The organism is Arthrobacter sp. Soil782 (genome assembly GCF_001428435.1).
In the GTDB taxonomy this organism is placed as follows: Bacteria; Actinomycetota; Actinomycetes; order Actinomycetales; family Micrococcaceae; genus Arthrobacter_D; species Arthrobacter_D parietis.
Window position 1 is genome coordinate 226916 of record NZ_LMSO01000008.1, and the last position, 56320, is coordinate 283235.

Here is a 56320-nt window from a genome sequence, read left to right on the forward strand (position 1 = left end):
TGAGGCGCTGCACGAGCAAGGCATGTTTTCGGCAATCTCCGACGTTGATACATCCCCTGAACGCGAGCGGAACGCGCTACGCGCCCTCACGCTTCGCCGGGTGGATGCAGCAATAGTGCTACCGGTCGATCCATCCGCGCTCTACTGGGCTGAGGTTCCCGAGCGGATTCAGCTGGTATCGATCGGGGACGCGCTCCTGCACCGGCCGGTTGCACACACCGTACTGTTCGACAATGAGTACGGGATCAGCACCGCACTCGGACACCTCGCCGAACTGGGGCATCGGTCCATCGGGCTTCTTGCGCCGTCGTTGCCGTCGACGCCCGGCCGTCCGGCGCAGCTCCTGGTGCAGCAACTGGGCCAGGAGAGGGGAATGAGCGTTGCCGTTGCGTCGTCGGCGTCGTCAGTCGGCGGTGCAGCCGAAGCAGCAACGGCCCTCCTTGCCCGTGAAGCGCGTCCGACGGCGTTGCTGTGCCTGAGCGATTCGCTCGCCTTCGGCGCGTACCGGGCCGCCAGGTCCCTTAATCTGGACATCCCCCGAGACGTCTCGATTCTGGGCTTCGACGACAGCGAGTTGGCTCCCCTCATCAGCCCCGCCCTCACCACCTTTGGCTGGGACGAAGCGGCGATTGTGGCCGCCGGAATTGAGTCAGTGGTGAACGACGATGCTCCGGCCTCTGTCTCGTTCCGCCCCGAGTTCCTCGTGCGAAGCTCAACCGGGCGCTGCACTTCTGCGCTTTAGCCGGCAAATGCCTACAGTGCGTGAATGCGCCAGCCGACCGAGTGGGATGCGCCGGGTTCGAGCACGATCAGGTCCGTCCCCGAGTTGAACGCGTCCGGCGGGCAGGTCATCGGCTCAGCGGCGAGGCCGAGCCGCGAGACCGCTGGATCCGGCTTGTCCGCGGTGTGAATCTGTACCCAGGGGCAGCCACGGTCGAAGGTGATGGCCGTTCCCTTGCCGTCTGAAGCGCGCACCGAGACGGTGGCGGTGGCGCGGTCGTCGTAGTTGATGCCCGTGTAGGCGTGGTCCACGAATGTGTCCCCGATGAGGCGAGGCTCGCGGAAATCAAAGTGCGACGACGCGACGTCGGTCAGTTCCATCGGGATCAGCCGGTCTTCGGTCACCTGGAGGACCGATGACGCCGGCACCTCCAGCGTCCAGTCGTCCACCAGTCCTTCGCCGGCTACCAGGTAAGGATGCGCCGACGCCCCATAGGGTGCTGCTGACGGGCCTGGATTCGCGGCGGTGATCGTAGTGGTGAGGCCGTGGTCGTCGAGGGAGTAGAGCACTTCGACCTCAAGCCGGAACGGGTATCCCTTCTGCGGGATAACGGATGCGCTCAGGCGGACCGAGGCCGGCGCCTGGTCTGCGAGCGTCCAGTCCACCCACCCGAGGAGACCGTGAATGGCGTGGGAGCGCTGAGGCTCGGTGAGGGCGAGCTGATGTGCCGCGCCGTTGAATGAGTACTTGCCGTCCACCACCCGGTTGGGCCAGGGCGCCAGCACCGCGCCGCGGAAGGAGGGACGGATCTCCTCGGCATCATAGGGAACCACGAGGTCCCGATCATCATGGCGGAGGTACCGCAGGGTTGCTCCGACGCTGGCGATCGACGCCGTGTATGCGCCGTGCTGGAGGGTGTACTGGGTACCGGACAGTGGAGTGGAATCGGTGGTTTTCATCGAACCTAAGTCTAGGGCGCGGCCTCTCCGGCGTCGCCCTTCGAGGACGCAGCTAAGCCGTGTCCACCAGTTTCGCGTACACCACCAGCATCTGACCAACGACGGCGGCGCTAGCCTTCCGTCGGAAGGTCGACCGTGTCATTCAGGCTCAGGCACTGCTCTGTCTGCTCGACCTGCGAAACAGCGCCTCCGAGGTCAACCAAAACGGTGCTGGAAGCGACCTGGTTCGGGTCGAAGAGGATCTCGACGGCGGGATTGCGCCCATACGTGGTGGCCGTCCAGATGTCCGTCTCGGTGGATTCCTGGATGATCCAGTCGACGTCGTTCACTGAGGCGCAGGCGTCTGTGGTGGGTCCCGGTACCTGGACACCGCACCGCAGCACGATCTGCGATGGGTCGCCCCATGCTGCAGTTGCCTGGCTGTTGGTCTCCCGTAGTTCGTTGCCGGCCACCTGATCAGGCAGAGCGATCATGACGCTCGCGCAGGACGGATTGACCGCGTCGGCTGCGGCATCGACGTCGACAATAGGGGAGCAGGCGCTCAAGGCCGCCACGAGCAGAGCACCCGGCCCGGCAACGCGCACGAAAGCTCGCAGATTCGAAGGCATGGACCAAGCGTAGCGGGACTCTAAGCCTGACCCATCCGCCCGCCGGCGAGCAGGAATGAGTCCTGTAGCAACTCACCCAGCTCGTGTGTGTCGATTCCGGCAAGTCGAATCAGGACAAGTTGCGGTGAGCGATTGTGGTGGGGAGTCCAGAAATAAACTCCCGGTTCCGAACCGGCGAGAGCCTCCCTCTCGTTCGTCTTTACCGTGAGCACGCCCGGTTCCCACATGCGTGCCATCAGGGTCTTGGCGAACCACGCGGGTTGGCCCCAACTGGAGCGTTCGGTGACGCCCGGCAGAGATAGACTCAATCTCCGGACGTCCGCTTCGGTAGGCATGCCCTACTGTTACACCGAAGGACTGGCCAGGGCCAGCGAAAGTCAGGATTCGACGTCGGCTGCGTCTATTGCCTTGTCGGTGACAATCGGCATCAGAGCCAGCAGGGCCAGCGTCAGCACTCCCATGATTCCGAACATTGCCTGAAGTCCAAGCCACGTCGCAAGAAGACCGCCGGCCGCTGCGCCCAGCGGCATGGTGCCCCAGGCGAGGAGACGGTAGGCGCTGTTGACGCGCCCCAGCAGGCGATTGGGCGTGATGCGCTGCCGGAGGGAGACGGTGATGACATTCCAGAGCATGACCAGCACCCCGCCCACGAAGAACACGAAGCCAAGGATGTAGGGGTTGTCCGTGAGCGCAGGCGCGCCCACAAAGAACGATCCGCCGAAAATCGTCAGCGCCAGCGACTTTGACCGGCCCAGTTTCCGCTCCGCCCACTCCGAGATGAAAGAGCCGAGAAGTGCGCCGATCGCCGAGGTTGTGAGGAGCACTCCAAAGCCGACCTCTGAAAGTTGCATCGCTGACGACGGTCCGACGGCAAAGAGCACGAGCAGGGCAAAGGCCGCACTCGAGGCAAAGTTGAAGGTGCCGGTCATGACGGCGAGCGTGCGCAGGATCTTCTGGTGCCAGAGGAAGCGTAAGCCCTCGGCGATGTCGTGCCGCAGCGTCGTTTTTTGTTCCCGTTCGATCCGGAAGTTTCCTCGCACCAGGAACAGCGAACCCACGGCTGCGAGCCACAGGACGGCTGGAACTGCGAACCCGCCGATTACCCCGGCTGCCACGAGCAGCCCGCCCAACGGCGGACCAATGAACTGGTTGGTGGTCAGTTCAACGGCGTAGAGCCGCCCGTTGGCCCGTGAAAGCTGATCGCGGTGCACCAGCTGCGGCATGATGGACTGCGCGGACGTGTCATACAACGTTTCAGCGACCCCCACCAGCAGTGCGATGACATAAAGGGCCCAGATCGAGCCGAGATCGAGCAGGATCACCCCGAGGAGCATGGCCGGTAGGGTTGCCCGGGTGAGATTGGCGACGAGCATCAGCCGACGGCGGTCCAGGCGGTCCGCAAGGGCGCCGGCTGTCAGCGCAAAGAGAAGCCATGGCAGGGTAGCGACGAACGACACCCCGGCGATCAGGGTGGGCGACTGCGTGAACTGGATGGCAAGCAGTGGCAGCGCAATCTTGAACACACCGTCGGCGAGGTTTGAGAGACCGGATGATGTCCATAGCTTCCAGTAGGAAGCGCCGAGCGGCGCACGGGCCTGTTCATTGACCTGCACTGATTCGCTAACCATGGGTGAACAGTCCCACAGCGATTGGGAAAACTCAAGGACAAGGGGAGGGAGTTGCTCAGGAACCTCTCCGACCCGCTCGGTAGCATAGGCCCCAGCAACTATGGCAGGGAGCGTCCGTATTGACCACGCATGACTACACTGATCCCGTTCCGCGACGCGTCACGAAGAAAAAGCGGCCGCTGCGCACGGCCGTGCTGGTGCTGCTCGGCGTCGTTCTCGCACTTTCGGCACTTCTTGCCGGCTACCTGGTCAGCCTCGCCATAGCGTTCGAGACCAAAACGAACACCATCGAACCAGCGTTTCCGGACTCGTCAACGCGGCCCGAGCGTACAGCGGCCGCAGAAGGCGCCATGAACATCCTGCTGATGGGCAGTGACGCGAGGCCGGAGGCATCCGAGGACGGATTTACCGATTCCCGATCCGACACCATGATGCTTGTGCACATCCCTGCGGACCGGGAGAACGTTTATGTCATGTCAATCCTGCGCGATACCTGGACGGAAATCCCCGGGCACGGCGAGAACAAGATCAACGCTGCGATCTCGCTCGGAGGAGTGCCGCTGGTTGTCCAGACCGTCGAGAACATGTTTGATGCGCCCGTTGATCACGTGATGATCGTCGACTTCGAGGGTTTCAAAGGCCTCACGGACGCCCTGGGAGGAGTGACGGTCGACAATCCCATTGCTTTCGAGTCCGAAGGAACAGAGGGGGAGTTCTTCGAACAGGGCCCGGTCACGCTCGACGGCGAGTCGGCATTGAAGTTCGTGCGTGAACGCAAGGCGTTCAGCGACGGTGACTTTCAGCGGGTACAGAACCAGCAGCTCTTCATCAAGGGCATTATGTCCGAACTGTTGAGTGCCGAGACCTTCACCAACCCCGTGAAGCTCAGCCGGGTCGTGAATGAAATATCCCCCTACCTGAGTGTCGACGCGGACTTCGGCGCACTGACTGCCGGTTCCCTCGCGCTCGGTATGTGGCAGGTCCGGTCCGAGGACGTCGTCTTCTTCACGCTGCCGAATCTGGGAGTCGGAACTTCGCCGGACGGCCAGTCCATTGTCGTGAAGGATGAGGAAGCAATAGCCCGCATCGCTGAGGCACTCGATCAGGGAACACTGGGGGAGTATGTGGACAGCACCAGCGCAGGCTAGTACGGTCGGAGCCCAGGATCAGTCAGGGCTGACCGGAGTCATCACGGATGTCATGAGTGCGCTCGGCGAGATTGGTGTCGGCGTACTCGTGCTCCTGGAAACGGTCTTTCCTCCGATCCCGAGTGAAGTCGTCCTGCCGCTTGCGGGCTTCCTGTCCCAGCAAGGCGAGATGAACGCGGTGCTTGTACTCGCGCTTGCAACCCTTGGTAGCTTCATCGGCGCTCTGCTCCTGTATCTGCTCGGTGCGAAGCTGGGCGAGGAACGGGTGGTGCGCGGGCTCTCCAGGCTGCCGCTGGTGGACCGCGACGACTTCGAGCGGGCGGCGCGCTGGTTTCACCGCCATGGTCGTTCGGCAGTCTTCTTCGGCCGGTTGATACCGGGTGTCAGGAGCCTGATTTCCCTACCGGCGGGTGCCGAACACATGCCGCTGGCCACGTTCACTCTCTTCACCGTCTCAGGAAGTCTGCTGTGGAATGTGCTGCTCATCGGCCTGGGCTATTTCCTCGGAACCCAGTACCACCTTGTTGACCAGTACTCCCAGTACTTTGACCTTCTTCTTTATGCGGCTCTCGCCGCTTTTCTCGGTTGGCTCATCTTCCGACGGGTACGACGACGGAGGGCCGGCTAGTCCCGCGGCTCCCATTCCTGTGGGTGCTGACTGCCCTTGTCCACAGGCAACACCCGAATGTGCGGGGTGCAAAGTACGGTGGAAGTATGCCACTTACCGTCGGCCAGCTGAGCGAATTTGCCCTGCTCGAACGCATTCTGCCGCGTCTTCACAGCCCTGTTGGCAGACCCTCAAGTGTGCTTCTCGGCCCGGGGGATGACGCCGCCATTGTTGCCGCTGCGGACGCACGGGTGCTCATTTCCATCGATACCCAGGTCCAGGACATGGATTTTCGGCTGCATTGGCCCAATGGATACAGCACCACCGGGTTTGACGTCGGGTGGAAGGCCGCCGCGCAGAACCTGAGTGACATCAACGCGATGGGTGGTCGTGCCACCTCTCTCGTCGTCAGTCTCACACTGCCCGGGAACACAACGGTCGAGTGGGTTGAGGACCTAGCGGACGGCCTCACGGCGGCAATTCATGAGCTGAGGGCTTCCACCTGTGCAGTAGTCGGGGGTGACCTGGGGCGTGGAACCGAGATTTCGGTCACTGCGGCGGTTACGGGATCACTGGACGGGCGCACTCCGGTGCTGCGGTCAGGAGCGCAGCCGGGAGACGTCGTCATACTAGCCGGAACGGTCGGGCGCGCCGCGGCAGGATTGGCGCTGCTGGAGTCCGTACATGAATACAGTTCGCTGGAAGAGAAACTACGTGGGTTCATTCGTGCGCAGTGCCGTCCGCGTCCGCCGCTGGAGTCGGGACCAGCTGCCGCAGCGGCCGGTGCAACCGCAATGATGGATGTTTCCGATGGCCTGGTGCGTGATGCAGGAAGGATCGCAGCCGCCAGCTCCGTACGCATTGACCTGGATCCCGAAGCCCTGCGGTATCTCGGCGAACCGCTTCGCGGAGCCGCGAGTCTGCTGGGAATGGACCCGCTGGAATGGGTTCTGGGCGGGGGCGAGGACCATGGGCTGCTGGCCACCGTTAACCCAAACGTTATGCCGCTGGCAGGATTCACTACGGTAGGCTCGGTAGAGGCCGGACATGCCGAAGTGACCGTCGGGTCACAGTCTCCAGCCAACGTGGGATGGGATCACTTTGCAGACTAAAATCACCGCAAACGCGACTGCGATGAAGCGATGGTTGAGCAAGGCCGAAGTCTCCCTTGGCAACCACAGTGACCGCCTCAATGCCATCAACATTTTTCCTGTAGCTGACGGGGACACCGGCACCAACCTTTACCTGACTGTTCGGGCAGCTGCGCAGGCTGCAGCGGATCATGACACCCATGACCTCGGTGACCTGCTGAAGGTTGCCGGACAGGCCGCCATGGAAGATGCGCGCGGCAATTCCGGGACGCTCTTTGCCGTCTTCCTGTCCGCAATAGCAGAGCCGCTGCACGGGGCATCCCGTCTCTCAGGGCCGTTGTTGGCCACCGCACTGAACCGCGCGCAGATCCGCAGCTGGTCGGCGCTCAGTGACCCTGTTCCCGGCACCATGCTTTCGGTGCTTGAGGCCGCATCGATCGGAGCTGCCACCGTGGACCAGGCCAACGAGGGAGATGACAGTAACCACGCCCTCGCCATGACTCTGCAAGGAGCAGTGGAGGCGGCGCTTGAGGCTGTCGTGCAGACTGAGAGCCAGCTTGGCGCACTCACTGAAGCGAAAGTGGTTGATGCCGGTGGTGTGGGGTTCCTGCTCATCATGGATGCGCTCCGCGCGGCCTCACTCGGTGAAGAGTTGCAGGACGAACTGCTTGACGGCCTTCATGGCTATGACGTCCAGGCGCCCCACATCCACAAAGGGATGCCGGCCGAGGGCGTCGAGGTCATGTGTACCATCAACCTCAGCCCGCTGGACGCTGCAACCCTTCGGCTTCACCTCGATGAGGTGGGAGATTCCGTCATTATGAGCGCAGTAACGGAGGTCGAGGAGGGCTATCGCTGGCGCGTGCACGTCCACGTTCCCGAAGCTGCCCTGGCACTCAGATACATCGAAGAAGCGGGGCAGCCCAGTCACATCGCCGTGACCCAGCTCGCCGGCGCCGGTGCTGTCAGCCCCCAGGAACCGGGGTACTTCGAGCAACAGGAACGTTACGGGTCCTGACGTCGGTCCGCGGTCATCCGCCGCAGGTACCGCTCGTTCGGCGCTAGGCTGGAACCGGAAGCGCGTCGCAGGCGCTCCGCCTGCCACCGAAGGACGGAAACCGCACGATGCCCACTGCCACCCGAAAAGCGACAGAACAATCCTCCCGTTTCGGGGTCGCCTTCATCGGCGTTCTGCTCATCGCCGTCAACCTTCGGGTATCTTTTGTCAGCGTTGGGCCGGTTCTCGGGAATATCAGCAGCGACCTTCAACTTTCGAGTGCCGCAGCAGGATTCCTCACGGGTCTGCCGCTTATCGCATTCGCGGTCTTTTCACCCGTAGCTCCGGCGTTCGCTTCCCGGCTCGGACTTGATCGGGCGCTTTGGCTGTCCCTGCTGATCCTTGCGTCAGGCATAGTGCTCCGTTCCATACCGGTGTCGGGCCTGATTTGGGTGGGCACCGCCTTGATCGGCCTCGCCATCGCGTTTCTCAACGTCCTTGTCCCTTCCCTCCTGAAGCGGGACTTTCCAACCAGGGTCAGCCAGATCACCGGCAGTTACACAGCAACACAAGCCGCGTTCGCCGCGATCGGGGCCGCCGTCGTCGTTCCGGTGGCACAGACGTCGCCCGCCGGATGGCGGCTGGCGCTCGGAATTTGGGTGGGACTGGCGTTGATTGCCATGGCAGTCCTCCTGCCCTGGCTGCGCAGACACGCCTCTGACACCGTGCGCACCTCAAAACCCGAGGCGACTTACCGGTCGCCGTGGTCTTCGGCGTTGGGTTGGCAGGTGACGGTGTTCATGGGACTGCAGTCAATCGCCTTCTACGTTCTGATGGCCTGGTTGCCGACCATCGAGCAAAGCCGCGGCGTTTCGGCGACAACGGCGGGGCTGCACCTGTCCGTGTTCCTTCTTGTCAGCGTATTCGCCAGCCTTGCTGCCGGCGGAATCCTTCATCGGGGTGCAGACCAGCGAATGATGTCCTTCACCAGCGGTGCACTCACTTTCGTGACGTTTGTCGGGCTGGCGGTTGCGCCGGACCTCACATTGCTGTGGGTGCTCCTGGGAGCGATTGGATGCGGAAGCCTGATTGTCATCGCTCTGTCACTCTTCAGCCTGCGGACGATCAACTATCCGCAGGCCGCAGCCTTATCCGGCATGGCGCAGTCCGTCGGCTATGGCCTCGGCGCGGTTGGACCGGTCATGTTCGGTGGCCTGCGTGATCTCAGTGGCGACTGGACGCTTCCGCTGCTCGTGACTGCAGCCATCATGGCAATGTTGGCCCTGACGGGCGTGCTCGCTGGGCGGGACCGGGTGATTAGCGGCCCTTAAGCACGCGGGTCTGAGGTCAAACTACGCTGAAGCGGCCAGTTGCGGCTCGGGCATCGGTCCTGGAGCGAGCAGGTTGTCACGGGTGGCATTGATCACGCTGATCAGTGCAGCGCGCAAATCTTCTTCCGCATAGCCTGCACCGCCAAAAGGTACACCTTCACCCTGCTGCACCTCATCGAGGATTGTGCGGCCCGCGGGAGTGAGTGCGACGAAAGTCACCCGGCGGTCTGACTCACTCTTCTGCCGCGTGACGAGCGCGCGCATCTCCAGCCGTTCCAGAGCTTTACCGACTGTCTGCGCCTGAACCCGCACGATCTGCGCCAACTTCACTTGGCTCATCGATCCCGCAGCGGCCAGCACTTTCAGGATTGTCACACCGGAATGTGTAACGCCGATGCTGCGCAACCGCTCGTTGTCACGGTTTTCATTGAGCCGGGCCGCTGTGCTCAGCAGGCGGCTTGTTGACCAATACGACGTGTCCATGCCTTGACCTTCTAACCCCGAAAGAACGACTGCACCGGCGAAGTGCTGCCGTCTGTAACTTGACCCGGTGGGACGGCACCGGCGACGCCAGACGCTGCGGGGTACGAGACCCGTTGGAGATGCGAAGGGCGCTTAGTGAAGTATCCTATGCGATGAAAGTTGAGGTTTGAACCATTGAAAGGTGGAACCGTGGGCGAACTCGTCTCCTTCGAGCCTGATGAGGAGTTCGACGCACCCGGTCGGCTGACGGCGCAGACAGTGGGGACGGGTGAACGTTCGCTTCTTGAGGAGTTGCAGGATCTTGTGCTGTCCACCACGGATATGCAGGAGTTCCTCAACGAACTTGCCGTCCTTTCAGCGCGCAGCGTCAGCGGGCACGAGGAGACCGTGCTGTGCGGCATCACCCTGTTGCGCCGCCGTCGGGCGGCGACTGTGGCCTACAACTCGGAGACTGCGAAGTCAATGGATGAACTGCAGTACGCCTTCAAGGAAGGTCCGTGCCTCACAGCAGCCAAGGAGCAGCGCACCATCGTCGTGGAGGACTTTGCTAGCGAGAGCAGGTGGCCCGAATATTCAGAGGCGGTCTCCAAATACGGGCTGCGCTCCATTCTTTCTGCTCCTTTCACCATCGGGGCGGGAGCACATGCGGCGATGAACCTGTATTCCTACCGTCCGAGTTCTTTCAGGAGCGAGGAAGTCACTTTCGCCGAGTCATACGCGCGTCAGGCGTCAAAAGGACTGCAGTTGGCTTTGCGGATGGCACACTACAGCGAGGAAGCGGACAACCGTAGCCGCGCCATGGAGTCCCGAACCCATATCGACGTGGCAGTTGGGATCGTCATGGCGCAAAACCGCTGCTCGCAGGATGAAGCGTTCGCGATCCTGCAACGGGCCTCGAACGCACGCAACGTGAAGCTGCGCGTGATCGCCGCGGAGATTGCCCAACGGGTTTCCGGCGCGTCACCTGCAACCCACTTCGACGGGTAACGGGATCGTCAGAGCGCGGCGCTAAGCTCGAAACTACGTCTCGCTGGTTCCTGCTGCTCAGGAAAAAGGCTTTCAGGAAGGTATATGAAGAACAGGCGCCCGCCCGAGCTTTCCGCACCATTGGACCCCAAATTGCTTGGCACCAAAGTTGTTAGGGCTTTTGGGGAGAGCCTTGAGATTCACTCCGTCGGGGCGCTTCTGAACCACTTCCCCCGTACTTACCTTCCGCCTGGGGAGCTGACGGGGTTGTCCGGCGTCCCGCTCGATGAAGACGTCACCCTGGTCGCCAGGGTCCAATCGGCAAACTCGCGATGGATGCGGACGCGCAAGGGCAAACTGTTGGATGTTGTCATTACCGACGACGACGCCGGGAGTCTCGGAACCATGCATGTCACCTTCTTCAACGCTCATGTTGCTCAACGACAGCTCACCGTTGGAACTCGCGCCGTCTTCTCCGGAAAAACGGGCAGTTACCGGGGACAGTTGACCCTCACCAATCCGCGATTTTCGCTGCTCGATGAAGACGACGCCGGCATGGACAAGCATCTCGTGCCTATCCCCGTGTATCCGGCGTCTGAGCACATCAGCAGTGATCAGATCAAGAAGTCCATCGAGAAGGTTCTTGACACCCTCGTTCATTCACAGCTGAATGACCCGGTTCCCGCGCACATCGCCCGCCGTGACCGGCTGATGAACATCACCCAGGCCTATGAGTTGATTCACCGGCCTGCCGAGGTGGAGGATGCCTACCGTGCCCAACACCGTTTCCGTTACCAGGAAGCGTTGGTCCTGCAGACTGCCTTGGCACGGCGACGGGCTGAAGTCCTCGCAGAGGAGGCAACGTCACGCCCGCTGATCCAAGGCGGGTTGCGCGATCAGTTTGATGCTTCGCTGCCGTTCACGTTGACCTCGGGCCAACAGCAGGTGGGGGAGGAGCTTGCAAAGGACCTTGCCGGTGCCCATCCAATGAATCGGCTGCTTCAGGGCGAGGTTGGGTCGGGAAAAACGCTTGTTGCCTTGCGGGCAATGCTGCAGGTCATTGACGCAGGGGGACAGGCGGCCCTTCTGGCACCTACTGAAGTGCTTGCGGCGCAGCACCATCAATCCATTACTCGTACCCTCGGCCCGCTGGCTGAGGGAGGAATGCTCGGCGGGGCGGTGGATGGGACACGGGTTGTGCTCCTGACAGGGTCCATGTCAACGGCGCAAAGGCGTGAGGCGCTGCTTGCAGCCGCATCGGGTGACGCCGGCATTGTCATCGGCACACACGCCCTGTTGTCGGAAAACGTTCAGTTCTTCGATCTCGGGTTGATTGTTGTCGATGAGCAGCACCGTTTCGGCGTGGAGCAGAGGGACGCACTCCGGGCGAAGGCCGCCGCTGCGCCGCACATGCTTGTCATGACGGCTACGCCCATTCCCAGGACTGTTGCGATGACTGTTTTCGGTGACCTGGATGTATCCACCTTGACGGAACTTCCCGCCGGCCGTGCCCCCATTGCGACGCACGTCGTAGGGCTTTTCGAGAATCCCAACTGGGTGGATCGCGCGTGGGCCCGGACTCGGGAGGAGATTGACGCCGGCCGGCAGGTTTACGTTGTGTGCCCAAAGATCGGGAGCTCGCAAACGGAACCTGACAGTGCTGATGCAATGGAGCTCTACGAAGGCGCGCCTCCGAACAAGCAGGAACTGACGTCCGTTGTGGAACTGTTCGAGTCCCTGCAGGATGTGCCGGCCCTTGCCGGAGTGAGGATGGGCCTGCTGCACGGGCGCCTTGATCCGGCAGAGAAATCCGCCACCATGGCCGGATTCAATGACGGCGTCATCAGTCTCCTGATCTCCACTACCGTGATTGAGGTGGGAGTTGACGTTCCCAATGCCACTCTCATGGTGATCATGGATGCGGACCGCTTCGGTATCTCACAACTCCACCAGCTGCGGGGAAGGATAGGTCGCGGTGGGCACCCGGGTACCTGCCTGCTTGTCACGCAACTCGAACCGGCACACCCCAGCCGGGAGCGGCTGGACGCTGTCGCATCAACGTCCGACGGCTTCGAACTGTCCCAAAAGGACCTGGAGCTCCGCCGCGAAGGGAACATCCTGGGCGCATCACAGTCGGGAGGCAGGTCGGCACTGCGCTTCCTCAAAGTGATTCAGCATGCCAAGGTGATCGAAAAAGCCCGTAAGGACGCACAGGAACTGATCACTGCTGACCCAACACTTGCGGAGCATCCTGAGTTGGAAGAAGCGTTGGATCTCTATCTGAACGCCGAGAAAGAAGCCTTCCTCGAACGGGGATAAGCCGAACCGCTGGATCAGGAAGCGCGGGAGGCCGTTTTTCGCGATCTGGAAGCAGGAGTGAGACGGAAGCGGGAGCGCTCGGAGGCCGGTATCAGGGAGGCCCACTCGGGGTGACCTCCCAGGTAGCCACGGACGGTAGGACAGAATGGCATGACCGCCAACCGCCGCCTGTGCAGGTTTTCGAGCACGTTCCCTACGAAGTAGGTATCCAGGCGTGCGCGCTTGAAACGCTGCTCGATGGTCGTGTGCAGCAGCCAGATCTGGCCCTGCCGGTTCTCGTATTGAAGGTAGCCGACGTTGTCTCCATCAACGTACAGCTCGAACCGGCTCAGCTTCATATTGTCGCGGACTGCCGTCCGCAGGCTTGTCGAGCGGTCGGGATAACGCAGGTCCATGTGAACTCCCACAGTCGAGAGGCTGGTGAGGCTCGCTGCTGAACCGTACAAACAACTATAGCGACAATCAGTAGGCTGACAAAGCAGTCCGCAGGTGCAGGCAATGGCGCGTTCAGGCGATGCCCGAGATGCTTTGACGGAAGGCGAGTTCGCCACAGGCGGCCTGGTAGCGCTCGAGGGCTCGGAGATCGGGCATCTCCGAATCCAACTCAAGGAAGAGGGCGTCGCACAACTCGGCAAGCCGGCGTTCCGGAACTGAAGAGAGATCGACGGGGAAATCGTCGTCGGTTTCGGTCCAGGCGGGAGCGTTATCCCCGGGTTCGCGGATGGATAGTAGAGGTGGCTCAATGAATGAGCGCGACTGAGCGTCCATGCTGGTGGCACTCCCACAAGTAGGTCTTACTGTGGCTCGCTGCTGAACCTGTTGCCAGTGTAATCGGCTGCTATCTTGTGGCAACCCCGGGACCGGTTCACACGCTGTATCTCTGCCCGGATGCCTGTTAGGCCAGGGTTTCAGCCCGATTTCCTAAGCCGACTTTCAATAAAAGTAATAAGCATGCTTCCAATTAAGCGACTGATGTGTCTACCCTTGTGCAACCGGATACTTCGGACAAGCCCTCTGCAATCAATCTCGAGGAGATAAAATGATCACGCAGGAACATATCGACCGCATTCTTGATGGCAACGGGAACGTTGTGGACCAGGACGGCAACAAGGTTGGATCCGCGGGCCAGGTGTACGTGGATGACCACACAGGAGAGCCCAGCTGGGTCACGGTGAAGACGGGCCTCTTCGGTACGTCAGAATCGTTCGCACCGCTGCAGGGCGCTTCCATGGACGGTGATGACGTGCGCATTGCCTACACCAAGGACCAGGTTAAGGACGCACCCAAGGTTGACCCGGACCAGAATTTGAGCGAGGCGGAGGAAGCGGAACTCTACCGCCACTACTCCCTGAGCCGGCCGGGTGGAGGTTACGACGCCGCCGAACACGGTACGTACTCGGGCACCACCACCGGGTCGGACGATTTCCGTGATTCCAATCCCGGCATCGCAAGCGCCGGCGAGAGGGACCGCTTCGACGCGGACCGCGGTGACCGAACAGTTGGACATGACACTTCGGGGCCCACTACGGATGATGCCATGACCCGTTCCGAGGAACGGCTCCATGTCGGCACGGAGAAGCAGGAGACCGGGCGTGCCCGCCTCCGCAAATACGTAGTGACGGAGAACGTCACCAAGACCGTGCCGGTCCAGCGTGAGGAAGTGCGGGTCGAGCGTGAGCCGATCACCGACGCCAACCGCGGCGACGCTCATGATGGACCCGCCATCAGCGAGGAGGAGCACGAGGTGACCCTTCACGAGGAACGACCCGTCGTGGAGAAGGAAGCTGTGCCGGTGGAGCGGGTGCGCCTCGACAAGGAAGTTGTCACGGACGAGCAGACCGTGAGTGAGGAAGTGCGTAAGGAAGAGATCGAGACAGACGGCGACGATTCCCGTCGCGGACTCTGACCGGGGCGGCGTCCGGCAATGAACGAAAGCTGGTTTCGCCGCGTGTTCCGGTGGGTAGGTGCTGGGCGCTCGGAAGCGACGCTTCCGGGCGTCCAGCCCCATGTGGAGGGCGCTGACATCAACGAGCGGGTGAGGCACCTCAACTCCGCACAGCTGTGCCGGGCATGGCGAATCAGTTTCCTGGCTGTCATCAGCGCCAAGACAGCGGCGGAACTGGAAGAGCTCGCGCGGAAGCGGCGGCTGTACCTTGAGGAAATGGAATCGCGGAATCCCACCGGCTTTGCGTGCTGGCTGGCAAGTTCGCCTGCAGCATCAAGTGACCCGGAGCCTTACCTGCTCCACCAGGATGCAGGGCGGCGCCGGTTCGGCTCGCTCTAGGGTGAGTCCTTGGGGCTTGCGGTCACTACAACGTTCTTGCCCCAGGGATCTTCGGTGTAACAGCTGATGAGAACAAGCCTGTTCGGCGTGATATCCCAGATATTGCTGTCCTTCAGGGTGTCCTTGTCATGAGTGACAATCGAATCGACTACGTAGTGCTGCACACCGGAGCCGGTGTGCAGCACTATTTCGTGCCCCACCTCCACATCGGTGCTTAAGCGGTTGAACGGAGCCTCACGATCCTCCCAGCTGTGTCCGGTGATGTACGTGGTGTCGTTCGATCCACGCCCGGGCATGCCGAATGAGGTAAGCCAGTAGCCGTCCAGGGTGAACGGTGGGACGAGGGATTGTGACGCCTCGTCTGCCGAGGAGGGAGTGAGAGGCAAAACTGCTACATCGATGCCGGCCGATTCCACGATCAGCCGTTCCGGAGCGGCGGCACGAGGTTTCGGCGCTACTGCCTGAGTAGTGGGACTGGGACTGGGGCTGGCTTCCGGGGTGGAAGTGGGCGTGGCACTGGCAGCGATGGTTGCGGGGCGCGCCGTCTCCTCCGGGGCAGCCTGTGGTGCAAATGCCCCGCTGAGCGCTGTGGTCGAAACGAGCGCGCCTAACGCTGCTGCCCCCGCAACCCATAGCCGCATTCGCGACCGGGGAGCGGGGGCAGCAGCGTCACGCTGTGTAACTGTCATCGATTGGGTTAGGCCCGTCCTGCGCTTAGACGGCGAACGACGACGACGGCACCGGCCGCTGTTGCCGCGCCGAATCCTGCCAGCCCGGCCAGGAGGGCGAGGTTAGCGGGATCTGTGGCTCTGGCGTCGTGCGCTGCGGTTTGAATGTTCAGGCCGCGCTGCTGGGGAGCGGCTGTCCGGGCGAGCGGCGCGTGGGCAATAGGCGTCTGCGCGACCGGCGCCTGAGCTACCGCCGGGGCCGAGCAAGCAGCGATGACTGCGTCGGCCAGAGCGATCAGGTCCTGCGGGTTGGAGCCCTCGGTCAGACTGAGGCGGATGATGGCGTCATCGAAAGATGCCGCTGCGGTCTCGACCTGCGCCTCAAGAGCAAGGATCTCCGGAGTGCCATAGGCAGCGTCGAAAGCCTCCACGTAAGCCTGCTCAGCCTCGTCGTACCTCAAGAAGGCGTCCTCCAACGCTGTTTGCGCTGCGGCTTCATCTGCCTTGGCCGAAGCAGTGGCAGCCACCGCAATGTCGTGCCGCGCCTGTGCCTGATCGCGCTGAGCCTCAGCTTCTTCCAGCGCGGCAGCGTCGCCCGGCGGAACGTCCAGGACTGATTGTTTTGCCGCTTCCAATTCCGCGAGGGTGGTCGCTTCGGCCGATTGGGCTGCGGTCAGAAGCGCCATGGCAGCGTTGACTACTTCCGATGCCTCGAAAGTGGCGGCGTCGGCAGCGTCAAGAGCAGCAAGTTCAGCGGCCACGGCGAGGTCAGCTTCCGCGTAGAGAGGCTCAAGCTGTGCTCCGAGTGATTCGAAAGTAGCTATTGCGGCGCGAAGTTGATTTGCCAGAGCAATATCGACCGATGCAACGCCGAGCTGTGCGCCAAGTGCGCTCTGAGCCGAGATGCATTCAGCCGATCCGGGAGATGCTTCTCGGCTGCACTTATTGGACCACGCGGAAACCGTTTCTGCTAGTGGTTTAGAGTGTTTTTTCATGAGTCGAATCATCGCAGGGGCCGCAGGTGGCACTACGCTGACCAACGTCCCGGGCCAGGCGACGCGACCCACCACGGACCGGGTCAAGGAAGCCTTGTTCTCCCGCTTGGATGCCTACAACGTTTTAGCCGGCGCGCATGTCCTGGATCTCTTCGCGGGATCGGGGTCGTTGGGGGTGGAGGCGGCGAGCCGCGGAGCAGCAACTGTGGACCTTGTCGAGTCCGCGGACCGGGCTGCTGCCGCCTGCCGGGCAAATGCCGAAGCGATGAACCAGGTCCTGGGCTGGACCTGCGTTCGCGTGCACCGGTCGAAGGTTGAGACCTATCTGAATCGGGTCCCGGAGGACGCGCTATGGGATGTGGTGCTCATGGACCCGCCCTATCCGCTCGAGGACGCGCCACTGGTGACCATCCTGTCCACTCTTGTTCCGCACCTGGCCGAAGGGGCCGTCGTCGTGCTCGAACGTTCCTCGCGCTCAGGGGAGCCGGATTGGCCCGACGGGATTGAGCGCTTCGCCCACAAGAAGTATGGCGAGACCCGGCTCTGGTACCTGGAACCGGTCTAACGCTTCCGCCGTTCAGTCCGCCCGGTAGCCGGGGCACTGATCTGACTACCTGATCTCATCTAACTCTCATCTCTGGTTCATCTGCGCCCCATGCAGCCTCCGTACGGTGTTTGCAGGACACGGAAACGGGACCCAGAAATACGACAGCTAGGGGCGTTCATCATGCGGTTATCGGTCATCGGATGCGGGTATCTCGGAGCGGTGCATGCGGCGTGCATGGCGAAGCTTGGGCACGAGGTGGTGGGCATCGACGTCGATGGTGCGAAAGTTGCGGCCCTGAGTGCAGGGGATGCTCCCTTTTTTGAGCCAGGGCTTCCGGAATTACTCGCTGAGGCGCTTGAAACTGGCCGGTTGCGTTTCTCAACCGACATCGCCGATGCGGCCGGCTCCGCTGTGCACTTCATCGCGGTCGGCACACCACAGAAGCGAGCAGAGAACGGGGCAGACCTCAGCCACGTCTATGCGGGCGTCGACGCACTGTTGCCCCATGTGAATGCAGGCGACGTTGTGGTGGGGAAATCCACCGTTCCCGTTGGTACTGCCCGCGACCTTTCCGTACGTATCTCCGAGGCATGCCCTTCAGTGACGCTGGCCTGGAACCCGGAATTTCTGCGCGAGGGCTTCGCCGTCAAGGACACGCTGGAACCGGACCGCCTGGTGTACGGGCTGGATGATGCAGCCAGCGGCGCCCAGCTGATCCTGGATGAGGTGTACGCCCAGGCGCTCGCTGGAGGGACCCCGCGGTTGGTGATGGACTATGAGACAGCTGAGCTGGTGAAGGTATCCGCAAACGCCTTCCTGGCCACGAAGATCTCCTTCATCAACGCGATGGCGGAGGTCTGCGAGGCCACCGGAGCTGATGTCTCCATGCTCGCGGACGCCATTGGCCACGACGCGCGGATCGGCCGGAAGTTCCTTAACGCAGGGCTCGGGTTCGGTGGTGGCTGCCTCCCGAAGGACATCCGCGCTTTCATGGCGAGAGCGGGTGAGCTCGGAGCAGATCAGGCCCTGACCTTCCTGCGGGAAGTCGACTCCATCAACATGCGGCGGCGCTCCCGCATGGTGGATCTGGCGCGGGAGGTCTGCGGCGGGTCGCTGCTCGGGCAACGGATAGCCGTTCTCGGTCTGGCTTTCAAGCCCAACTCCGATGACGTCCGTGATTCGCCCGCCCTGAGCGTTGCCGCCCAGTTGCAACTTCAGGGAGCGGCGGTCACAGCTACCGATCCTCAGGCCGTGCCGAACGCCTCGCGACGCTTCCCTGACCTCGCCTACACCACCTCTGTTGAAGAGGCCGTCCAGAATGCCGACGCTGTGCTGGTGCTGACCGAATGGGAGCAGTACTGCGCGCTGAATCCAATGGATCTCCGTGCACTGGTGGCTCGTCCAGCGATCGTGGACGGACGAAACTGCCTGGACCCGGTGGCCTGGCGCGACGCCGGCTGGACCTATCGGGCGCTCGGACGTCCAAAAGCCGCCGCCATACCTGCTCGCACCGCTGCAGTGCGTTAGAATCTTCCAGTGCTCCGTGCCTTGCGCGGTGCCGTGCTTCCCGGAAGAGCGTGTTGGGCGATCTGCGAATGGCCGCGTAAACCTCGGCAACTCGATCCGCACATCAGCCAGATCGGTGTACCAGCGAGGTAGCGGCATCATTGACAGCGGATAGCCCGCGAGCCGCGATTCCCAGGGCAAGGCTGCAAACTGATCGAATAGTGCCCTGAGCTCGGCCTGCAGCGAGCGTCCGTTTGACGCCGCTATCCGTTTCAGCTCATCAAGCGTGTGTTGATCCACGTTGCGGACACTGGTGGTTCCCCCGCTATGTGGGGAAGGGGCAGCTTTCCGGTGGCTGTGTGGAGGAGCGGTGTTGCTACTGGTTCCGTTCCGAGCGGCGATTGATTCGCCGCGCCAGATCGACAACGGCGCCGCCTCCCAGGACGATCGATCCTGCGACCGCGGCAAGCATGAGGTAGAGCCACACAACGCTGCCCACGGCGTTCTCCGGGACGCTCAGCATCTCGAACCACTCCAACGACCCGCCGATCCAGAAAGCTGCCACTGCGATCAGCACTATCACTGCAGGTGCACAATCCCAACGCAGAATCCCGCTTGCCTTTGTCTTGACTGTCTCCTCGAGTTGCTGCGTTCCCATGAGTCCAGTATTGAACAGCTAGCTGAGCATTCCGAGTCATGTCGTCGTGTCGTTAGCTAATCGGGACAGGTCCGTTACCCGGCGTTGATCAATACGTCGGTTCTTACCTCGGAAGAGGGGTCAGGCAGGCATTCCTGAGAGGAAAGTGCGTTTGCCAAGACGCTCCTCAAGCTCGCTGAACCACGTAGATGCCATGTCCCGGTAGGGCGGCCTGAACGCATAAACGCAGGCCAGCCGAAGAGCTGTCGCTGCAGCATAGGCCTCAAACCGCGGGAAAGGTACCGCCAGGACCTCGGCCACTTCGCGGATATAGTGACCGCCAACGGCCGCGGTGCCAACGGGCAACAGTCCCTGGGCCTCCCGGAAATCCAAATGAATCGCCAGGTTAGCGAGGTCGAGCGCAGGCTCAGCGAGGGCAAGTGTGTCGCAATCAATGATTCCCACCGACCGGGTCCCCGGGTCCACTAGAACCTGTTTGTCGTGCAGGTCACGGTGCGCAAGTCCGGCGGGCGAGGAACTATTGAGCAGGGACGTGCCGACCGACGCCGATACGCGGCGAAGTCGGTCCTCCGATACACCTAGAGCATCGAACCCGACTGCCAGTCCAACCCACCGTTCGAGGGTGCAAACTTCATCCTGCGCTGAATGAATCCGAGCGGCAGCGGAAGGTTCGTTGCTGATTGACGTGCCGACGAATCCGGGCCATCGGTTTGCCCAGAGTGCCCAGGCACGGCTCCACGCGTCCAGCGGCCTGGAGCCATGGTCGGATCCGACACCGGAAGCCGACCAAGTGCCGGCGTCCAGACCTCTACCCAGATCGTGCAGGCTAACTCCGGGTACGGCAGATAACGTGATGCTGTGCTCACTGGCAGCTACGACATCGGGCGCAACAACTCCGGATCCAGCCAGCCCGGCAGCAACCGCCAGATGTGCGTCTCTGACAGCGGCTGCCTTCCCACCCGCAAGAAACTTCGTGTACCGCCCGTCGGTGCGCACGACGGCGCGCCGCTTCAAACGGTGCACCAGCAGTTCTCCTGAAGGACCGGCATCCAGCCCGGGCAGTGCGCGATCGTCGCGAAACGGCACCAAGGACGCGCGGCCCTCGGCATCGATGCGGCCGGCACGGATCCGACCAGTTCGCGGTTCCCGGCCTTCGATGACCAGACTCCCGTCACTGCGGGGCCAGGCGCGGTGGATACGAACCGGCGGACCGCCGTCGTTCGGCAACTCAACCGGTATGTGCATCACCACAAAACCTCTTCAATCATCGTGAGACGGCGGTCGACCTGCTGCCGCCAATCTGGTGCGCAGGCACGGAAGGGCTCGCGAAGCCGATTCAGCAGGTGAAAGGCGGTCCACGCCACTGTCTCGGAGTCATGTACCGTGGCAGGCCCGGTGCCGTACCCATTGAGCAGGGCAGCCGTTCGCGGCAGCCCGAGGACGGTGCGGCCGTCGGCCCTGGGGGACTCCAGCGCCTCGGCGGCGGCGAAGCTACCCAGGTCGGACGCTGCGGCACCGTAAGTGCTCCACTCGAAGTCGATCAACCGTACCTGCCGGCCGTCCACGAGCACCTGGTCGGCCGAGAAATCTCCGTGGATTAACGCAGCCCTGCCCGGCCGGCGCAGCAGGGCCTCCAGCTCCGCGGACACTCGCTCCAGGCGACCCCCGTTTTCCGGTATCAGCTCGGCATTCTCACGGATGAGTGAACGAAGCCGTCCTGCAGGTGCTCGCCACGCGTGCGTCTTGTGGATCGGTGCTTGATCGTGCAGTAGGGCCAGCGCTTTACCCGCGGACCGGGCGGGCAGTTCCGCAACCTGAAGCGGGACGGTGCTGAGGTCTCCGGAGCCGTACCACGGCAGGTACTCAAGATGCTTGGAGGTAGGTAGGCCCGGCGGCAACAGTGCCGAGTCGAGGGGAACGACGACGGGCACCCCGCCATCCGCCAGTTCAGAGAGCAATCCGGGGGTAATAGAGTGTCCGCCCGCACTCGCCCTTCCTATGAGACGCGGGATGCCAGCGGCGTCCACGCTGAACACCAGGCGCCGGAACGGGTTGTACTTGAGCACTCCGAAGCCCGGCGACGGCACCTCCAGGCCAGCCCGCCTGAACCCACGAAGCACCGGGTACAAGCGCGGATCCAGCGCGATCGGCCCGCTTGCCAATATTCCGTCATCAAGTGCGAAGCGCTCCCACTCCACATCCTGAGTGAGCGCGCGCCGGAAGGTTTTCTCCAGCTTCACCGACGAATCGGTGCTGTACATCGCCAGCCAGCGGACGCCGCCGTCGTCATCGTGGAGACGCGCGACCGCCGACCTGCCGCGCTTCCAACGCAGGTGAGCGGCACGCACCGGACGGTTGAACAGGGAGCTCAGCGCGTCCGGATCGAAGAGCAACTCGAGTGATCGGAGGTGGGAGTCAAGCGGAGTACGCAGGCTGCTCATGGCACGCTCCCAGCCGGCACCGTTGCGGTCGTACGGTTCTGTGCGGAAGCGCGTTGCTCCTCGACCCAGCGTGCAAACAGCGGGTAACGCAGCAGCTCCTCCGGTGATCCGTCCAGCAGCACCCGCCCGTCCTGAAGCCAGAGCACGCGGTCGCTCTGCAACGCCACGGACGCCTCATGGGTCACCGCTACGGTGGTTCGTCCCGCGCTGAGCGCCGTCAGGGCGCCGAGAACCTCGGTCCGCGCGTCATGGTCCAGCCCTGTCGTCACTTCATCGAGGAGCACCACCGGTGCATCGCGCAGGATGGCGCGGGCAATCGCGATACGTTGCCGCTGCCCCCCGGAGAGAGTCCCGCCGCGCTCGCCGACAGTCGTGTCGTAACCCTTGGGGAAGCTGGTGATGAAACCATGGGCCTGCGCCAGGTGCGCTGCCCGCTCAACCTCGCCGTCCGTCGCTGACAGGCGCCCGAAACGGATGTTCTCGCGGATACTGCCGGTAAACAGGACCGCCTCCTGCAGGACGAGGCTTACGTTCGATCGGAGGGAAGCGAGTGTGATGTCGGTGAGGTTCACGCCGTCGAGGCGCACTGAACCGCGCTCCGGATCCATAGTGCGCACCAGGAGGGACAGCAGTGTGGACTTGCCGGATCCGGACGGTCCCACGATGGCCGTGGTGTGGCCCTCCTGCAGGCATAGGGTGAGATCGGACAGGACCACCCGCCCCTCATAGGATGCCGAGACGTGGCGGAACTCGAGCTCACCCCACACCTTGCCCAGCGGAAGGGCCGTAGGGGAGTCGGTGATGTCCACCTCCTCGTCGAGCAGTTCGGCCACGCGCTCGCCGGACGCCGTGGCGCGCGCGATCCGGCCGGTGTACTTCGCGAGGTCCCGTAACGGCTTCAGGGCAGTCTTCAAATACATCAGGAAGAGCACCAGGTCACCCGGCGTCATGGCTCCCTGAACCACCCGCCACCCGCCCCCGGCAAGGACGACGGCGGTCGCGACGCCCACAATCACATCCGTCCTTCGCTCCAGGGCGGCTGCGAGGCGGCGGGACCTCACGCCCTCCTTGAGCGTTTTCTGGTTGCTGCTGCCGAACCGGTCGGACAGCGCCCGTTCCAGGCCGTACGTCTGTACAACCCGGATGGCGCCCAGGCTCTCCTGGGCGGTGTTCGCGAGGGAACCTTCACCCTTGCGGGTAAGGCGTGCAGCCACAGTGATCTTGTCCGTGCTGATTCGTGAAAGGAGCAGGAAGCCCGCGCATGCGGCGATGACCACTAGTGCCAGCAACGGATCGAGCCAGAACATTACTCCGGCCATCGCAACCAGGGTGATGCAGTTGGCCAATAGCGGCATACCGGCCGTGACGGCGACCTCCTGGAGTCTGCCGACGTCGCCGACCAATCGCTGGACTGTGTCGCCGGTGCGATTGACCGAGTGGAACCGCGCAGAGAGGGACTGGACATGATCGAACACCTTGGCTCGCAGTTTGGTAGCAACCCGCGATCCGACCAGAGCGAAAGCGAGCGTAGCGAAGAAGTTGCAGACCGCGCGCATACCGGTGAAGAAGACGAGGGCGGCGCCGCAGGTCAGGAGCAGCAGGGGAGTCGCCTCCGGTCCGGTGCCTGCAAAATCAGCGCCCAGGCTCCGGGTGACCGCGTCCACCACAAATTTCACCGGCCACGGTTCGAGGACCCGGAACGCGACCTCACACAGCAGCACCAGGACACCGCCGGCCATGAGCAGTCCCTGACCAGACAGATGCGGCCTGAGGATCTGCAGTGTACGGTGAAGGGCTGATTTCTCGGGTATGACGACCGCCTTGGTCATGCCGGCACTTCCTCGGTGATGCGGTTCAGGACGGTGTCCCAGCTGTGACGATCAGTCGCCGCGCGCCGCGCGGCGACGGACATCGCCGCCCGGGCAATCGGTGCCGAGGCCAGCCCATCAATGGCTTCAGCCAGCGCGGACGGATCGGACGGTTCGACCAGAAGTCCGGTGACGCCGTCGTCAATGATGTGGGGCACCTGCCCCACCCGGGAGGCGACAACGGGCAACCCGGCGGCACAGTATTCGTAGATTTTCAGCGGGGAGAAGTACTGGTCGCCGTGGCTCGCGCGTGGGTACGGGGCAGCCGCGATCGAACATCCGGCGAGGGCCTCCGGAACGTGCTCCGGTGCGATTGCGCCGGTGAACTCAACGTCGGCCCCCACCCTCTCGGCCAGGCCGCGCAACTCCGCCCCCTGTGGGCCGTCCCCGACTATGCGGAGCGTCCACTCGCGCGATCCCGCAGCCTGCGCTTGTATCAGCGTTTCCACCCCGTGCCAGGGCTTCAGGGTTCCGACGAATGCAACGACCGCCATGCCGGGCGCCTCAGACGAGGGGCGGATGCGGTGGACGTTGACGCCGTTGGCAACGGTGCGGATCCGCTCATGGTGCTGAGGGTCAACGCGATTCCGGACCCAGTCGGCCACCGGATCGGAGACACAGACAGTTCGGGTCGCGGCACCGACCTGTTCCCGCAAAGCCGCGTGCGCCGCCGTTTCATCAATCAGGCTCCGGTGGGTTCGCTGTTCCTCAATCAGCGGCGCGTTGACCTCGAGGAAGCCAGGAACCCGCAGTTGACCGGTAACGCGCGCAAGCGTGTCGCTGAACAGCGAGTAGCGCTCGTAGACGGCATCCGCGCCGTCGTCCAGAATCCGCTGGGCGAGTTCAGCGGCAGCGGCAGCCTGTGAGTTCTCACGGGCCGCCCCTTTCCCCGTCACCGGTACGACGACGACGGCGAGGTCCGCCAGATCAGCCGGGACGTCGCTGCCGGGCCGCGTGCAGTACACCGTCACCTCCGCGCCGCGGTTCCGCCAGGCCCGGACAATTTCCTGAACGTGGACGGACGCACCCTTGGTGCCGAACACCGGCACACCCGGGTCGATGCACACATAAGCGATGCGCTTCATCGGACCACCGCCTCGAGTTCCGGGGACGAGCAGGACGACGACGATACGGACGACGGATGCTCTACACGGACATGAGTCTCCGCCTCCGCCGCTGCTGTCCCGCACAAACGCTGCAGTTGTGCGGACTGGGAGCGGGAATCAAAGCACCGTTCGATCAATGACCGGGCAGCCAGAGCGGTTGCTATCCGGTCGAACGAGTCGGACGCCGTAGTCCGCAGCGCCAGAATCAGGTCCTCGACGTTGCCGGCGCGGACAAGCAGACCGGTGGCGGCGCCGTCCATTCCGCCGAGGACCTCCGGGATTCCGGTGACGTCCGACCCGATGCAGACCACACCCATCGCCATCGCCTCAAGCAGGACCGTCGGCAGTCCGTCGGCGTTGCCGTCTGCACCGATGATGCAGGGGGCGGCGAATACATCGGCCCACCTCAGGAGTTCGATGACTTCGCTCTGCGTGCGGGGGCCGAGGAGGTGTATTTGGTCGCTCAAGCCTAGGAGCCTGACGCGGTCGGCCAGGCTATCAGCCAACTCCCCACCACCTGCTATGCGCACGTCCACCTGGACGCCGGAGCGCACGAGCGCCGCAACAGCGTCGATCAGGAGCGAGAAGCCTTTCTTCTCCACGAGCCGTCCAACTGCGGCGATCCGGAAGGGCGTGTGGACGGGAGCGGGTTCCCTGAAAGGGAAGCGGGTGAGCTCCAGCCCGTTGTAGACGCGGTGGAGCCGGCCTGAAGCGGCCGGGGCAAGGGTTGAGAGGTACCGGTAGTTGAAGTTGCTCACGGTGACCGTGTGGTGCGCCGCCTGTATGAGGCGGATGAGTTCAGCCTGGTCCACCTGCTCGTGGTAAATGTCCTTGGCATGGGCAGTGAAGGAGAACGGAACGCCCGTGAGCGCGGAGGCAATGCGGGCGGTGCGTGCTGCGATCGATCCGAAATGGGCATGGAGATGGGTAATTCCACGCTCAGTTACCCGGGTTGCCAGTTCGACGCCCTGGTGCACCTCAGACGCCTCGCAATCAGCGAGATCTGGCAGGAGAGCGGCGAAACGCTGGGCGAAGTTGGGGATCACGTTGTGGGCAGCGGCGATGATGGGCCAGCCCTCGGACAGTTTCTGCGGCCGGGTCAGGTAGGTAACGGGCGCCTGGACCCGGGCCAGTTCGGGGTGGAAACGGGGGTCAACGGGCGGGCGAAGCGAGAAAATCTCAAGGTCCTCGTCCGCTGCTTCACGGGCGAGGATTTCCGTGACAATGAAAGTTTCCGAAAAGCGTGGGTAGATTTTCAGGACGTAACCGACGCGCCCCTCGTTAGACAGCTGCATGACGGGTCCAATCCGTGCGTCGTTCGGAGCTGCCGTCCGGCTGGGCCAGGAGCTCGGATGCGTACTCGTAGGTTGTTGCGAGTCCATCGAGGTTGACTCCATCGCGGGCAACCTCCTGCCCGCCCACTTGCGCCCACCAGGTGGAAAGCGTGTCCGGGGTGAACTCGTCGGGGTGGCAGAAATCGAGCAACCGGTGCCGAGCCAGGCCACGTGCGCGAATCAGCTGCTCCCGGCGCGGGTGGACCCGCGGCACGATCAGGGCAGGGGTGGTGGTGCTCATGATTTCGCACACGGTGTTGTACCCGCCCATGGCGACGACAGCCGCCGCCGACTGTATCTCTGCAAGGGCGTCCCGCACGGATCCGACGACATGCGTGCGGGGGCCGGCCGCCGCCTCAACCTGTGCACGGTCGCCTTTCGGCATCTGGGGACCGGTGACAATGAGGTGCTCGAGCCCCTCCGGGAGCCTGGCGCGGGCGGCGGTCAGGGTTACGTCAAGACCGTCGGATCCGCCGCCGGCCATCGTGACGACGAAGGGAACACCGGTGGCGCCGGTACGACGCCGGACCGGACGGCCGACGGAAAGGTATCCGGTGTGCCGCACGAGGTGGGCGAGGCTGCCTGGAATTTCGCCGGAGCGCACCGGATCGTGGACCAGCGGATCCCCGTACACCCAAAACTCATCGAACGTCCGGTCCACCTGGTCCAGATCCAGTGCGGTCCATTCACGACGTGCAGCCGAGGGTTGGTCGAGAACTTCGCGCAAGCCGAGCACTACCCGGCACGACGGATGCTCGCGCCGCAGTTGCTCCAGCCCGTTTGCCAGTTCATGCTCCACTCCAAACGGGTGCCGGTCCACCACCACAAGGTGAGGACGGAAGTCGTGGAACACTGCCGCGATCAGGGATGACCGAAGTTTGATGATGTCCGTCTGCTGGACATTCAGGTACCGGGCTTCATAGCCTCCCGTGCCCTTCGCGATACCCGGCACCACCACCCAGTCCCACCCCTCGGGGATTTCGAAGCGGGTGGCTGCGGCGACTCCCGTGACCAGCACTCCGCTCACCGTCCGGCCGGCCCGCCTGAAGCTGCCGGTGAGAGCATGCGCCAGCGCGAGGTTGCGGCGGGTATGTCCCAACCCCTGGGAATCGTGCGAGTACAGGACCACGCGAAGCGTCCCGCGTTTCTGCGCTCCGGCCGTCGTGGCCCTGCTGTCCTTCACCGTCATGGCTTGCATCCAACTTTCCCCGCAGCCAACTGGAACCGCAGGTTTCCCATTTAGCCAGCCGGCTATGAGACGTCGGTGAGCTATTCATGAGAGAGCTCTCATATGAAGTGGTCTGTGGAGCGGGAGTTAGTGGGTGCACGTAGGAGTGCCCGTCTCCTGTAGCCACAGATGCAGGGGACGGGCACTATTCATGCCGGAGCGGCGCTACCGTGGCTGGTAGGAAAGGCAGTCAGCCAGATCAGAACCGGACCCGATCTTCACGTCGTGCTTGTTGCACATGAGATGGCTGTTGTGAACGCACTCGTTGCGTTGGCAGGCACCCACATGCGCAAGGACCATCGGCAGGCCGCCGGTCTCCGAGGTATCGATGAAGGTTGCGCAGGAAGCGTGCTCAGGACTGCCGCTGACTGTGATGGCATACGCGGTGCAGCCGTCGTGGTTGAAGGCGCAGGTGTGAACGGTGCAATCGGATACTTCAGTGACTTCCGTTGTCATGATTCCTCCATCAACGGTGATCGGAAAATTGTCCGTGCAGTAGTTCAACGGTACTGCGGGTTACGGCCCGTGGCACGGGTTCTTTAGCGCATGAAAACTGCGCGTAAATCAGCGCTTTCTACCGGCGAAATCCGTGTAGTCGGCGCCGGTCAGGAGTGCGGCCGGATGCGGTCCCGCAGCCGCAAGGGGCGCCGTCCACGCCGGGTTCCACCAAGTTGACGCCGCCAGCACGATGTTTCCCGCGTGCTGCCCGGTGAACATGGCGGTCTCGCCCAGCGCCGCGACGTCGTACCCGGTCTCCAGCAGCAGGAGCGCCTGTTCGCGAGCGAAGGTCAGCGGAGGATCATCGCCTACGTTCACAAGCACAACGCCGCCGGGTGCGGCCGCCCTGGTGAGGAGGCGGTAAACCTCCGGCGTGGCTAATTCGGTGGCACCGTCGGCACCGGAGAATACATCGAGAACGACGGCGTCAAACGCACCTTCAGTGCAGGCGGTTAGTGTGTCGCTCGCGTCTTCTACCAGTAGCTCGCAGTCGGTACCCGGTGGTAGCGGCAGGTGCTCCACCACGAAAGCAAGCAGTTCCCGCTCGCGCTCGACGGCAACCTGGCGGGATCCGGGACGGGTGGCCTGTACGTAACGAGCAAGGGTCAGTGCACCTGCTCCGAGGTGCAGGACGCGTATCGGCTGGCCGGCTGGCTTGAAGACGTCAAGGACGTTCGCGATCCGGCGGAGGTACTCATAAAAAACGTTGCGTGGATCGGCGAGGTCGACGTGCGACTGCTGCGCACCGCCGATGCTCAGGATGAAGGCGCCATCGTTATGGGCATCCATGTCAATTTCAGCATGCGCACCTGCCGCGCGGAGGTAGCGGGACGGCACGCTCACAGCCGCTCCCGGAGCGAGGACAGGCGGTGTACCGCGTCGGCGAGCACTTCCTCCTTCTTGCAGAACGCGAAGCGCAGGAGTGAGCGGGTGCGCCGTGCTCCTGCCTCATGACAGAACACCGGAACGGGGATTGCCGCCACACCAACCAGTTCCGGCATGCGCCTGGCCAGGGCGACGGCATCGGTGACGCCGAGCGGAGCTGCATCGACGACGGTGAAGTAAGTCGCCTGCGGGGTGAAGACGTCAAAGCCGGCGGCACTGAGGCCTTCCCCCAGGAGGTCCCGCCTGTTCCGGAGGGAGTCGGCGATCGCGCGGTAGAAGGAGTCCTCCAGACCCAACCCGAGCGCCACAGCGCCCTGGAACGGAGTGCCGGAACTGTAGCTGAGGAAGGATTTCACGCTGCGGACTGAATCCACCAGGTCAGCAGGCCCGGTCAACCAACCAATTTTCCAGCCGGTCACCGAGAACGTCTTTCCTGCTGAGGAGATCGTGACTGTGCGCTCCCATGCACCGGGCAGCGTGGCTACCGGGATATGTGTCGCTGCGAACGTCAGATGCTCGTACACCTCGTCGGTGACAATGATGGCGCCGAAGCGCTCGGCCAGTTCAACGACGCGGACAAGCGTTTCCCGGGTGAACACGGTGCCCATGGGATTATGCGGGTTATTCACCACGATCACCCGGGTACGCTCACTCATGGCGGCTTCAAGGGCTTCCAGATCCGGTTGGTACGCCGGTCCCACCAGCGGCGCAGTGGTGTGCCGGGCTCCGCTGAGGCCGATGATGGCACCGTAGGAGTCATAGAACGGCTCGAACGTCAGCACCTCGTCCCCCGGCCCGGCGAAGGCGAGGATTGACGCGGCTATCGCCTCAGTGGCGCCCGTGGACACAACAACTTCCCGTTCGGCGTCAACGGGCAGTCCGTAGAAGCGCTGCTGGTGAGCTGCAATCGCCTCCCGGAGCACGGGGAGCCCACGCCCGGGGGCGTACTGGTTCATACCGGAGGCGATGTTCTCGCGGGCGGCATTCAGGAGGAGTTCAGGCCCGTCCTCGTCCGGGTAGCCCTGGCCCAGGTTGATCGCATTGTGCTGCCCGGCGAGCGCCGTTATCTCTTCGAAAATAACGGTTCCGAGGCTGCCGTCGGGGGAGAGAAGGTTTGCACCCCGGGCGGTTCGCTGCCAACCGGAGAGTTGTCCTGCCGCGGCGGATTGGTTCGATTCCATGTCATCCAGTATCTCGAACCCGCGATTCCGGTTGGGACACGACTGAAAACCCTCCTCTCACGCGGTAGATTCGTTGTATGCGTCGAGCCGTCTGCCCTGGATCCTTTGACCCCATTCACAATGGGCATCTCGAGGTTATTGCCCGTGCCGCCAGCCTTTTCGACGAAGTGATCGTCGCAGTCTCCACCAACTACGCAAAGAAGTACCGGTTCGAGCTCGAGGACCGGCTGGAGATTGCCCGCGAAACTCTCACATTCCTCCGCGGCGTTTCTGTGCTGCCCATGGGCGACGGACTCCTGGCGGATTTCTGCCGGAAGCAGGGTGCAAACCTGATCGTCAAGGGCGTGCGGTCAAGCGCGGACTTCGAGTACGAGCTGCCGATGGCTGCAATGAACCGCCAGTTGGCCGGAGTTGAGACCGTGTTCATACCGGCGGAGGCAAGCTACTCGCACCTCTCGTCGACGCTCTTGAAGGAGGTTGCGGGCCTGGGCGGTGACATTTCGCCCTTTGTTCCCAAGGCTGTGCTCAAGCGGCTGAACGAAGATGCTCACTGAATTGCCTACGCTTCAGTAGAATCAGGACTACCAGTGCCGGGCGGACAAAAGAGGACACAGTGGGCAAGAGCCGAATCAAGCCTCAGGACACGTTTCCTGACAACCTGAATCAGCTTGAGGATAACCAGGTAGAGGTCCTCAACAGCAAGGTGCACCGTCAGCTTGAGGTCGAGTACGTCGAGGAAGGCACTCCGGATCCGGAGACGGAACACCGGCAGGAGGAGCTGAACGAGGAACTTGATGACAGGGACCTCCTGTCGGAGGTTTCTACCGAGCACACCGGGCCGGCGTCTTCTAACAACGACGCCGGTGCGCCGCAGGTTGCTGGTTCGCCCGAAGACGCTGTCGATCGGAAAGCCGACAGCCGCTGAGGGCTCAGCGCAGATAGATCTCGACTTCGGCGGACTTCACGCTGAAGTACACCTCTGCCCCCGGCAGCAGGTCGAGTTCCGCTGCAGACGCCGTGGTGATCTCCGCGCTCAGATGATCGGCCCGCACAGTGGTGCGTCCGCCGTGCTGCTCGAGGTCGGTGATGGTCACGGCCAGCACGTTCCGCGGACTACCTGTCGGTCGGAGCCGGTGGACCGCCACGGCGCGCGGGCTGAAGACGGCAGCAGCCTCCTCGCCCGCCGGAAGGTCCCGATCCTGCAGCGCCGCCAGCTGTACGCCTCCCGGCGTACGGAGACCATCGCGCGTTGTCGTGCCGGTCATGAGGTTCACCCCGGCGAGTCCTGCAGCGAAGCTGCTGCGCGGTCGTTCGAGGACCAACCTGGTGGGTCCGTCCTCAACGATCCGCCCGCCGTCGACAATCACAACGCGGTCGGCCAGCAGCAGAGCGTCGACGATGTCATGGGTGACGATGATCGCGCTGCGCCCCTCGAGTACCCGTCGGAGCATCCTGCGCACCATCGGTGCCACCGAAATGTCCAGTGCAGCCAATGGCTCGTCCAACAGCAGAAGCGCAGGCTCAGCGGCCAACGCCCGTGCAACGGCCACCCGTTGCGCCTGTCCGCCGGAAAGGCTCACTGGCCGGCGGTGTGCAAGGTCGGCTGCGTCCACTTCTCGAAGCCAGCGGTGGGCTTCTTTGCGGGCTGCGCTCCGCGGTACGCCGGCGCACCGGGGGCCAAAAGCCACGTTCTCCAGAACCGAAAGGTGCGGGAAAAGCAGCGCATCCTGCGCCAACAGGACGATACCGCGGGTATGCGGCGCAAGCCACTCGCCGTCGTCGTACAGGGTTTTCCCATCCAGGGTGGCCGAGCCACAGTCCGGGCGAAGCAGGCCGGCCAGCACGCTGAGCAGCGTGGATTTCCCAGCGCCATTAGGCCCCATGAGCGCGACCGTCTCTCCGGTGGCGAGGGAGAACCGGACGTTGAAATCCCGGGCTGGAACGTGCGCGGTGAAATCCAGGCTCATGGTGCATTGCCCTCATGAATCCGGTGCGCCACTGCGACCACCAGCACCGCAACCGCGACGAGCACGAGGGACAACGCCACCGCGGCGTCCGGGTCAGTCTCCCGCTGCAGATAGATTTCGAGCGGCAGCGTCCGGGTGACGCCCTGCAGGCTTCCGGCGAACGTCAGCGTCGCCCCGAACTCGCCAAGCGCGCGGGCGAAGGACAGCACGGCACCGGAAACGATCCCGGGCCGCACGAGGGGAAGGCTCACCCGCCGCAGCACCGTGGTGGGTCCCGCCCCCAGCGTTGCAGCGACGGCCTCGTACCGGGTACCTGCAGTGCGCAGGGCGCCCTCGAGGCTCAGCACGAGGAACGGCAGCGCGACGAATGTCTGCGCCAGCACGACGGCGGCGGTCGAGAACGCGATGTCCACCCCTAACACCCGCAGCGACTCGCCAAGCAAGCCCTGCCTGCCAAACGTGTAGAGCAGAGCGATACCGCCGACCACAGGCGGCAGCACCAACGGCAGGAGCACGAGCGCCCGGAGGACGCGCTGGCCCCTGAACCGGGTGCGCGCGAGGGCGTACGCCATGGGCACACCGAAAAGGACGCAGAGCAACGTACTTGTTCCTGAGGTCTGGAGGCTCAGGAGCAGCGCGGCGCGTGAGGAGTCGGAGGTCACCAACTCTGCGAACCGGGACCAGTCCACGCGAAGAACGAGTGCGGTGAGCGGCACAATGAGGAACAGGGCCCCCGCCGCTGCGACCGCAAGAAGCCAGCGCGGCATTCCGGAATAGACTCCGGTCACTGGGCGGGCTTCCCGAAGCCGTGGGATGACAGTATCTCCTGGCCACTCTCTCCAAGGACGAGGTCAATGAAGTCCGAGGCCGGATCCCCGCTGCTTCCAACCGCTGCGATCGGATAGGTGTTTACTGCCTGCGCGGCGGCATCGAACGGTACGCCGTCCACGCCCCCGCCCGCGGCGTCAACATCGGTGACATAGACCAGCCCGGCATCGGCCTGCCCGGAGGAGACCTTGCCAAGGACGTCGGTAACCGAGCCCTCCTCGCTGACGGGCTCAAGCCAGACGCCGCTTACTTCCTGCGCTGCCGCAGCCGCGGCTCCGCAGGGCACCTGCGGAGCGCACAGCACCGTGGCAATACCAGGCTCTGTGAGTGACTCAAGAGATTCGATACCGAGCGGGTTTCCCGCTGCCACTGCGATGGTCAGCACGTTGGTGGCGAACGTCTTCGACGGCGAGGCCAGTAGGCCCTCGGCAGCTACCTGCTCCATCGTGGCAGCATTCGCCGGGGCGAAGACCTCGGCGGGCGCCCCGGCGATGATCTGAGTCGCCAGGTCCGATGATCCCGCAAGGTTCAGTTGCACGCTCAGTCCGGGATGGGCGGCTTCAAATTCTGCGGCGATTTCCTCGAAGGGAGCCTGGAGGGAAGCGGCTGCGTAGACGTTGAGGACGCCATCGGTCGCCGGATCCGTGTTGCTGCAGGAGGCGAGGGCAAACACGACGACGGCGCTCACCAGCCTGCGCAAGCGGCGCGTCACCGGGGGCCGCCGGCTGAACGGGGTTGAGAGGTGAAATCAACCGCTGATGTCTCAACGATGACGTTGGTTGCCTTGATGACAGCAACAGCAACGGTGCCCGGCTCAATCCCAAGCTCGCGTACCGCTTCGCTGCTCATCAGGGAAACAACCCGGAGCGGTCCGCACTGGAGCTCCACCTGTGACATCACCCTGTCGCTGGTTACCTCTGTCACCAGCCCCACAAAGCGGTTGCGGGCGGACGTTGCAACACCGTGCGGGTCTGCGGGAAGGACAGCGCGATCGCGTGCCAGGCGTGCGAGCTCCAGTCCGTCGACAGAGAGGACACCCGATGAGCGGTTAGCGCCCAGGATTCCATCGTCGATCCAGCGGCGCACGGTATCGGTACTGACGCCCAGAAACTGCGCAGCGTCTCGGATGCGTATTTGAGTCACATGATTCAATCTATCGTGGTATTTGCGTTCACATGACCTGTATTTGAACGGATTTCTTCGTCCGGGTCGAGACCATGGCGGAGTGGGTTTGGGGCGGGGCTTTGTTTCGGGCTAAGATGGTTCGTCGGTCACATGTTCTACAGGAGTTTTCATTAAAAGCGATCTCAGTTCGCCCCTGGTCTTCAACGTCAGGGATCTTGGGCGCAGCCCGGGGAGCATGCGGACAGTCGAGGAACATGTGCCCGCGCCGAAAGATTTTGGTGTGGCGCTCATCGGCGTTCAGGAAGGCTCCAGCATGGAGTTGGACCTGAGGTTCGAGGCTGTACACGAGGGGATCCTGGTATCCGGAACCGTTGACGTCGAAGTATCCGGCGAATGCGGCAGGTGCCTGGACCCGCTCAGCTACGGCACCAGTGTCGATGTGCAGGAACTCTTCTACTACGACGCCCCTGAGATGGCGGAGGATGAAGAGGAGGACCTGCAGCGTCAGGTCGAGAATGACACAGTCAATCTCGAACCGGTGCTGCGGGACGCAGTAGTGACATCGCTGCCGTTCCAGCCGGTATGCCGGGAGGACTGCCAGGGTTTGTGCGCTGAATGTGGTGCTCGCCTGGAAGATGACCCCGGACACCGGCACGAGGTCCTTGACCCCCGCTGGGCTGCTCTGACAGGGTTGGCCGGTGCGGCCGCCGGCCCTGAGGCAGCGGAACCAGAAGTTAAGACAGAGTCAGACAAGAGAGAAGAGAGTTAGTCGTGGCTGTTCCCAAGCGGAAAATGTCCCGCTCGAATACGCGTGCACGCCGGTCCCAGTGGAAGGCTGTTGCTCCCAAGCTGGTGAAGACGGTGGAGAACGGTCGCGTCACTTACAGCCTTGCCCACCAGGCCAAGGTTGTCACCGATTCCGCCGGCACTGAGTTGTTCCTTGAGTACAAGGGCCGCAAGGTAGCCGACGTCTAAATGCCAAGAGCACCGGTTTACGGTGCTTGAGGCTTCGATCGCGAAAGCGTCGCCGCGTGGAGAGTTCAGAAGATCTTTTGAAGCGTCTCGGTGTCACTATTGACGCCGAGACGCTTCGTCTTGCCCTGACACATCGGTCCTATGCGTATGAACAGGGCGGAATCCCTACCAACGAACGCCTCGAATTCCTCGGCGACTCCGTCCTCGGGCTTTCGGTCACGGACGCTCTCTACAGGGACAATCCTGATCTTTCAGAGGGTGAACTCGCGAAGAGGCGTTCGGCGGTGGTGAGTACCCGCGCCCTCGCGAAGATTGCCCGCGGCCTCGATCTCGGGCAGCACATCCTCCTGGGACAGGGAGAGAAGCTCACCAATGGCTGGGACAAATCCTCAATCCTTGCTGACACCATGGAAGCCATCATCGGCGCTACCTATCTCAGCAACGGCATGGAGACCGCGCGGTGCCTCGTCATGCGCATCATCGGTCCGGTGCTCCGGGACGCCGCAGCCCTTGGCGCCGGAACGGACTGGAAGACCAGCATCCAGGAAATCGCCGCGGCACAGCGCATGGGGGTTATCGACTACAAGGTGACGGGCTTCGGGCCTGACCATGACCGCCGGTTCGAGGCCGTCCTGGTGATCGGCGGAGCGACCTACGGCTCAGGGTCCGGGCGCTCCAAGAAGGAGGCCGAGCAGGAGGCTGCCTCTGCCTCGTGGAAGCTGCTTCAGCCTGAGGTAAACCAACTGCCTCTCGCACACGCGGACGCACAGCTCCGCCACTCCACGTGATCTTTGCACCTCGTTATGCCTGAGCTTCCCGAGGCGGAGGTAGTGCGCAGGGGTCTCGCGCGCTGGGTTCGCGGGCGCCGCATCGAGGCGGTCGACGTCCTGGACCCCCGTTCAATCCGCCGCCATGCCCTCGGCACCGAGGATTTCATTGGAAACCTCATCGGAGCCCGCGTCAGCGATGCCGTGCGTCGGGGCAAGTTCCTCTGGCTGCCCCTTACCCTCACCGATGACGACGGCGGCTCCCGGCCTGCGCCGTCACCGGACCTGGCGTCCTCAAAGGAACTCCCAAACGGCAGGCCGCCAGTTGCGCTCATGGCGCATCTTGGAATGAGCGGCCAGTTGCTGGTCGAGGACCGCACCCAGCCGGACGAGAAGCACCTGAAGGTTCGCCTTCGGCTGTCTCCGGCTGCTGGGCACCAGCCGGTGCCGGAGGAGCTTCGTTTCGTGGACCAGCGGATCTTCGGCGGGCTTTTTGTCACGAGCATGGTGGCAACAGCTGATGGTCTTCCCGGCGGACTGGGGGAGAACCTCGTTCCCCTGGTGCCGGTTGAAGCGGCGCACATCGCACGTGACCCGCTGGACCCTGCATTCTCGTTCGAGGATTTCTACCGCAAGCTGCATTCCCGCCGCACGGGGCTCAAGCGCGCCTTGCTCGACCAGACGCTCGTCTCGGGAATCGGAAACATCTATGCCGACGAATCATTGTGGGCAGCGAAGCTGCACTACGCCCGCCCCACTGACACCCTTCGGCGTGCAGAAGCCTCGCGACTGGTCGAGTCGTGCAGGGACGTCATGATCCGGGCGCTCGAGGCAGGCGGCACCAGCTTCGATTCGCTTTACGTCAACGTGAACGGCGCGTCCGGGTACTTTGAGCGCGCGCTGAACGCCTACGGGCGGGAGCGGGAGCCCTGTCGGCGATGCTTCGAGAATGGTTTGGATTCCCTGATCCGGCGCGACACCTTCATGAACCGGTCCTCATACACGTGCCCCAGATGCCAGCCACGGCCGCGTAACGGACGCTGGTGAGCGGCTCCGACGTGACAAAAGTAAGTAAGCTGACTAGATTCGGTATCTCAGTATCTCAGTACCCGACACGTCAGGAGTATCGCGATGAAGAACAAGTTGGTTTTTGCAGCAGGTATGGCAGCAGGCTACGTTCTGGGCGCCCGGGCCGGTCGTGCAAGCTATGAGCAGATCAAAGTGAAGGCCAACGAGCTCTGGAACAACCCGAAGGTCCAGGACAAGGTTTCCCAGGCATCGGAGACGGTAAAAACGAAGGCTCCGGAGGTTCAGGCGCAGGCAGAGCAGGCCCTGAAAAAGGCACAGTCAGCCATGCATCGCAATGGCGATCAGGACGGCCCCAAAAGCGCGCAGGACGAGTACAAAATCTAATCCGGTGGGGCCCAACCGGCGCTTCTCGTGATCGAAATGTGACATCCAGCCGGAAAGAATGTAACGTTATGGACACGCCGGGCTCAAAAGCCCGGCTTCCTTCTGGTGGATTGCCTAATCCTGCCGCCGTCGGAAGGTCCGTTCGCTACACACTGCGGCAGGAGCGGGGGAACCAGATAGCGGGCTTCTTCAGAAGTCCTAGGGGTGAAGACGTACCGGTCCAAGACCAGTAGTCCGGGTGGCTCCCATCCGAATCCGACAGCTAACTCCGCCGGCATTGGGAGAGGCTATTTCCGTGTCCAAAAACCGTCATATCGCACGCCACCGTGCAACCCCGCCCAGCACCATGCAGGTCGTTTCCAAGGCAGTCAGCTCTCACGCCGGCACCGTTGGCCGCCCAGCAGCCGTTGTTGTAGCAGCTTCCGGAATCATGTTCGGAGCGGCCCTGCCAGCAAGCGCGGGCACCACCACTTACACCCCAGCACCGTCAGTCGAGGCCAACGTCCAGGCTGCAGCCGCTCCTGTGGCCCCGGCAGCTCCGGTTGCTCCGGCTCCCGTGGCACCGGCTCCGGCCGTCAATGCTCCGACCCACACCGTGCAGTCCGGGGACACCCTCGGCTCGATCGCAGCGAACTATGGCGTCAGCCTGGACGCCGTGTTCGCTGCTAACGGCCTCGGCTGGGATTCGATCATCTACCCGGGTCAGGTCATCAGCCTCTCCGGTAGCGCTGCTGCCGCTCCGGCTCCTGCCGCAGCTCCGGCGCCCGCTCCGGTACAGCAGATCCAGGTAGCAGCTCCGGCAGCCGCGCCTGCAGTACAGGTACAGGCAGCTGCTGTTGCTCCGGCACCGGTCGAGACCAGCACCATGGGCATCAGCCTTGCCTCCAGCAACATCCAGGTTGCAGACAACTCGGGCAGCGCCAGCGGCGCAGGCATCCTTGCGTCGGCTCGGGCCCAGCTCGCAGCCGGTGCTATCCAGGATTGCACTGTGCTCCTCGAAAAGGCCCTTGGTACGGGCGATCTCGGACCGGCACAGTTCGCTGCCTACGGTACCCCGGTTAGCACACCTGCACCGGGTGACATTGTCATCACGGGCGGACACGTAGCCGTCTACGCCGGCAACGGCCAGGTCATCAGCAGCGGAATGAATGGTGCAAACCTCACCATGCAGCACCCGCTGAGCGATCTGCCGGGCGCCTACTTCGTGCGCGTCTAATCTTCGCGTTAGTCTCTCGTCGCTGGGGAGGACCTGTAACGGTCCTTCCCAGCGGCATTTAATGAACCAACGCGACAGGTGGCAGGCTGACGAGGCTGAGGGCCCGATCGCAAACTGTCAGTTACTGAGCATCAGTGCCTGATGCGCGACGCTGAATCGCCATAGTGCGCGGCGAGGCGTGCAAATCCCTCGTCCAGGCTCACCTCCGGAGTCCAGCCAAGCAGGGACCTGGTGTGCCGCTGGTCGAACCAATGGGCCGTTGACAACTGCTCCGCGAGGAAGCGGGTCATGGGAGGCTCGCTGTCGGCCTTGGAAGCGCGCCAGATACTTTCGACGACGCTGCCGGCCGCTCTGCCTACCCAGCCTGGGATCGATCGCCGGGGTTCCCGGACGCCGCCGGCGGAGCAAATGCGGGCGAGGAGCTCACCGATCGGGCGCGGTTCACCGTTCGTGATGACCAGCGGGGATCCGGAGATGTACTCCATCCGGTCAAGGGCGGCAGCGATGGCCGATGCCGCATTGTCCACGTAGGTTGTGTCAACGAGCGCGGTTCCACCGGCAAGCAGCGGCAGCCTGCCGGCGCGTGCCCGGCTGAGTACCCGCTCTACCAGCTGGGTGTCACCGGGTCCCCAGACGATATGGGGGCGCAGAACCGCGACCGGCATCTGGCCGTCGTTCGCCTCGAGAGCAAGAATCTCCGCCTGCGCCTTGGTGCGCGCATAGGATCCGCGGGCGAGCTCCGGCTGAGCCGGCCCGGCAACCGCCCCAACCAGCGACGCTCCGGTGTGGGCCACTGACGGCGAGGAAACGTACACGAAGTGCTGAACGCCCGCGGACCGGGCCGCAGCCAGGAGCCCAGCTGTGCCGAGCACATTGGTGCGGTAGAAATCATCCGGATTGCCGGTGACAGACACCTTTGCCGCGAGGTGAATGACGGCGTCGACCCCCGCGACGGCGTTCGCAAGGGCGGAACCGTCGGCGAGGTCACCTGCTAGGTCCTCCGCGCCCGGCACACCGGAGGGACGCCGCTGGAAGGTCCTGACATCGCGGCCGTTGCGCAGGAGCAGGGACGCCACCGCGCCGCCTAGCATCCCGCTGGCACCGGTGACGAGGACCTTCACGGCCTCTTCCTCCCACGCCCCTGGAGCGCGTCGCCGGCCCACGCAGCTACTGCTGTACGGTCGATTTTTGCGTTATGCCGGATATCGGTCGGAAGGGCGGACAGCGTGAGGACTGCAGCGAGACGGACTCCGCCCGGCCGGACAACGTCCCGGACCATAGCCGACAAAGGGCCGGACGCCAGGCCCGCCTGATCGGCGGCATCCACAGGAACGACGGCGGCGACAACGGCCTGTGTGCCCGTCGGACCGACACCGACCACGGCCGCCTGGCGAACCTCCTTCAACTGTTCGATCGACTGCTCGGGGCCCACGGGTGTCAGAACGCCGTCTGCGGACGTGATGACGTGTGCAAGCCGGCCCTCCACCCAGAGCCGTCCGTCCGCGTCGAGATGCCCGACGTCCCCGGTGCGGTGCCAGCCCGCGGTGCGTGATGATGCCCGTTCCGTGATCCACAACCGGTGATAGCGGTCTTTGACGTGCGGAGCACGCACGAGGATCTCGCCCGTAACGCCTGGCAGAGCTGCAGGCACACCGGTGGCAGTGCCCTTGGGGTCAAGCGCACTGATACTGATTTCCGCGCCCGGTACCGCTCTTCCAACACAGACGCCGTTCCCGGCTCCTGTTACAGAACTGTCCAGGGCTTCGCGAATGTCCTCGAGCTGTATGTCAGTGACGGGCAGCGCCTCTGTCATGCCGTAGGGCGTGTGCAGTGCGGCACCGGGTACCAATGGCTGCAATTGCTCCAGGAGATTCACGGGAATCGGGGCTCCTGCAGAGAGCAGCACGCTGACGCGTTGCAAGGCATCCTTGCGACCGGGCGCAATGCCCGAGGCTGTGGCCAGGACGTTGCGCAGGGCAGCGGGGGAAGCGAAAACCGTGGTCGCGTCGATGGCCGCGGCGGCATCGGCCAGCGCCCGCGCAGTCAGCGTCCGCGGAGCGGTGACGTCCATATCGGGGGTCACCGAAGCCGCTCCCAGTGCGGGGCCCAGCAGGGCGAAGGGCGCAAAACCAGCAACGAGAGCGCTGCCCGGCGCAAGGTTGAGAGTTGCAGAGAGAGTGTCCCGCATCGCCGACAGCTGGCGGTGTGTGTACACAACACCTTTCGCCGGTCCTGTCGATCCGGAGGTGAACAGGATCGCCGCGTCGGTATCGGGGGCGGGATCCTCGCCCGCATAGCTCGAGTGCCCAGCGAGGAGGTCTTCGAGGCGGTGACGCACACCGAGGAGTCGCGCCCGTGGCGCTGCTCCGACGCTGATGCGGGTGCCCGGCCACCCGAACAGCCTGCCGGCGACGAGCGCGCGTTCTATGCCGATGAGAAAGTCCGGCACAGTGCCGCGAACGGCGCGGCTGAGCCCCTTGACTCCCAGCCCGGCATCCGCGACCACGATCACAGCGCCCAATCTCAGGCAGGCATAAATCAGCGTGGTCAGCTCAATGCCCGGCGGAACCATCAGGCTGACCCTGCTTCCCGCCCTGACTCCGATCCGGCTGAGGCCGGCGGCGAGGCGGCTGACCCTGTCCTCCAGTTCCTTCCAAGACAGCGAGTCGGCCACCGCACCGTCGCTTCCCATATCTGCCACCGCCAGCATGTCAGCGGCAGGACCGCTGCTCCGCTCGTGGATCTGCTGCCAGAGGGGGGTGAACGCTGCGGAGGGACGGGCGGGACGGCCGTCGTCGTCGTTCTCGGTGCGGTGGTCAAGCCAATCAAAGATTGGCGAGGCGATGTCACGGTCTTCAGCGACCAAATGGCTTGCGCCCTCGAAACGGTGGATATCAGCCTGCGGAAGGCGTTCCGCCAGGTCATCCAGATAGGTGTCCGAAAAGATCGGATCTGCCGGGCCCCAGAGCAGAAACACGGGCACATCGAGTGTGCGGATGGAGTCGGCAATTCGGTTCAACTCCGCTTGGCTTGGGTGCCCGGGACCAACGGGAATGTCAGCGACGAACTGTTCGATGCCTCGGCGTCGGGCGGCTGTCCGGTAAGGCAGGCGGTAAGCCGCCCGTACTTCCCGGGTGAGACGCGGGCGGGCCAGCGCAAGCGTTGTATCGAGGAAAGCGGTTGTTGTCGACGTTCCCACCCGGTGCACGGCGCCGCTGAGAGCGAGGCGCAGCGGCGCGGGAATGGGGGAGCCCGGGTCCTGGTGGATTGCCGTATTGGTCAGGACAACCGCGGTCAGGTTCGCGCGATTGCGGTCTGCAAAGCCAAGGCTGACGACGCCGCCCCAGTCGTGTCCAACTGTTACGAGCGGTCCGCTGAGCCCAACGGCGGAGACGAAATCCTCGAGGTCGCGTACGCGGTCGGCGAGACGCCGCTTGCGGCCGGTCCGCTCGGAATAGCCCATTTCGAGCTGGTCAACGGCGATGACCCGCCAACCGTGCTGGGCGCCCGCCGCCAGCAGGCTGCGCCAGAGGTAGGACCAGGTGGGATTGCCGTGGACACAGAGCAGCGTGCCGCGGAGATCACCGGTTATGGAGGCCAGGTTGTCCAGGTAATGCCACCGGTTGATGGTTCCAGCCGGATCAACATCGGCTGTGGACGGCACATCGAGGTAGGCCGACCACGACGGGTCGACGCCGGGAAGTTCTACCACTCAATCTCCAGCATCGCGGTGTTGAGGCCGGAGCCCACACCCATGCACAGCACGCGGTCGCCGGTAGTGAGCCGCTGGGCTTCCGCGGCGAGCGTCATGGGCAGTGACGCCGGCCCGACGTTGCCCCAGAGAGGGAAGGTCTGGGGGACCCGGGCGGGATCGAGATCGACGGCTTCGATGATCGCCTTGGTATGGGTGGTACTCACCTGGTGGGTCACATAGCGGTCCATGTCCGACCAGTTCCAGTCCTGTTGAGCTTCGGTCCAGGCGTCAACCACCAGCTCCAGGCCGCCGTCGAGCAGCCCCTGTGCGTCCGTATACATGCCGTCGATGCCTCCGACGCACAATTCGTGATGCTCAGTGCCGGCACGCGCCACTCCGCCTAGGACGCGGTGGGAGCCCGGGTGGAGATCCGCCGGGCCCAGAATGGCGGCGGCGGCGCCGGAACCAAGGGTCAGCGTTGCAAACTCCTGCATGAAACTCTCACGCGTGGCCGTTGGTTCATTCAGCCGCCGAAGGGTGGCTTCCTGCGTGGCTTGGGCGTCTTCCCCATTGACCACCATGGCGTACTGGATCTGGCCCGCTTCGATCATGTTCGCCGCCAGGGTCATCCCATTGACAAAACCCAGACACGCATTGGCGACATCAAAATTCATGGCGGAGGACGGCAGCCCCAGACCGTTGTGGATCTTCACAGCAACGGATGGTTCGAGATTGGTGCGGGAGACCGAGGTGTTGATCAGCAGGCCGATCTGGGAAGCCGTGATACCTGTTGATGCGAGGGCCTTGGCGCCCGCTTCAATGGCGCCGTCTTCGAATCCCGTTCCGGGTGCCCACCAGCGCCGCTCGGTGATTCCCGCCACGCGCTGCAATAGCCCCTTGGACAGCCGGAGCCGTTTCAGGGCCGGAGCGAGGATGCGATCGAATTCCGCAGACGTGACGATGACCGGTGCCTCTACACTTTCCACGCCGAGGAGCGCGGTGTTGTGATGTCGGAAGTTGAAATTACCGGTCAAATTTCCTGCCTCGTGTCCGTCTATTCCCTGTGCGGGTGGTCCGCTGGTCCGCTGTTCGCTGCACCGGAACCGATAGCGCTTTGCCGGCAGTGGATGCCAATCTGAAAATGATAAGCATACTTCGGTTACTAACGTTCCTGAGGAAAGCCTAGTTCCTCCGGCAGATAACGGCACGTTGACACCGGAGATACCCGGGTGGAGATGCGTGGGTAAATGCCGTGAAACCGGCTGTGAACGCAGTAGATTATGGGTAACTATCCCTTTTTGGAGACCCGAGACCCGTGCACCTGAAAAGTCTGACCGTTCGAGGCTTCAAGTCTTTTGCCTCTGCGACGACCTTCGACTTTGAACCTGGAGTCACCGCCGTCGTCGGTCCCAACGGATCCGGCAAATCGAACGTTGTGGACGCCCTCGCCTGGGTGATGGGCGAGCAGGGCGCAAAGACGCTGCGCGGCGGAAAAATGGAAGACGTCATCTTCGCGGGCACCTCCGGCAGGCCGCCGCTGGGCCGCGCCCAGGTGTCATTGACCATTGACAATGCCGACGGAGCGCTGCCGATCGAGTATTCAGAGGTGACAATATCCCGCACCCTTTTCCGGGCGGGCGGCTCCGAATACGCAATCAACGGAAATAGTTGCCGGCTCCTCGACATCCAGGAGCTGCTCTCCGATTCCGGGCTCGGGAGGGAGATGCACGTCATCGTCGGGCAGGGCCAGCTGGATCGTGTGCTGCACGCAACCCCTGAAGACCGGCGCGGGTTCATCGAGGAAGCCGCCGGAATACTGAAGCACCGCCGGCGCAAGGAAAAGACGGTCCGCAAGCTCGAGGCCATGCAGGCCAACCTCACCCGGCTCACCGACCTCACCGGCGAGCTTCGGCGGCAGCTGACCCCGCTCGGCAAGCAGGCGGATATCGCCCGCCGTGCCCAACAGGTGCAGTTCGAGGCCCGCGATGCGCGTGCGCGGCTGCTCGCCGACGACCTGGTGCAGCTCACCTCGTCTTTCGAGCAGGAGATCGCTGACGAGACTGCACTGAAGCAACGGCGTGCCGAGGTCGAATCCCTCCTTGAGGCCGGGCGGTCCCGGCAGGCCGAACTTGAAGGCCTTGCCGCGGAGGCCACACCGCGGCTGAATGCAGCACGTGACACCTGGTACCGACTCTCATCCGCGAGGGAGCGCTTCCGGTCCCTCGGCGCCCTCGCCGAGGAGCGCCGTCGTCTGCTGGGATCTGTGGACCCTGCAGGGGAGGGTGGGCGTGATCCCGCTGAGCTGGACCGGCAGGCCGCGGTTGTCCGTGCCGAAGAGACTGAGCTGCACGAACGCGTTGCCGAGCGTTCCGACATGCTTGAGGACGCGCTCGAGCAGCGCGCCGAGGCGGAAGACGCGGCCGTCGCCGAGGAGCAGCGCCTCGCGTCCCTGCTGCGCGCAGCTTCGGACCGGCGCGAAGGGCTCGCTAAGCTGTCCGGTCAGGTGGGCGCAGCGCGGTCCCGGGTCGAAGCGGCGGAGGCAGAACTGGGCAGGCTCCGGGAGTCCGTCGTCGAGGTGTCCGAACGTCGTCGTCGTGCGCAGAGCGAGTTCACTGCGCTCGAATCGCAGGTTGCCGGAGCGGAGGAAGGCGAAGAGGGCCTGGACGCCGATTATGAGGAAGCCGGCGCCGCCCTTGACGCTGTGCTGGAGAGGCTGGAAGACCTCAAGGCGCAGGAGCGGTCGGCCGAGCGGGAACGCGGCGCGCTCCAGGCACGACTCGAAGCCCTGCGTCTCGGCCTGGAGCGCAAAGACGGGTCAAGGACCCTGTTGGCGGCCGGGATGGACGGGGTGCTCGGGCCGGTTGCCGGGCTGCTGACGGTGGAGCCGGGCTATGAGGCCGCCATAGCGGCCGCGCTGGGCTCGTTGTCCGAGGGAGTCGCGGTTGAATCGCTCGGTGCCGCCGGTGCTGCCCTTCAACGCATGAAGGACGACGACGCCGGCCGGGTCGAGCTTCTCGTCGCAGGCCCGGAGGGTCACGAGACTGGCGCTGAAGCGCTGCCCGACGGCGCCCGCGCCGCCGCTTCGCTCGTCACCACCCGCGGCGGCGTAGACGGGGCCGTGCGCGCCCTGCTGGCTGCCGTCGTTGTCGTTGAGTCGCTTGCGGACGCCGCGGATCTGGTGCAGCTGTATCCTTCGCTGACCGCAGTGACACGTGAGGGTGACGTCTATACGGCGGTCTCAGTGCGGGGAGGTACTGCCGCGGCGCCCGGCACCCTGGAAATTCAGGCAGCTGTCGATGAGGCAACTGAAGCCCTTCGTATCGCTACCGAACGGAACGAGCGCGCCCGCTTCGGGATTTCTGCAGCCACCGCACAGCGGCAGGAGGCTCAGGAACGGGCAGACGCGGCGCTGGAAAGGCTGCACGAATCGGATGCACGGCTCGCTGCCGTCGCAGAGAAGCTGGGCCAGCTGGGATCAGTCCTGCGCTCCGCCTCAGGGGAAGCCGAGCGGCTGACACGCCTGGCGGAAGCGGCCGAGGAAAACCTTGCCGCGGAGCAGGGCCGCCTTGAGGAAATCGCGCAACGGCTCGCGCACGCACAGGACGCTCCGGCGGATGCTGAGCCTGACACCCAGAGCCGGGACATGCTCGCTCTGGCTGCGACACACGCCCGTCAGGCGGAAATGGAGGCACGTCTTGCGCTGCGGAGCGCTGAGGAGCAGCTGCGGGCAACCGCAAGCCGGGCAGCGTCCCTGGAGCGCGCGGCGCAGACGGAGCGGGCAGCACGGGAACAGGCAGCGGAGCGGGCCAGGATCCGCCGGCTCCAGAGCGCCAAGGCAGCCGCCGTAGGGAAGGCCGTGCACCAGGCCCTGGCTTTCCTCGACGTCTCAGTCAACCGTGCCGGCCACGCCCGGAACGCTGCTGACCAGGTACGGTCCGCGTGGGAGTCCGAGCTCGCCGGAGTCCGCACCCGGAACGAGTCGCTGATGGCGGAGCTGGCGGAATTGACCGATTCCGTGCACCGGGATGAATTGGCCCGCGCCCAGCAGCGGCTGAGGATCGAGGCACTTCAAAACCGGGCTATCGATGAGCTGGGGCTCACTGCGGACCACCTGGTCGCCGAATTCGGACCGGACCAACCCGTTCCGTCCGCCGCACAGCCGGCGGATAAGTGGGCGGAGCTGCACGTGGCCGTGGACGACGACGGCAATGACATACGTGAGGGCGTGCCGTATGTCCGCGGAGAGCAGGAGAAACGCCTCAAGCGGGCCGAGCGGGATCTTTCGGCGCTCGGTAAGGTAAATCCGCTGGCGCTGGAGGAGTTTGCGGCGCTCGAGGAGCGTCACCAGTTCCTCAGCACCCAGCTGGAGGACCTCAAAGCTACCCGTAAGGATCTGCTGGACATCATCCGCGAGGTCGACGAGCGTGTGGAACAGGTGTTCACCGCCGCCTACCGGGACACTGCGGAGCAGTTCGAGCGCGTGTTCGGTCGTTTGTTCCCAGGCGGCGAGGGCCGGTTGGTCCTGACCGATCCGGAGGACATGCTGACCACCGGCATCGAGGTCGAGGCGAGGCCGGCAGGCAAGAAGATCAAGAGGCTCTCACTGCTGTCCGGCGGCGAAAGGTCACTCACCGCCGTCGCACTCCTGGTGGCAATCTTCAAGGCCCGCCCTTCGCCGTTCTATGTGATGGACGAGGTGGAAGCGGCACTTGATGACACCAACCTTGGCCGGCTCATCACCATCTTCGAAGAATTGCGGGAATCCAGCCAGCTCATCGTCATCACCCACCAGAAACGCACCATGGAGGTGGCGGACGCGCTCTATGGCGTGACGATGCGCGGCGACGGCGTGTCTACCGTGATCAGCCAGCGGCTGGTGGACGCCTGACTGACAGGTTCGCATCAACCAGCGTTTCGCGTGCCGCCGTCCACATCAGAAGCGCCGCCAGGGCCGTCACACCGGTGAGCCCGAAGGCCCAGCCGTAGGAGAAGGCATCGACGAGCAGCCCGGCCAGGATCGGCCCGAAGATGGCTCCGGTATCGGTGCTCATTTGGAAGGCGGCCAGCACCTTTCCGCCGCTCCTGTCATTGCCGATGACGTCGGCGACGGCCGCCTGCTGTGCCGGGTTGAGGATGCCCGCGCCGATGCCGGCGACCACTGAGACGGCTAGGAATGTCGTCACATCCGCGGTGAGGCCAAGACACGCCATCGCGGCGCCGTTGACGGCCAGGCCGGTGAGTACGAGCGGTTTCCGGCCGAGTGAATCGGCCAGCCTGCCGGAGACCGTCAGAGCGAGTGCAGTCCCGCCGGCGAAGAAGGCGAGGGCGATTCCCGCCACCTCCGGGCCTGCTCCGAGCACTGCCGCTGCGAACAGCGGCACGAGCGCCATGCGCACGCCGAAGGACGCCCAACCGTTTGCGAAGCCGGACACGAGCGCGGCCCGGTAGGCCGAATCCCGGACGGCTTCCCGCACGGTGAGGACCGGCTGGGCGGCAGCTGCCGTGCGGGTGCCCAGCGTGGAGTCCTTGAGCTGGAAGAAGACGACGGCGGCCGCAATCAGCAGCGCGCCCGCATACACAAGAAACGGAACCCTCAGGCCGAACCCGGCCAGCAATCCGCCCAGGAACGGGCCGGCAATGCTTCCGAGGAGAAACGCCGAGGCATAGGCGCCCGTCACCCGTCCACGCATCCCAGCAGGGGCAATACGAACGATGAGACCCATCGCCGAGATTGTGAACATGGTCGAGCCGATGCCGCCAAGGCCGCGGAAGACCAGCAACTGCCCGTAGTCAGCTGCGAACGCGCATGCCGCCGTCGACAGCGCGACGATCAGCAGGCCGGCCACATACACCGGACGCTCACCGAGGCGTTCGACCAACTTGCCGCCGGCGGGCGCAAAGACAAGCCGGGTGAACGCGAAGGCGCTGACGATCACGGCAGCGGCTGTCGCTTCCACGCCGAAGCTCTGGGCGAACTGCGGGAGCACCGGCGCAACGAGCCCGAAGCCGATCGCGATGACGAAGGCCGCGGCGATGAGTACCTTGATCTCGCGCGGCAGGCGCGGGCGTTCTTCAGCGGCGGAGCCGGGTTTCGTGCGTCGGAGAAAGTTTCTGAAAGCAACCACGATTCATGATTCTCCCAGTTTCTGCGCGCCCCAACTGCCGGGCGGCCGTGTGAGAAGCTTGGAAGCGTGAATGAGATCCTCCCGATAGTTATTTACATCGTCGTCGCCCTGGCTGTTCTGGGTTCGCTTGCAGCCCTGTTGGTGCGTTCCCGCCGCACCCCGCCGGGTACCTACTCCACCACGCGGGACGCGGACGACGACGGCGGTACCGCCTCACGCGGCGTCGGAACCGACACTCTGGAGAGGCCCTCCGGCCTCGATACCGGGCCGGACGTCGTCGTGCCTGATGACCTCAGGGATCTTGAGGACACCCGGACAGGCGTCGAGACCGTACCGGTCGAGACTCCAGATCCGGTGCAGGGCCGCCTGGCCAGACTGCGCGCCAGACTGGCGAAGTCAAACAATGCGCTCGGCAAAGGCCTCCTGGCACTGTTGTCCCGCGACCGCATCGATGAGGACGTCTGGGACGAGATCGAGGAAACGCTGCTCCTGGCGGACCTCGGAACTGAACCGACCACCGAACTTGTCGATGCTCTTCGCGAACGCGTGAAAATTGCGGGCAGCCGCAGTCCGGAGGAGGTCAAGGGGATGCTCCGGGAGGAGCTCATCAAGCTCGTTGACCCCACGATGGACCGGTCGCTTGCCACCGACCGCCACGCTGACCGCCCCGCCATTGTGATGGTTGTCGGAGTGAACGGCGTGGGAAAGACCACCACGGTCGGCAAGCTCGCCCGTGTGCTCGTGGCGGAGGACAAGGACGTGCTGCTCGGTGCAGCAGACACCTTCCGCGCAGCCGCTGCGGAACAGTTGGCTACCTGGGGACAGCGGGTTGGGGTGCCCACGGTGAAATCGGATGTCGACGGCGCAGATCCTGCCTCCGTGGCCTTTGAGGCGGTCAAGGCTGGAATCGAAGGTGAGGTCGACGTCGTCATGATCGATACCGCCGGCCGCCTGCAGAACAAGGTTGGCTTGATGGACGAACTCGGCAAAGTCAAGCGCGTCATTGAGAAGCAGGGCACCGTCGACGAGGTGCTGCTCGTTCTTGACGCCACCACCGGTCAGAACGGTCTGAACCAGGCCAAGGTGTTCTCAGAGGTTGTCAACATCACGGGAATCGTCCTGACCAAACTGGACGGTACCGCCAAGGGCGGCATCGTCGTCGCAATCCAGCGCTCGCTGGGGGTACCGGTCAAGCTGATCGGTCTGGGTGAGGGCGCTGATGACCTCGCGCCGTTCGAAGCCGAGGAATTTGTCGACGCGCTCCTGAACTGACCCAGGGACGGCGGTTCAAGGTTCCGCTCCACCCGCGAAACACGGCGGAAACACCGGGGACACGCACTCTTTACGTCAGTGCGTCCGGCGTAACCTCCCGGCAACACAGTTCCCAACGTGCTGAAACACGTCGTTGCAAGACTTCTCTGCAGCGGGAAGTGCCCGCCACTCGCGAGAGGACGTAACGATGGATCTGACAGCAGGTCACGTCTGGGTCATGGTTTCCGCCGCCCTGGTATTGCTGATGACCCCCGGACTGGCATTTTTCTACGGCGGCATGACCCGCGCAAAAGCAGCACTGAACATGATGATGATGAGCTTCATCGCCGTCGGACTGGTGGGTATCGTCTGGGTGCTGTGGGGCTACTCGATGACGGGGGGCGACGGCGTTGCCCAGCTCTTCGGGAATCCGTTCTCCTCCTTCGGGCTTGAGGGCCTCATCGGAACAGAGGACATGATCGGCGCAGGCTACGGCGTTACGTTTGCGATCATCACGGTGGCCCTGATCAGCGGCGCAATCGCGGACCGCGCCAAGTTCGGCGCCTGGTCGCTCTTCGTGCCCATCTGGGTCACAGCCGTCTACTGCCCGCTGGCCTTCATGGTCTGGGGCGGCGGACTGCTCAGTGCCGAGGGCGCTATCGGAAGCACCGTCGGTGAGGCCATTGACTTCGCGGGCGGCACCGTCGTCCACATCAGCGCCGGCGTCGCGGCACTGGTACTGGCCATCATCCTCGGCAAGCGGCAGGGATTCGGCAAGGACCCTGCACACCGGCCGCACAACGTCCCGCTGGTCATGCTTGGCGCCGCCCTGCTGTGGTTCGGCTGGTTCGGTTTTAACGGCGGTGCCGCAAGTACTGCCGAAGAAGCGGGGCTGATCTGGGTCAACACCATGGCCGCGCCCGCAGCAGCAATGGTCGGCTGGCTCGTCCTCGAGCGTTTCCGCGACGGCCGGCCCACATCCCTCGGAGCAGCCTCGGGCATCGTCGCCGGCCTCGTTGCCATCACGCCGGCCTGTGCAAGTGTCAGTCCCATCGGAGCGGTCGGACTGGGTCTGGTATCGGGTGCCGTGTGTGCGCTGGCAGTCGGCTTGAAGTACAAGCTCGGCTTTGATGACTCACTCGATGTGGTCGCAGTGCACCTGGTGGCGGGCACCCTGGGAACCATCGCGATCGGCTTCATTGCCCTGCCTGTCGACGGCGAAGGCGGCGGGTTGTTTTATGGCGGCGGCAGCGGTCAGCTTGTCGCGCAGATCGTCTCTGTCCTGGTAGCCGTAACGCTGTCTGCGGTGATGACGGCCGTGATCGGGCTGGCGATCCACAAGACCATCGGGTTCCGGGTTACTGCCGACAACGAAGTGTCCGGCGTCGACCTTTCCGAACACGCGGAAACTGCCTACGAATTCGGAGGGCTCGGCGTTGGAGGACAGTTCCACCCGTTCCACGCAACCGCCAAGGTCTCCGTTGCCGATCCCGGCCAGCAGAAGGTGACGTCATGAAACTGGTTACTGCCATTGTTCGTCCGGACAAACTGGACAGCGTCAGGGGAGCCTTGGAGGACTACGGCGTTCAGGGCCTTACCGTCAGCCAGGCGAGCGGTTACGGCCGCCAGCGCGGGCACACGGAGGTTTACAGGGGAGCGGAGTACACCGTCGACCTCCTCCAGAAAGCCCGCGTAGAGGTGCTTGTGTCGGACGCCTCGGTCACCGACATCGTGGACGTGCTGGTCTCAACAGCAAACACGGGCCGGGCTGGCGACGGGAAGGTGTGGGTCCTCCCGGTGGAAGATGCCGTCCGCGTCCGTACGGGCGAACGCGGGGAAGCGGCGCTCTAGCGTTCCAAGGATGTTTTGTGCAGCTGTGGCGGGATGGGATCGGCCTATCCCGCCATAGCTGCACTATTTTTCGCCTCCCACTTCGGCTGTACCCCAGTTCGACGGACCGGCCGATCCCGCTGGATATTCGTCCATCGGTACATCGTTTGCTTTCCAGGCCTCCAGCACCGGTTCCACGATGCGCCAGCAATCCTCAGCCGTGTCGCCGCGTACGGACAGCGTGGGGTCACCGGACAGCACGCCGTCAAGAACTTCACCGTAGGGCAGGAGTTCCGAGGCATTCAGTTCCGCCTGCAGGGTTGCCCGGTCCAGGCAGAATACGTCGCCGGGACCGTTCACATCGAGGTCCAACTCAAGGGTGTCCGGACCGAAGCCGATGCGCAGCCGCGTAGGGGAGTCCACTCCTGTGAAGCCGTCCGGAAGGTGGTTAACCGGCTTGAAGGTAATCACTGCTTCCTTGCGGGTCCGGCCGAGGGACTTTCCTGACCGCAAGCGGAATGGAACTCCCGCCCACCGCTCGTTGTTGATTGACACTACAATTTCGGCGAGCGTCTCGGTGCCACGGGATGGATCGACGCCGCTCTCATCCACATAATTTGGAACCTCGCGCCCGTCGATGCTTCCCGCGGTGTAGCGGGCGCGTCGGGTACTGGAACGGAAATCCGGGTGCACCGAGCTGGCCCTCAGCACGGTTCCGATATGGTCCCTCAGGTCCCGCTCGTGCAGCGTCGAGGGCGCATTCATTGCGATGAGAGCCATCACCTGCAGCAGGTGGCTTTGGATCATATCCTTCAACGCACCAGCGCCGTCGTAATAGCGCGCACGGTTTTCGAGTGTCAGCTTCTCGTCGAAGACAATGTCTACCGAATCGATGTGGAGGCTGTTCCACACCGGTTCCAGCAGGCGGTTCGCGAACCGCAGTCCAAGGATGTTCAGCACCGTCGCCTTACCGAGGAAATGGTCCACCCGGTGGATGTGGTCTTCAGGCACCAACCGGCCCAGAATCGTGTTCAATCGGGTTGCCGATTCCCTGTCGGTGCCGAACGGTTTCTCCATCACCAGGCGTGATCCGTCCGGGAGGTCCTCAGGTTCGAGTGTGGCGCAGGCCTTCTCGCTGACGGCCGGCGGCAGTGCGAAATAGATCGCGACCGGCGGCTGGAGGCCGGCAATCAGCTCTGCCAGTGAACCCTCCGCTGTGACATCAACCTGATGATAAGTACTGGCCGCGCAGATCTGTTCAAGAGCGCCGTCATCGTTGCGGGTACCGGTATCCGGCGATGCAGCGGCGAAGGACGTGGCGAGGCGCTCCTGCCAGTCCTTAGTGCTCCAGGCGTCCGAGCCGGCTCCGACCAGGGTTATCCCTTCGGCTTTCCCGTGTCTCACCAGCCGCGCCAGCCCGGGCAACAGCAGGCGGCCGGTGAGGTCGCCAGAGGCGCCGAGGATCAGCAACGTCTTGATGGCCTGCCCCTGGAATTGGTGTCCGGAAGCCTGTTCGTCAATCGCATGAGTAGTCACCCTTAACACCCTGCCACTGCAAGGGGGTAGCTGTCTGCTGCCTGTTGGAGCGAACCCAGTTGCTACCCTAGATAGTTGAATCCACTTGAGTTCGAGGAAAGCAGTTCACGCACCGTGTTCAATTCACTTTCAGACCGGTTGACAGCGACCTTCAAGAACCTGCGCGGAAAGGGCCGGCTGTCGGAGGCGGACGTCGACGCAACGGTTCGTGAAATCCGTCGCGCCCTGCTTGACGCGGACGTTGCTGTGCCGGTGGTTCGCGCCTTTACAGCGCAGGTCAAGGAACGCGCCCTTGGTCTTGAGGTCTCACAGGCCCTCAACCCCGGACAGCAGATTGTCAAGATTGTGAACGAGGAGCTGGTGGGCATCCTCGGCGGCGAGACGCGACGCCTCCGACTCGCCAAGAACCCGCCCACGGTCATCATGCTTGCCGGTCTTCAGGGTGCAGGCAAAACCACCTTGGCGGGCAAGCTGGCCAAGTGGCTCAAGGGCCAGGGCCATAGTCCTCTGCTGGTTGCCTGTGATCTCCAGCGTCCCAACGCGGTCAAGCAGCTGCAGGTCAACGGGCAGCGCGCAGGCGTTCCCGTGTTCGCTCCACATCCCGGTGTGAGTTCCGAATTCGAGGCGTCGACCGGCAATCCTGTGGATGTTGCCCGACAGGGCGTCGCCGAGGCACGAACCAAGCTCCACGACATCGTCATTGTCGACACCGCCGGCCGTCTTGGCATCGATGCCGAGCTCATGCAGCAGGCGTCGGACATCCGTGATGCCGTCAACCCGGATGAAGTGCTCTTCGTTATTGACGCGATGATCGGCCAGGATGCGGTGAATACCGCACAGGCCTTCAACGAGGGCGTCAACTTCACCGGTGTGGTTCTGACCAAGCTGGACGGCGACGCCCGCGGCGGCGCCGCCCTTTCTGTGGCGTCGGTGACCGGCAAGCCGGTTATGTTTGCTTCCACAGGCGAGGCCCTCACCGACTTCGAGGTCTTTCATCCGGACCGTATGGCATCCCGCATCCTCGACATGGGAGACATCCTCACCCTGATCGAGCAGGCCGAGAAGGCATGGGACAAGGACGAGGCCGCCCGGATGGCGAAGAAATTCGCCGACCAGGAGGATTTCACCCTCGATGACTTCCTTGCGCAAATGCAGCAGATTCGCAATATGGGCTCCATGAAGAAGATGCTCATGATGATGCCGGGCGCCGCGAACATGCGTGAGCAGCTGGAGAACTTCGACGAGCGCGAGATTGACCGCGTAGAAGCGATCGTGCGTTCAATGACCCCCCATGAGCGGGTCGCGCCCAAAATCATCAACGGCTCGAGGCGCGCCCGCATCGCCCGCGGCTCCGGCGTCCACGTCTCTGAGGTCAACGGGCTGCTCGAGCGTTTCGGGCAGGCACAGAAGATGATGCGTAAGATGGCTGCCGGTGGCGGCATTCCCGGCATGCCCGGTATGCCAGGTCCCGGCGGCTTCAATGGCGGTGCACGGAAGGGCAAGGCAAACGCCAAGGGAAAGAAAAAGCCCCGCTCGGGCAACCCGGCCAAGGCTGCCCAGGAGGCTGCTGCCGCAGAAGCGCGTCGGAACGGTCAGCGCACATCCGTGCCCACCGGTGCCGCTTTCGGCCAGCAGGAAAACTTCGATCCGTCGTCACTGAACTTGCCCAAGGGCTTCGAGAAGTTCCTCGGGAAATAGTTCGATCGGGACGGTGGAACGCCAACCGGACGGGTTTGTCGGAGGTGGCAGCTAGGTTGAGGTCATGAAAAGTGATCGCGTTGTCTTCGTGCATGGTGCCGGAACCTTTGGTGCAGCTGCCTGGCCCAGACAGCACGGAATGGCACGTGAGTTCGACTGCCTGTTTGTACGCCGTCATGGGTTTGATCCTGTGGCTGCTCCGCTCAGGACAGATTTCGAGGCGGACCGGCAGATCGTCGAGGAGGCACTGGGGCGAGGCGGTCATCTGGTAGCGGCGTCGCAAGGAGCCGTGTCGGCAATGATGTTGGCCGTCGAGAGGCCGGATCTTGTCCGGTCCCTCGTTCTGGCTGAGCCGGCCTGCCTGTCCCTTACCAAAGAACTGCCGGCAACAGCAGCACACCGGGAGCGGGTGGAGCCGCTTTTCATGCGCGCTGCCGAGCTGACTGATGAGGACTTCAGCAGGGAGTTTGCCCGGGCGGTTATCGGTTCTGAACCCCGGCCCCTGAACACCGCCGAAGATCGTGACCGCGCCCGGCGTCTCAGGATGCAGGCGCCTCCATGGACGGCTCCGCTCGCTATAGTTCCCGGCGTTCCCACCCTCGTCCTGACCGGTGGTTGGGAGCCGCTCTACGAAGAGGTCGCTGAGTACCTCGCGGGGACTGGGGCGGTGCATCGCGTTGTTGGCGGAGGGCATCGTCCGCAGGACACTGAGGAAGGGAACACCATCCTTCGCCGGTTTATCCGAGACCATGCGGAAAAAGGCCCTGAACTGGGAGTTGATGCTTGACCGTACAGTGTTGCTGGGAATAACTTTAAGCTTCAAGTAGTTGGATCGAGTGAACCACACACTTGGAGGAATCGTGATGACCGACGACCTGCTTCCCGCGGATACTGCAATGGGCACTGTGATGCTGAAGGTCGGAGATCTTGACCGGATGGCGAACTACTACCGGAGCGCACTTGGCCTGGTCGACACCGCAGAATCCGACGGCGGGCTGTACCTGGGACGAGCCGGCGAACGGCTGATTCACCTTGCTCCAGCCGCCGGCTTGAAGTTGCCCGATCCCACTGAAGCGGGGCTGTTCCATACCGCACTGCTTTTCAGGGACCGCGCCGATCTTGCCGCAACCGTGGCATCCGCGGCTCATGTCGCGCAGTCCTCAGAAGGCCGGTACGTGGGAAGCGCAGATCATCTGGTCAGCGAGGCGTTCTACTTCTCTGATCCCGAAGGCAACGGGATCGAACTGTATTTCGACAAGCCGCGGGAAACCTGGGACTGGACTACCAGCGAAGGAAAGCGGACCGTCGTCATGGACAATGCTCCACTTCCTGCGAGGCAATATCTGGAAAGTAACCTGACAGAGGAGTCGGTGACCAAACAGCAGCAGGCGGCCGCCGACGTCGGGCACGTTCATCTGCAGGTGGGGGACGTGCAGACGGCAGAGCAGTTCTATGTGAGTACCCTCGGGTTCGAGCGCACTGCCGGCTGGCACGGGCAGGCGCTGTTCGTCTCCGCCGGAGGTTACCACCACCACATGGCGATGAACGTCTGGAACAGTCGTGGCGCAGGCCTGCGCAAGGACACACTGGGGCTCGGGGAAGTCCTTATCCGCGTACCTCTTGCGGATGAAGTTGGGGCACTGGCTGAGCGCTTGAAAAGTGCAGGTATTGAGCACCATCACACCGGCCAGGAACTGCGGTTCGACGACCCGTGGCGAAACAAGCTCAGGGTTTCAGCGAGCTGAACGTGCGCCAGGTCGCCGGGAAGCATCAACTTCTGGCACAATGGATTCGTACCCAATCTGCGCAGCCCCTCTCTCTGCGTGCGTTGTGTCCTT

General features: G+C 63.7%; 55 protein-coding genes, 1 pseudogene and 1 riboswitch (1 of these 57 only partly in view). Of the genes and pseudogenes, 27 read left to right on the forward strand and 29 right to left on the reverse strand.

The annotated features are described in order from the left end of the window. Nucleotides 1-742, forward strand: the 3' portion of a protein-coding gene (locus ASH00_RS10360; protein WP_056548227.1) for a LacI family DNA-binding transcriptional regulator. Its footprint begins 254 nt before the window's first position; the window shows 742 of its 996 coding nt (coding positions 255-996); the start codon falls outside the window, past its left edge; its stop codon occupies nt 740-742. Nucleotides 743-753: 11 nt separating this feature from the next. Here the strand turns inward: ASH00_RS10360 and ASH00_RS10365 are convergent, their stop codons facing one another. From ASH00_RS10365 to ASH00_RS10380, 4 genes are all read right to left on the reverse strand, one after another. Then, nucleotides 754-1680 (reverse strand): aldose 1-epimerase family protein, encoded by a 927-nt coding sequence (locus ASH00_RS10365; RefSeq protein ID WP_056548228.1) that lies wholly within the window; start codon nt 1678-1680, stop codon nt 754-756. 110 nt (nt 1681-1790) lie between these two features. After that, a complete protein-coding gene (locus tag ASH00_RS10370) occupies nt 1791-2288 on the reverse strand; it encodes a DUF3515 domain-containing protein (protein WP_056548230.1) in 498 nt (165 codons plus the stop codon). A 20-nt stretch (nt 2289-2308) separates the two neighbouring features. After that, entirely contained in the window at nt 2309-2623 is a 315-nt protein-coding gene (locus ASH00_RS10375) for an MmcQ/YjbR family DNA-binding protein (protein ID WP_056548232.1), read from the reverse strand. A gap of 42 nt (nt 2624-2665) precedes the next feature. Next, a complete protein-coding gene (locus ASH00_RS10380) occupies nt 2666-3916 on the reverse strand; it encodes an MFS transporter (protein WP_056548234.1) in 1251 nt (416 codons plus the stop codon). A gap of 119 nt (nt 3917-4035) precedes the next feature. On the opposite strand from ASH00_RS10380, the gene ASH00_RS10385 reads away from it, so the two are divergent. The 5 genes from ASH00_RS10385 (at nt 4036) to ASH00_RS10405 (ending at nt 9090) form a co-directional block, all read left to right on the forward strand. Beyond that, entirely contained in the window at nt 4036-5064 is a 1029-nt protein-coding gene (locus ASH00_RS10385) for an LCP family protein (RefSeq protein WP_056548235.1), read from the forward strand. Continuing rightward, complete coding sequence (locus tag ASH00_RS10390) at nt 5039-5692, forward strand: DedA family protein (RefSeq protein WP_056548237.1); 654 nt, start codon at nt 5039-5041, stop codon at nt 5690-5692. Before ASH00_RS10385 ends, ASH00_RS10390 begins: the two co-directional genes overlap by 26 nt. Nucleotides 5693-5778: 86 nt before the next feature. Next, nucleotides 5779-6783 (forward strand): thiamine-phosphate kinase, encoded by a 1005-nt coding sequence (locus ASH00_RS10395; protein WP_056548238.1) that lies wholly within the window; start codon nt 5779-5781, stop codon nt 6781-6783. Between the two features lie 22 nt (nt 6784-6805). After that, on the forward strand, nt 6806-7780 hold the full coding sequence (locus ASH00_RS10400; RefSeq protein WP_056548240.1) for a DAK2 domain-containing protein: 975 nt from the start codon (nt 6806-6808) through the stop codon (nt 7778-7780). Nucleotides 7781-7887: 107 nt separating this feature from the next. Continuing rightward, on the forward strand, nt 7888-9090 hold the full coding sequence (locus ASH00_RS10405; RefSeq protein ID WP_056548242.1) for an MFS transporter: 1203 nt from the start codon (nt 7888-7890) through the stop codon (nt 9088-9090). Nucleotides 9091-9111: 21 nt separating this feature from the next. On the opposite strand, the gene ASH00_RS10410 is transcribed toward ASH00_RS10405, so the two are convergent. Next, nucleotides 9112-9573: a MarR family winged helix-turn-helix transcriptional regulator gene (locus ASH00_RS10410; RefSeq protein ID WP_056548244.1), complete on the reverse strand. Its 462-nt coding sequence runs from the start codon at nt 9571-9573 to the stop codon at nt 9112-9114. Between the two features lie 189 nt (nt 9574-9762). On the opposite strand from ASH00_RS10410, the gene ASH00_RS10415 reads away from it, so the two are divergent. Next, nucleotides 9763-10560: a GAF and ANTAR domain-containing protein gene (locus tag ASH00_RS10415; RefSeq protein WP_235563262.1), complete on the forward strand. Its 798-nt coding sequence runs from the start codon at nt 9763-9765 to the stop codon at nt 10558-10560. Nucleotides 10561-10644: 84 nt separating this feature from the next. After that, nucleotides 10645-12858, forward strand: a complete 2214-nt coding sequence (locus ASH00_RS10420) for an ATP-dependent DNA helicase RecG (protein ID WP_056548246.1) — start codon at nt 10645-10647, stop codon at nt 12856-12858. Between the two features lie 14 nt (nt 12859-12872). On the opposite strand, the gene ASH00_RS10425 is transcribed toward ASH00_RS10420, so the two are convergent. After that, nucleotides 12873-13253: a GNAT family N-acetyltransferase gene (locus ASH00_RS10425; RefSeq protein WP_056548248.1), complete on the reverse strand. Its 381-nt coding sequence runs from the start codon at nt 13251-13253 to the stop codon at nt 12873-12875. A 112-nt stretch (nt 13254-13365) separates the two neighbouring features. Further along, nucleotides 13366-13626, reverse strand: a complete 261-nt coding sequence (locus ASH00_RS10430; RefSeq protein WP_056548250.1) for a hypothetical protein — start codon at nt 13624-13626, stop codon at nt 13366-13368. Nucleotides 13627-13897: 271 nt separating this feature from the next. Here ASH00_RS10430 and ASH00_RS10435 point away from each other — a divergent pair, with 271 nt between their 5' ends. Next, nucleotides 13898-14764, forward strand: a complete 867-nt coding sequence (locus ASH00_RS10435) for a YsnF/AvaK domain-containing protein (RefSeq protein ID WP_056548252.1) — start codon at nt 13898-13900, stop codon at nt 14762-14764. Between the two features lie 18 nt (nt 14765-14782). Then, nucleotides 14783-15142 carry a hypothetical protein gene (locus tag ASH00_RS10440; RefSeq protein WP_157359085.1) on the forward strand — a complete coding sequence of 120 codons (360 nt, stop codon included), beginning with the start codon at nt 14783-14785 and terminating at the stop codon, nt 15140-15142. Here ASH00_RS10440 and ASH00_RS10445 read toward each other — a convergent pair. Both ASH00_RS10445 and ASH00_RS10450 read right to left on the reverse strand, forming a co-directional pair. Continuing rightward, entirely contained in the window at nt 15139-15831 is a 693-nt protein-coding gene (locus tag ASH00_RS10445) for a class F sortase (protein WP_082566047.1), read from the reverse strand. The two genes, ASH00_RS10440 and ASH00_RS10445, sit on opposite strands and share 4 nt — an antisense overlap. Before the next feature lie 8 nt (nt 15832-15839). Beyond that, a complete protein-coding gene (locus ASH00_RS10450; protein WP_056548256.1) occupies nt 15840-16805 on the reverse strand; it encodes a hypothetical protein in 966 nt (321 codons plus the stop codon). Here ASH00_RS10450 and rsmD point away from each other — a divergent pair. After that, nucleotides 16804-17370 carry a 16S rRNA (guanine(966)-N(2))-methyltransferase RsmD gene (gene rsmD / locus ASH00_RS10455; protein ID WP_056548257.1) on the forward strand — a complete coding sequence of 189 codons (567 nt, stop codon included), beginning with the start codon at nt 16804-16806 and terminating at the stop codon, nt 17368-17370. The two genes, ASH00_RS10450 and rsmD, sit on opposite strands and share 2 nt — an antisense overlap. Before the next feature lie 162 nt (nt 17371-17532). Beyond that, nucleotides 17533-18879, forward strand: a complete 1347-nt coding sequence (locus ASH00_RS10460) for a UDP-glucose dehydrogenase family protein (protein ID WP_056548259.1) — start codon at nt 17533-17535, stop codon at nt 18877-18879. Nucleotides 18880-19083: 204 nt separating this feature from the next. On the opposite strand, the pseudogene ASH00_RS17235 reads toward ASH00_RS10460, so the two are convergent. From ASH00_RS17235 to ASH00_RS10510, 11 genes and pseudogenes are all read right to left on the reverse strand, one after another. Next, a pseudogene (locus ASH00_RS17235) lies at nt 19084-19158 on the reverse strand (hypothetical protein); the annotation flags it as partial. 76 nt (nt 19159-19234) lie between these two features. Then, a complete protein-coding gene (locus ASH00_RS10465; protein WP_056548261.1) occupies nt 19235-19516 on the reverse strand; it encodes a hypothetical protein in 282 nt (93 codons plus the stop codon). Nucleotides 19517-19636: 120 nt separating this feature from the next. Continuing rightward, nucleotides 19637-20761: a phosphotransferase gene (locus ASH00_RS10470; protein ID WP_235563269.1), complete on the reverse strand. Its 1125-nt coding sequence runs from the start codon at nt 20759-20761 to the stop codon at nt 19637-19639. Further along, nucleotides 20761-21957 (reverse strand): phosphotransferase, encoded by a 1197-nt coding sequence (locus tag ASH00_RS10475; protein ID WP_056548264.1) that lies wholly within the window; start codon nt 21955-21957, stop codon nt 20761-20763. The genes ASH00_RS10470 and ASH00_RS10475 overlap by 1 nt, the downstream gene beginning before the upstream one ends. Next, a complete protein-coding gene (locus ASH00_RS10480) occupies nt 21954-23786 on the reverse strand; it encodes an ABC transporter ATP-binding protein (RefSeq protein ID WP_056548266.1) in 1833 nt (610 codons plus the stop codon). The genes ASH00_RS10475 and ASH00_RS10480 overlap by 4 nt, the downstream gene beginning before the upstream one ends. After that, complete coding sequence (locus ASH00_RS10485; RefSeq protein ID WP_056548268.1) at nt 23783-24910, reverse strand: glycosyltransferase family 4 protein; 1128 nt, start codon at nt 24908-24910, stop codon at nt 23783-23785. Before ASH00_RS10485 ends, ASH00_RS10480 begins: the two co-directional genes overlap by 4 nt. Continuing rightward, on the reverse strand, nt 24907-26226 hold the full coding sequence (locus ASH00_RS10490; protein WP_082566048.1) for a glycosyltransferase family 4 protein: 1320 nt from the start codon (nt 26224-26226) through the stop codon (nt 24907-24909). Before ASH00_RS10490 ends, ASH00_RS10485 begins: the two co-directional genes overlap by 4 nt. Beyond that, nucleotides 26213-27454 carry a glycosyltransferase family protein gene (locus tag ASH00_RS10495; protein WP_157359087.1) on the reverse strand — a complete coding sequence of 414 codons (1242 nt, stop codon included), beginning with the start codon at nt 27452-27454 and terminating at the stop codon, nt 26213-26215. Before ASH00_RS10495 ends, ASH00_RS10490 begins: the two co-directional genes overlap by 14 nt. A 204-nt stretch (nt 27455-27658) precedes the next feature. Beyond that, complete coding sequence (locus ASH00_RS10500; protein ID WP_056548383.1) at nt 27659-27949, reverse strand: DUF1540 domain-containing protein; 291 nt, start codon at nt 27947-27949, stop codon at nt 27659-27661. 108 nt (nt 27950-28057) lie between these two features. Next, complete coding sequence (locus tag ASH00_RS10505) at nt 28058-28834, reverse strand: spermidine synthase (RefSeq protein WP_327019689.1); 777 nt, start codon at nt 28832-28834, stop codon at nt 28058-28060. After that, the gene (locus ASH00_RS10510; RefSeq protein ID WP_056548272.1) at nt 28831-30057 is read right to left on the reverse strand and encodes an aminotransferase class I/II-fold pyridoxal phosphate-dependent enzyme; all 1227 of its coding nucleotides are present in this window, start codon (nt 30055-30057) and stop codon (nt 28831-28833) included. The genes ASH00_RS10505 and ASH00_RS10510 overlap by 4 nt, the downstream gene beginning before the upstream one ends. Before the next feature lie 77 nt (nt 30058-30134). Here ASH00_RS10510 and coaD point away from each other — a divergent pair, with 77 nt between their 5' ends. After that, the gene (gene coaD / locus ASH00_RS10515) at nt 30135-30611 is read left to right on the forward strand and encodes a pantetheine-phosphate adenylyltransferase (protein WP_056548274.1); all 477 of its coding nucleotides are present in this window, start codon (nt 30135-30137) and stop codon (nt 30609-30611) included. A gap of 59 nt (nt 30612-30670) precedes the next feature. Continuing rightward, nucleotides 30671-30982 (forward strand): hypothetical protein, encoded by a 312-nt coding sequence (locus tag ASH00_RS16885; RefSeq protein ID WP_200954790.1) that lies wholly within the window; start codon nt 30671-30673, stop codon nt 30980-30982. A 4-nt stretch (nt 30983-30986) separates the two neighbouring features. Here the strand turns inward: ASH00_RS16885 and ASH00_RS10525 are convergent, their stop codons facing one another. The 4 genes from ASH00_RS10525 to ASH00_RS10540 are packed head-to-tail and all read right to left on the reverse strand — an operon-like array spanning nt 30987 to nt 33995. Next, nucleotides 30987-32024 (reverse strand): sulfate/molybdate ABC transporter ATP-binding protein, encoded by a 1038-nt coding sequence (locus ASH00_RS10525; RefSeq protein ID WP_056548275.1) that lies wholly within the window; start codon nt 32022-32024, stop codon nt 30987-30989. After that, complete coding sequence (locus ASH00_RS10530) at nt 32021-32791, reverse strand: ABC transporter permease (protein WP_056548389.1); 771 nt, start codon at nt 32789-32791, stop codon at nt 32021-32023. The genes ASH00_RS10525 and ASH00_RS10530 overlap by 4 nt, the downstream gene beginning before the upstream one ends. A 17-nt stretch (nt 32792-32808) precedes the next feature. Beyond that, the gene (modA, locus tag ASH00_RS10535; protein ID WP_200954791.1) at nt 32809-33564 is read right to left on the reverse strand and encodes a molybdate ABC transporter substrate-binding protein; all 756 of its coding nucleotides are present in this window, start codon (nt 33562-33564) and stop codon (nt 32809-32811) included. Then, entirely contained in the window at nt 33561-33995 is a 435-nt protein-coding gene (locus ASH00_RS10540; RefSeq protein WP_056548277.1) for a TOBE domain-containing protein, read from the reverse strand. The genes modA and ASH00_RS10540 overlap by 4 nt, the downstream gene beginning before the upstream one ends. 217 nt (nt 33996-34212) lie before the next feature. Here ASH00_RS10540 and ASH00_RS10545 point away from each other — a divergent pair, with 217 nt between their 5' ends. The 6 genes from ASH00_RS10545 (at nt 34213) to ASH00_RS10570 (ending at nt 38348) form a co-directional block, all read left to right on the forward strand. Continuing rightward, nucleotides 34213-34746 carry a YceD family protein gene (locus ASH00_RS10545; protein WP_082566049.1) on the forward strand — a complete coding sequence of 178 codons (534 nt, stop codon included), beginning with the start codon at nt 34213-34215 and terminating at the stop codon, nt 34744-34746. 2 nt (nt 34747-34748) lie between these two features. Then, on the forward strand, nt 34749-34952 hold the full coding sequence (gene rpmF, locus ASH00_RS10550; RefSeq protein ID WP_056548281.1) for a 50S ribosomal protein L32: 204 nt from the start codon (nt 34749-34751) through the stop codon (nt 34950-34952). Between the two features lie 56 nt (nt 34953-35008). After that, a complete protein-coding gene (rnc, locus tag ASH00_RS10555) occupies nt 35009-35740 on the forward strand; it encodes a ribonuclease III (protein ID WP_056548283.1) in 732 nt (243 codons plus the stop codon). A gap of 15 nt (nt 35741-35755) precedes the next feature. Further along, nucleotides 35756-36766, forward strand: coding sequence for a bifunctional DNA-formamidopyrimidine glycosylase/DNA-(apurinic or apyrimidinic site) lyase (mutM, locus tag ASH00_RS10560; protein WP_056548285.1), 1011 nt, complete (start codon nt 35756-35758; stop codon nt 36764-36766). Nucleotides 36767-36850: 84 nt separating this feature from the next. Beyond that, nucleotides 36851-37132, forward strand: a complete 282-nt coding sequence (locus tag ASH00_RS10565; protein ID WP_056548287.1) for a hypothetical protein — start codon at nt 36851-36853, stop codon at nt 37130-37132. A 111-nt stretch (nt 37133-37243) separates the two neighbouring features. After that, a riboswitch (cyclic di-AMP (ydaO/yuaA leader) is annotated at nt 37244-37423 on the forward strand. A gap of 4 nt (nt 37424-37427) precedes the next feature. After that, nucleotides 37428-38348 carry a C40 family peptidase gene (locus tag ASH00_RS10570; RefSeq protein WP_056548289.1) on the forward strand — a complete coding sequence of 307 codons (921 nt, stop codon included), beginning with the start codon at nt 37428-37430 and terminating at the stop codon, nt 38346-38348. Nucleotides 38349-38479: 131 nt separating this feature from the next. Here the strand turns inward: ASH00_RS10570 and ASH00_RS10575 are convergent, their stop codons facing one another. From ASH00_RS10575 to ASH00_RS10585, 3 genes are read right to left on the reverse strand one after another with little or no spacing between them, the layout of a single operon-like run. Then, nucleotides 38480-39469 (reverse strand): NAD-dependent epimerase/dehydratase family protein, encoded by a 990-nt coding sequence (locus ASH00_RS10575; protein WP_056548290.1) that lies wholly within the window; start codon nt 39467-39469, stop codon nt 38480-38482. Further along, on the reverse strand, nt 39466-42060 hold the full coding sequence (locus ASH00_RS10580) for an alpha/beta fold hydrolase (RefSeq protein WP_056548292.1): 2595 nt from the start codon (nt 42058-42060) through the stop codon (nt 39466-39468). Before ASH00_RS10580 ends, ASH00_RS10575 begins: the two co-directional genes overlap by 4 nt. Next, entirely contained in the window at nt 42054-43076 is a 1023-nt protein-coding gene (locus tag ASH00_RS10585) for a 3-oxoacyl-ACP synthase III (RefSeq protein WP_056548294.1), read from the reverse strand. The genes ASH00_RS10580 and ASH00_RS10585 overlap by 7 nt, the downstream gene beginning before the upstream one ends. A gap of 281 nt (nt 43077-43357) precedes the next feature. Here ASH00_RS10585 and smc point away from each other — a divergent pair, with 281 nt between their 5' ends. Then, nucleotides 43358-46930, forward strand: coding sequence for a chromosome segregation protein SMC (gene smc, locus ASH00_RS10590; protein WP_056548296.1), 3573 nt, complete (start codon nt 43358-43360; stop codon nt 46928-46930). Here smc and ASH00_RS10595 read toward each other — a convergent pair. Then, a complete protein-coding gene (locus ASH00_RS10595; RefSeq protein WP_056548298.1) occupies nt 46905-48167 on the reverse strand; it encodes an MFS transporter in 1263 nt (420 codons plus the stop codon). The genes smc and ASH00_RS10595 overlap by 26 nt on opposite strands. A 66-nt stretch (nt 48168-48233) precedes the next feature. Here ASH00_RS10595 and ftsY point away from each other — a divergent pair, with 66 nt between their 5' ends. From ftsY to ASH00_RS10610, 3 genes are all read left to right on the forward strand, one after another. Further along, nucleotides 48234-49439: a signal recognition particle-docking protein FtsY gene (gene ftsY / locus ASH00_RS10600; RefSeq protein ID WP_056548299.1), complete on the forward strand. Its 1206-nt coding sequence runs from the start codon at nt 48234-48236 to the stop codon at nt 49437-49439. A gap of 187 nt (nt 49440-49626) precedes the next feature. Next, the gene (locus ASH00_RS10605) at nt 49627-50934 is read left to right on the forward strand and encodes an ammonium transporter (protein ID WP_056548300.1); all 1308 of its coding nucleotides are present in this window, start codon (nt 49627-49629) and stop codon (nt 50932-50934) included. Beyond that, on the forward strand, nt 50931-51269 hold the full coding sequence (locus ASH00_RS10610; protein ID WP_056548302.1) for a P-II family nitrogen regulator: 339 nt from the start codon (nt 50931-50933) through the stop codon (nt 51267-51269). The genes ASH00_RS10605 and ASH00_RS10610 overlap by 4 nt, the downstream gene beginning before the upstream one ends. Before the next feature lie 63 nt (nt 51270-51332). Here the strand turns inward: ASH00_RS10610 and ASH00_RS10615 are convergent, their stop codons facing one another. Continuing rightward, nucleotides 51333-52784: a glucose-6-phosphate dehydrogenase gene (locus ASH00_RS10615; RefSeq protein ID WP_235563263.1), complete on the reverse strand. Its 1452-nt coding sequence runs from the start codon at nt 52782-52784 to the stop codon at nt 51333-51335. 114 nt (nt 52785-52898) lie between these two features. On the opposite strand from ASH00_RS10615, the gene ffh reads away from it, so the two are divergent. The 3 genes from ffh to ASH00_RS10630 all read left to right on the forward strand — a co-directional run bounded on the left by ffh (nt 52899) and on the right by ASH00_RS10630 (nt 56227). After that, nucleotides 52899-54482: a signal recognition particle protein gene (ffh, locus tag ASH00_RS10620; RefSeq protein ID WP_056548394.1), complete on the forward strand. Its 1584-nt coding sequence runs from the start codon at nt 52899-52901 to the stop codon at nt 54480-54482. A gap of 64 nt (nt 54483-54546) precedes the next feature. Further along, on the forward strand, nt 54547-55269 hold the full coding sequence (locus ASH00_RS10625) for an alpha/beta fold hydrolase (RefSeq protein WP_056548304.1): 723 nt from the start codon (nt 54547-54549) through the stop codon (nt 55267-55269). A gap of 76 nt (nt 55270-55345) precedes the next feature. Then, complete coding sequence (locus ASH00_RS10630; protein WP_056548306.1) at nt 55346-56227, forward strand: VOC family protein; 882 nt, start codon at nt 55346-55348, stop codon at nt 56225-56227. The last annotated feature ends 93 nt before the right edge of the window (nt 56228-56320 follow it).

Excerpts from the sequence above, each read along its gene's own strand:
- ASH00_RS10480 (WP_056548266.1), bottom strand. The coding sequence starts at position 23,786 with ATGACCAAGGCGGTCGTCATACCCGAGAAATCAGCCCTTCACCGTACA.
- ASH00_RS10380 (WP_056548234.1), bottom strand. The coding sequence starts at position 3,916 with ATGGTTAGCGAATCAGTGCAGGTCAATGAACAGGCCCGTGCGCCGCTC.
- coaD (WP_056548274.1), top strand. The coding sequence starts at position 30,135 with ATGCGTCGAGCCGTCTGCCCTGGATCCTTTGACCCCATTCACAATGGG.
- ASH00_RS10465 (WP_056548261.1), bottom strand. The coding sequence starts at position 19,516 with ATGGGAACGCAGCAACTCGAGGAGACAGTCAAGACAAAGGCAAGCGGG.
- ASH00_RS10395 (WP_056548238.1), top strand. The coding sequence starts at position 5,779 with ATGCCACTTACCGTCGGCCAGCTGAGCGAATTTGCCCTGCTCGAACGC.
- ASH00_RS10370 (WP_056548230.1), bottom strand. The coding sequence starts at position 2,288 with ATGCCTTCGAATCTGCGAGCTTTCGTGCGCGTTGCCGGGCCGGGTGCT.
- ASH00_RS10425 (WP_056548248.1), bottom strand. The coding sequence starts at position 13,253 with ATGGACCTGCGTTATCCCGACCGCTCGACAAGCCTGCGGACGGCAGTC.
- ASH00_RS10610 (WP_056548302.1), top strand. The coding sequence starts at position 50,931 with ATGAAACTGGTTACTGCCATTGTTCGTCCGGACAAACTGGACAGCGTC.
- ASH00_RS10530 (WP_056548389.1), bottom strand. The coding sequence starts at position 32,791 with ATGCCGCGCTGGCTTCTTGCGGTCGCAGCGGCGGGGGCCCTGTTCCTC.
- ASH00_RS10630 (WP_056548306.1), top strand. The coding sequence starts at position 55,346 with ATGACCGACGACCTGCTTCCCGCGGATACTGCAATGGGCACTGTGATG.
- ASH00_RS10450 (WP_056548256.1), bottom strand. The coding sequence starts at position 16,805 with ATGAAAAAACACTCTAAACCACTAGCAGAAACGGTTTCCGCGTGGTCC.
- ASH00_RS10365 (WP_056548228.1), bottom strand. The coding sequence starts at position 1,680 with ATGAAAACCACCGATTCCACTCCACTGTCCGGTACCCAGTACACCCTC.
- ASH00_RS10495 (WP_157359087.1), bottom strand. The coding sequence starts at position 27,454 with ATGACGGTGAAGGACAGCAGGGCCACGACGGCCGGAGCGCAGAAACGC.
- ASH00_RS10545 (WP_082566049.1), top strand. The coding sequence starts at position 34,213 with ATGCGGACAGTCGAGGAACATGTGCCCGCGCCGAAAGATTTTGGTGTG.
- ASH00_RS10405 (WP_056548242.1), top strand. The coding sequence starts at position 7,888 with ATGCCCACTGCCACCCGAAAAGCGACAGAACAATCCTCCCGTTTCGGG.
- ASH00_RS10500 (WP_056548383.1), bottom strand. The coding sequence starts at position 27,949 with ATGACAACGGAAGTCACTGAAGTATCCGATTGCACCGTTCACACCTGC.
- ASH00_RS10375 (WP_056548232.1), bottom strand. The coding sequence starts at position 2,623 with ATGCCTACCGAAGCGGACGTCCGGAGATTGAGTCTATCTCTGCCGGGC.
- ASH00_RS10460 (WP_056548259.1), top strand. The coding sequence starts at position 17,533 with ATGCGGTTATCGGTCATCGGATGCGGGTATCTCGGAGCGGTGCATGCG.
- rsmD (WP_056548257.1), top strand. The coding sequence starts at position 16,804 with ATGAGTCGAATCATCGCAGGGGCCGCAGGTGGCACTACGCTGACCAAC.
- ASH00_RS10470 (WP_235563269.1), bottom strand. The coding sequence starts at position 20,761 with ATGCACATACCGGTTGAGTTGCCGAACGACGGCGGTCCGCCGGTTCGT.
- ASH00_RS10565 (WP_056548287.1), top strand. The coding sequence starts at position 36,851 with ATGAAGAACAAGTTGGTTTTTGCAGCAGGTATGGCAGCAGGCTACGTT.
- ASH00_RS10400 (WP_056548240.1), top strand. The coding sequence starts at position 6,806 with ATGAAGCGATGGTTGAGCAAGGCCGAAGTCTCCCTTGGCAACCACAGT.
- ASH00_RS10430 (WP_056548250.1), bottom strand. The coding sequence starts at position 13,626 with ATGGACGCTCAGTCGCGCTCATTCATTGAGCCACCTCTACTATCCATC.
- ASH00_RS10390 (WP_056548237.1), top strand. The coding sequence starts at position 5,039 with ATGTGGACAGCACCAGCGCAGGCTAGTACGGTCGGAGCCCAGGATCAG.
- ASH00_RS10525 (WP_056548275.1), bottom strand. The coding sequence starts at position 32,024 with ATGAGCCTGGATTTCACCGCGCACGTTCCAGCCCGGGATTTCAACGTC.
- ASH00_RS10490 (WP_082566048.1), bottom strand. The coding sequence starts at position 26,226 with ATGCAGCTGTCTAACGAGGGGCGCGTCGGTTACGTCCTGAAAATCTAC.
- ASH00_RS10475 (WP_056548264.1), bottom strand. The coding sequence starts at position 21,957 with ATGAGCAGCCTGCGTACTCCGCTTGACTCCCACCTCCGATCACTCGAG.
- ASH00_RS10440 (WP_157359085.1), top strand. The coding sequence starts at position 14,783 with ATGAACGAAAGCTGGTTTCGCCGCGTGTTCCGGTGGGTAGGTGCTGGG.
- ASH00_RS10435 (WP_056548252.1), top strand. The coding sequence starts at position 13,898 with ATGATCACGCAGGAACATATCGACCGCATTCTTGATGGCAACGGGAAC.
- ASH00_RS10420 (WP_056548246.1), top strand. The coding sequence starts at position 10,645 with ATGAAGAACAGGCGCCCGCCCGAGCTTTCCGCACCATTGGACCCCAAA.
- mutM (WP_056548285.1), top strand. The coding sequence starts at position 35,756 with ATGCCTGAGCTTCCCGAGGCGGAGGTAGTGCGCAGGGGTCTCGCGCGC.
- ASH00_RS10410 (WP_056548244.1), bottom strand. The coding sequence starts at position 9,573 with ATGGACACGTCGTATTGGTCAACAAGCCGCCTGCTGAGCACAGCGGCC.
- ASH00_RS10485 (WP_056548268.1), bottom strand. The coding sequence starts at position 24,910 with ATGAAGCGCATCGCTTATGTGTGCATCGACCCGGGTGTGCCGGTGTTC.
- ASH00_RS10445 (WP_082566047.1), bottom strand. The coding sequence starts at position 15,831 with ATGACAGTTACACAGCGTGACGCTGCTGCCCCCGCTCCCCGGTCGCGA.
- ASH00_RS10625 (WP_056548304.1), top strand. The coding sequence starts at position 54,547 with ATGAAAAGTGATCGCGTTGTCTTCGTGCATGGTGCCGGAACCTTTGGT.
- ASH00_RS10605 (WP_056548300.1), top strand. The coding sequence starts at position 49,627 with ATGGATCTGACAGCAGGTCACGTCTGGGTCATGGTTTCCGCCGCCCTG.
- ASH00_RS10510 (WP_056548272.1), bottom strand. The coding sequence starts at position 30,057 with ATGGAATCGAACCAATCCGCCGCGGCAGGACAACTCTCCGGTTGGCAG.